At 60.8% G+C, this 56,395-nt stretch carries 51 protein-coding genes and 1 tRNA gene; 28 read left to right on the forward strand and 24 right to left on the reverse strand.

The genetic code is table 11. The annotated features are described in order from the left end of the window. The 7 genes from Q8O69_RS11755 to Q8O69_RS11785 form a co-directional block, all read left to right on the forward strand. Positions 1–508, forward strand: a 508-nt coding sequence (locus Q8O69_RS11755) for a DegT/DnrJ/EryC1/StrS family aminotransferase (RefSeq protein ID WP_305592317.1), incomplete at its 5' end; no start/stop codon positions are given. A 113-nt stretch (positions 509–621) separates the two neighbouring features. Beyond that, complete coding sequence (locus Q8O69_RS11760; RefSeq protein ID WP_371136121.1) at positions 622–2,550, forward strand: polysaccharide biosynthesis protein; 1,929 nt, start codon at positions 622–624, stop codon at positions 2,548–2,550. 161 nt (positions 2,551–2,711) lie between these two features. After that, positions 2,712–3,035: a helix-hairpin-helix domain-containing protein gene (locus tag Q8O69_RS11765; RefSeq protein WP_305592321.1), complete on the forward strand. Its 324-nt coding sequence runs from the start codon at positions 2,712–2,714 to the stop codon at positions 3,033–3,035. Between the two features lie 125 nt (positions 3,036–3,160). Beyond that, entirely contained in the window at positions 3,161–3,532 is a 372-nt protein-coding gene (locus Q8O69_RS11770; RefSeq protein WP_305592323.1) for a DUF2784 domain-containing protein, read from the forward strand. Between the two features lie 105 nt (positions 3,533–3,637). Next, positions 3,638–4,444: an SDR family oxidoreductase gene (locus tag Q8O69_RS11775; protein WP_275961367.1), complete on the forward strand. Its 807-nt coding sequence runs from the start codon at positions 3,638–3,640 to the stop codon at positions 4,442–4,444. A 128-nt stretch (positions 4,445–4,572) separates the two neighbouring features. Further along, entirely contained in the window at positions 4,573–5,739 is a 1,167-nt protein-coding gene (locus Q8O69_RS11780) for a CynX/NimT family MFS transporter (protein WP_305592325.1), read from the forward strand. Between the two features lie 110 nt (positions 5,740–5,849). Continuing rightward, on the forward strand, positions 5,850–6,278 hold the full coding sequence (locus tag Q8O69_RS11785) for a hypothetical protein (RefSeq protein WP_305592327.1): 429 nt from the start codon (positions 5,850–5,852) through the stop codon (positions 6,276–6,278). Between the two features lie 103 nt (positions 6,279–6,381). Here the strand turns inward: Q8O69_RS11785 and Q8O69_RS11790 are convergent, their stop codons facing one another. From Q8O69_RS11790 to Q8O69_RS11810, 5 genes are all read right to left on the reverse strand, one after another. Continuing rightward, positions 6,382–6,621, reverse strand: a complete 240-nt coding sequence (locus tag Q8O69_RS11790; RefSeq protein ID WP_305592329.1) for a YheU family protein — start codon at positions 6,619–6,621, stop codon at positions 6,382–6,384. Between the two features lie 69 nt (positions 6,622–6,690). Continuing rightward, positions 6,691–9,444 carry a hybrid sensor histidine kinase/response regulator gene (locus Q8O69_RS11795; protein WP_305592331.1) on the reverse strand — a complete coding sequence of 918 codons (2,754 nt, stop codon included), beginning with the start codon at positions 9,442–9,444 and terminating at the stop codon, positions 6,691–6,693. 80 nt (positions 9,445–9,524) lie between these two features. After that, complete coding sequence (locus Q8O69_RS11800; protein WP_305592333.1) at positions 9,525–10,715, reverse strand: osmoprotectant NAGGN system M42 family peptidase; 1,191 nt, start codon at positions 10,713–10,715, stop codon at positions 9,525–9,527. 196 nt (positions 10,716–10,911) lie between these two features. Further along, on the reverse strand, positions 10,912–12,648 hold the full coding sequence (ngg, locus tag Q8O69_RS11805; protein WP_305592334.1) for an N-acetylglutaminylglutamine synthetase: 1,737 nt from the start codon (positions 12,646–12,648) through the stop codon (positions 10,912–10,914). A 104-nt stretch (positions 12,649–12,752) separates the two neighbouring features. Further along, entirely contained in the window at positions 12,753–14,522 is a 1,770-nt protein-coding gene (locus Q8O69_RS11810; protein WP_305592336.1) for an N-acetylglutaminylglutamine amidotransferase, read from the reverse strand. A gap of 111 nt (positions 14,523–14,633) precedes the next feature. Here Q8O69_RS11810 and Q8O69_RS11815 point away from each other — a divergent pair, with 111 nt between their 5' ends. After that, complete coding sequence (locus Q8O69_RS11815) at positions 14,634–15,107, forward strand: MarR family winged helix-turn-helix transcriptional regulator (protein WP_305592338.1); 474 nt, start codon at positions 14,634–14,636, stop codon at positions 15,105–15,107. A 39-nt stretch (positions 15,108–15,146) separates the two neighbouring features. Here Q8O69_RS11815 and dacB read toward each other — a convergent pair whose 3' ends face one another. After that, entirely contained in the window at positions 15,147–16,595 is a 1,449-nt protein-coding gene (gene dacB, locus Q8O69_RS11820) for a D-alanyl-D-alanine carboxypeptidase/D-alanyl-D-alanine-endopeptidase (protein ID WP_305592340.1), read from the reverse strand. Positions 16,596–16,829: 234 nt separating this feature from the next. Between dacB and Q8O69_RS11825 the strand changes: the two genes are divergently transcribed. Further along, entirely contained in the window at positions 16,830–17,171 is a 342-nt protein-coding gene (locus Q8O69_RS11825) for a YggL family protein (protein WP_305592342.1), read from the forward strand. Positions 17,172–17,231: 60 nt separating this feature from the next. Here the strand turns inward: Q8O69_RS11825 and Q8O69_RS11830 are convergent, their stop codons facing one another. The 8 genes from Q8O69_RS11830 to Q8O69_RS11865 form a co-directional block, all read right to left on the reverse strand. Further along, on the reverse strand, positions 17,232–20,201 hold the full coding sequence (locus Q8O69_RS11830) for an HD domain-containing phosphohydrolase (protein WP_305592344.1): 2,970 nt from the start codon (positions 20,199–20,201) through the stop codon (positions 17,232–17,234). A gap of 99 nt (positions 20,202–20,300) precedes the next feature. After that, on the reverse strand, positions 20,301–21,371 hold the full coding sequence (locus tag Q8O69_RS11835) for an FUSC family protein (protein WP_305592346.1): 1,071 nt from the start codon (positions 21,369–21,371) through the stop codon (positions 20,301–20,303). A 3-nt stretch (positions 21,372–21,374) separates the two neighbouring features. Continuing rightward, complete coding sequence (locus Q8O69_RS11840) at positions 21,375–22,706, reverse strand: deoxyguanosinetriphosphate triphosphohydrolase (RefSeq protein WP_275961379.1); 1,332 nt, start codon at positions 22,704–22,706, stop codon at positions 21,375–21,377. Positions 22,707–22,833: 127 nt separating this feature from the next. Continuing rightward, complete coding sequence (locus Q8O69_RS11845) at positions 22,834–23,628, reverse strand: ABC transporter substrate-binding protein (protein WP_305592348.1); 795 nt, start codon at positions 23,626–23,628, stop codon at positions 22,834–22,836. Between the two features lie 127 nt (positions 23,629–23,755). Beyond that, entirely contained in the window at positions 23,756–24,919 is a 1,164-nt protein-coding gene (locus tag Q8O69_RS11850) for an EAL domain-containing protein (protein WP_305592350.1), read from the reverse strand. Between the two features lie 74 nt (positions 24,920–24,993). Then, positions 24,994–25,350 (reverse strand): hypothetical protein, encoded by a 357-nt coding sequence (locus tag Q8O69_RS11855; protein ID WP_305592352.1) that lies wholly within the window; start codon positions 25,348–25,350, stop codon positions 24,994–24,996. Further along, the gene (locus tag Q8O69_RS11860; RefSeq protein ID WP_305592354.1) at positions 25,347–25,730 is read right to left on the reverse strand and encodes a phage holin family protein; all 384 of its coding nucleotides are present in this window, start codon (positions 25,728–25,730) and stop codon (positions 25,347–25,349) included. The genes Q8O69_RS11855 and Q8O69_RS11860 overlap by 4 nt, the downstream gene beginning before the upstream one ends. A gap of 12 nt (positions 25,731–25,742) precedes the next feature. Continuing rightward, the gene (locus tag Q8O69_RS11865; RefSeq protein ID WP_305592355.1) at positions 25,743–26,060 is read right to left on the reverse strand and encodes a YqjD family protein; all 318 of its coding nucleotides are present in this window, start codon (positions 26,058–26,060) and stop codon (positions 25,743–25,745) included. Positions 26,061–26,437: 377 nt separating this feature from the next. Here Q8O69_RS11865 and Q8O69_RS11870 point away from each other — a divergent pair, with 377 nt between their 5' ends. Further along, entirely contained in the window at positions 26,438–27,646 is a 1,209-nt protein-coding gene (locus Q8O69_RS11870; protein ID WP_305592357.1) for an ammonium transporter, read from the forward strand. Between the two features lie 71 nt (positions 27,647–27,717). Here Q8O69_RS11870 and Q8O69_RS11875 read toward each other — a convergent pair whose 3' ends face one another. After that, positions 27,718–28,986: an OprD family porin gene (locus tag Q8O69_RS11875; RefSeq protein WP_305592359.1), complete on the reverse strand. Its 1,269-nt coding sequence runs from the start codon at positions 28,984–28,986 to the stop codon at positions 27,718–27,720. Positions 28,987–29,245: 259 nt separating this feature from the next. On the opposite strand from Q8O69_RS11875, the gene Q8O69_RS11880 reads away from it, so the two are divergent. The 3 genes from Q8O69_RS11880 to Q8O69_RS11890 are packed head-to-tail and all read left to right on the forward strand — an operon-like array spanning position 29,246 to position 31,627. Beyond that, positions 29,246–30,400 carry a DUF5610 domain-containing protein gene (locus tag Q8O69_RS11880; RefSeq protein WP_305592361.1) on the forward strand — a complete coding sequence of 385 codons (1,155 nt, stop codon included), beginning with the start codon at positions 29,246–29,248 and terminating at the stop codon, positions 30,398–30,400. 50 nt (positions 30,401–30,450) lie between these two features. Next, entirely contained in the window at positions 30,451–30,693 is a 243-nt protein-coding gene (locus Q8O69_RS11885; RefSeq protein ID WP_305592363.1) for a glutaredoxin family protein, read from the forward strand. Between the two features lie 49 nt (positions 30,694–30,742). Beyond that, positions 30,743–31,627: a chemotaxis protein CheV gene (locus tag Q8O69_RS11890; protein ID WP_305592365.1), complete on the forward strand. Its 885-nt coding sequence runs from the start codon at positions 30,743–30,745 to the stop codon at positions 31,625–31,627. A gap of 54 nt (positions 31,628–31,681) precedes the next feature. Here the strand turns inward: Q8O69_RS11890 and Q8O69_RS11895 are convergent. The 3 genes from Q8O69_RS11895 to mobA form a co-directional block, all read right to left on the reverse strand. Further along, positions 31,682–31,758 (reverse strand) — tRNA-Pro (locus Q8O69_RS11895). Between the two features lie 141 nt (positions 31,759–31,899). Then, positions 31,900–32,121 carry a YgdI/YgdR family lipoprotein gene (locus Q8O69_RS11900; protein WP_160015517.1) on the reverse strand — a complete coding sequence of 74 codons (222 nt, stop codon included), beginning with the start codon at positions 32,119–32,121 and terminating at the stop codon, positions 31,900–31,902. A 77-nt stretch (positions 32,122–32,198) separates the two neighbouring features. Continuing rightward, the gene (gene mobA, locus Q8O69_RS11905) at positions 32,199–32,780 is read right to left on the reverse strand and encodes a molybdenum cofactor guanylyltransferase MobA (protein WP_305592367.1); all 582 of its coding nucleotides are present in this window, start codon (positions 32,778–32,780) and stop codon (positions 32,199–32,201) included. A gap of 67 nt (positions 32,781–32,847) precedes the next feature. Between mobA and moaB the strand changes: the two genes are divergently transcribed. Then, positions 32,848–33,387 carry a molybdenum cofactor biosynthesis protein B gene (gene moaB, locus Q8O69_RS11910; protein ID WP_305592368.1) on the forward strand — a complete coding sequence of 180 codons (540 nt, stop codon included), beginning with the start codon at positions 32,848–32,850 and terminating at the stop codon, positions 33,385–33,387. Continuing rightward, complete coding sequence (gene glp, locus Q8O69_RS11915; protein ID WP_305592369.1) at positions 33,384–34,598, forward strand: gephyrin-like molybdotransferase Glp; 1,215 nt, start codon at positions 33,384–33,386, stop codon at positions 34,596–34,598. The genes moaB and glp overlap by 4 nt, the downstream gene beginning before the upstream one ends. Positions 34,599–34,693: 95 nt before the next feature. Here the strand turns inward: glp and Q8O69_RS11920 are convergent, their stop codons facing one another. Continuing rightward, complete coding sequence (locus tag Q8O69_RS11920; protein ID WP_305592371.1) at positions 34,694–35,719, reverse strand: AraC family transcriptional regulator; 1,026 nt, start codon at positions 35,717–35,719, stop codon at positions 34,694–34,696. A gap of 120 nt (positions 35,720–35,839) precedes the next feature. Here Q8O69_RS11920 and Q8O69_RS11925 point away from each other — a divergent pair, with 120 nt between their 5' ends. The 3 genes from Q8O69_RS11925 (at position 35,840) to Q8O69_RS11935 (ending at position 40,662) form a co-directional block, all read left to right on the forward strand. Then, the gene (locus tag Q8O69_RS11925; RefSeq protein WP_305592373.1) at positions 35,840–37,435 is read left to right on the forward strand and encodes an FAD-binding oxidoreductase; all 1,596 of its coding nucleotides are present in this window, start codon (positions 35,840–35,842) and stop codon (positions 37,433–37,435) included. 2 nt (positions 37,436–37,437) lie between these two features. Then, positions 37,438–39,021 (forward strand): glycerol-3-phosphate dehydrogenase/oxidase, encoded by a 1,584-nt coding sequence (locus tag Q8O69_RS11930; RefSeq protein ID WP_305592375.1) that lies wholly within the window; start codon positions 37,438–37,440, stop codon positions 39,019–39,021. A gap of 81 nt (positions 39,022–39,102) precedes the next feature. After that, entirely contained in the window at positions 39,103–40,662 is a 1,560-nt protein-coding gene (locus Q8O69_RS11935; RefSeq protein ID WP_305592377.1) for an FGGY-family carbohydrate kinase, read from the forward strand. A 151-nt stretch (positions 40,663–40,813) separates the two neighbouring features. On the opposite strand, the gene Q8O69_RS11940 is transcribed toward Q8O69_RS11935, so the two are convergent. After that, positions 40,814–41,512 carry a pirin family protein gene (locus Q8O69_RS11940; protein WP_305592379.1) on the reverse strand — a complete coding sequence of 233 codons (699 nt, stop codon included), beginning with the start codon at positions 41,510–41,512 and terminating at the stop codon, positions 40,814–40,816. 209 nt (positions 41,513–41,721) lie between these two features. Here Q8O69_RS11940 and yegS point away from each other — a divergent pair, with 209 nt between their 5' ends. Continuing rightward, the gene (yegS, locus tag Q8O69_RS11945; protein ID WP_305592381.1) at positions 41,722–42,618 is read left to right on the forward strand and encodes a lipid kinase YegS; all 897 of its coding nucleotides are present in this window, start codon (positions 41,722–41,724) and stop codon (positions 42,616–42,618) included. Between the two features lie 153 nt (positions 42,619–42,771). Next, on the forward strand, positions 42,772–43,707 hold the full coding sequence (locus Q8O69_RS11950) for a chemotaxis protein (protein ID WP_305592383.1): 936 nt from the start codon (positions 42,772–42,774) through the stop codon (positions 43,705–43,707). A 17-nt stretch (positions 43,708–43,724) separates the two neighbouring features. Here the strand turns inward: Q8O69_RS11950 and Q8O69_RS11955 are convergent, their stop codons facing one another. After that, positions 43,725–44,204: a DUF1499 domain-containing protein gene (locus Q8O69_RS11955; RefSeq protein WP_305592385.1), complete on the reverse strand. Its 480-nt coding sequence runs from the start codon at positions 44,202–44,204 to the stop codon at positions 43,725–43,727. Here Q8O69_RS11955 and Q8O69_RS11960 point away from each other — a divergent pair. Continuing rightward, positions 44,203–45,009, forward strand: coding sequence for an MOSC domain-containing protein (locus Q8O69_RS11960; RefSeq protein ID WP_305592387.1), 807 nt, complete (start codon positions 44,203–44,205; stop codon positions 45,007–45,009). The two genes, Q8O69_RS11955 and Q8O69_RS11960, sit on opposite strands and share 2 nt — an antisense overlap. A gap of 48 nt (positions 45,010–45,057) precedes the next feature. Here Q8O69_RS11960 and Q8O69_RS11965 read toward each other — a convergent pair whose 3' ends face one another. Continuing rightward, positions 45,058–46,983 (reverse strand): transglycosylase SLT domain-containing protein, encoded by a 1,926-nt coding sequence (locus Q8O69_RS11965; protein ID WP_305592389.1) that lies wholly within the window; start codon positions 46,981–46,983, stop codon positions 45,058–45,060. 369 nt (positions 46,984–47,352) lie between these two features. Between Q8O69_RS11965 and Q8O69_RS11970 the strand changes: the two genes are divergently transcribed. Both Q8O69_RS11970 and Q8O69_RS11975 read left to right on the forward strand, forming a co-directional pair. Next, complete coding sequence (locus Q8O69_RS11970) at positions 47,353–49,275, forward strand: ATP-binding cassette domain-containing protein (RefSeq protein ID WP_305592390.1); 1,923 nt, start codon at positions 47,353–47,355, stop codon at positions 49,273–49,275. Positions 49,276–49,338: 63 nt separating this feature from the next. Further along, positions 49,339–50,025 (forward strand): hypothetical protein, encoded by a 687-nt coding sequence (locus Q8O69_RS11975; protein WP_305592392.1) that lies wholly within the window; start codon positions 49,339–49,341, stop codon positions 50,023–50,025. Between the two features lie 30 nt (positions 50,026–50,055). Here the strand turns inward: Q8O69_RS11975 and Q8O69_RS11980 are convergent, their stop codons facing one another. After that, on the reverse strand, positions 50,056–50,496 hold the full coding sequence (locus tag Q8O69_RS11980; RefSeq protein ID WP_275961405.1) for a universal stress protein: 441 nt from the start codon (positions 50,494–50,496) through the stop codon (positions 50,056–50,058). Positions 50,497–50,582: 86 nt separating this feature from the next. On the opposite strand from Q8O69_RS11980, the gene Q8O69_RS11985 reads away from it, so the two are divergent. Continuing rightward, positions 50,583–51,020, forward strand: a complete 438-nt coding sequence (locus tag Q8O69_RS11985; RefSeq protein ID WP_305592394.1) for a hypothetical protein — start codon at positions 50,583–50,585, stop codon at positions 51,018–51,020. A 158-nt stretch (positions 51,021–51,178) separates the two neighbouring features. Here the strand turns inward: Q8O69_RS11985 and Q8O69_RS11990 are convergent, their stop codons facing one another. After that, the gene (locus Q8O69_RS11990; RefSeq protein ID WP_305592396.1) at positions 51,179–51,997 is read right to left on the reverse strand and encodes a hypothetical protein; all 819 of its coding nucleotides are present in this window, start codon (positions 51,995–51,997) and stop codon (positions 51,179–51,181) included. Between the two features lie 482 nt (positions 51,998–52,479). Here Q8O69_RS11990 and fadB point away from each other — a divergent pair, with 482 nt between their 5' ends. The 4 genes from fadB to Q8O69_RS22200 all read left to right on the forward strand — a co-directional run. After that, positions 52,480–54,627, forward strand: a complete 2,148-nt coding sequence (gene fadB, locus Q8O69_RS11995; RefSeq protein WP_305592398.1) for a fatty acid oxidation complex subunit alpha FadB — start codon at positions 52,480–52,482, stop codon at positions 54,625–54,627. A gap of 30 nt (positions 54,628–54,657) precedes the next feature. Further along, positions 54,658–55,833 carry an acetyl-CoA C-acyltransferase FadA gene (gene fadA / locus Q8O69_RS12000; protein WP_090248066.1) on the forward strand — a complete coding sequence of 392 codons (1,176 nt, stop codon included), beginning with the start codon at positions 54,658–54,660 and terminating at the stop codon, positions 55,831–55,833. Positions 55,834–55,919: 86 nt separating this feature from the next. Next, positions 55,920–56,156 carry a DUF1653 domain-containing protein gene (locus Q8O69_RS12005; RefSeq protein WP_090387350.1) on the forward strand — a complete coding sequence of 79 codons (237 nt, stop codon included), beginning with the start codon at positions 55,920–55,922 and terminating at the stop codon, positions 56,154–56,156. Between the two features lie 125 nt (positions 56,157–56,281). Next, on the forward strand, positions 56,282–56,395 hold a 114-nt coding region (locus Q8O69_RS22200), incomplete at its 3' end, for a toprim domain-containing protein (protein ID WP_371136123.1).

Consider the following 56,395-nt stretch of genomic DNA (forward strand, 5'->3'; position numbering starts at 1 on the left):
GCGCCAACATGCGCCGGGCTTTCGTTGGTTGCATGAGAGTTTTGGCACCAATTGGCGAATGTTGGAAGCTCAAGCAGTTATTGGCCGTATCCAGTTGCAGCGCATGCAGGATTGGCACTCCAAGCGGTTAGCCAATGCCCAGCGTATCTGGTCGTCTGCACAAGCGTTTGCGGGGTTGCGTGTACCGGCCGTGCCGGCTGAAGTCAAACATGCTGCTTACAAGTGTTATGTGTTTGTTGAGCCGGCTGCTTTGAAAACGGGTTGGGATCGTGACCGTATTCTCAATGAAATCACTGCTAGAGGTGTGCCTTGTTTTTCGGGCTCTTGCTCAGAGGTGTATTTGGAGAAAGCGTTCGATCATACAGGCTGGCGTCCGGTAGATCGCTTGCCCGTTGCAAAGGAGCTGGGGGAAACCAGTTTGATGTTCCTGGTTCATCCGACGCTTACAAACGCAGAAATTAATGAGACCTGTGATGTTCTGGCTCAGGTGGTGAGTGAGGCTTGTTAGTTCCGGCTGTCTTTTTAAAGGGTTGAGGAGTCAATGTGTTAAGACTTGCCGAAAAGTTGCGCACTCGTCTGGTTAGTTTGCCAAGACGTCAGAAGCGACTGATTCAGGTTGCCATGGACGTGGTGCTTGTCTGGAGTGCGTTGTGGTTGGCGTTTGTTGTGCGCTTGGGCGAAAGCAAGTCTATTGAGCCCCTTGGCGGGCATGCCTGGTTGTTCGTGCTGGCACCGGTTATCGCCATTCCGCTGTTTATTCGCTTTGGCATGTACCGTGCGGTCATGCGCTATTTCGGCAACGATGCGCTGTTGGCTATCGGCAAGGCCGTTACGCTGTCGGCGCTATTGCTGGCGCTAGCTGTTTATTGGCATCAGGGCGCGCCCATGCTTATTCCGCGCTCTATGGTGTTCAACTACTGGTGGCTGAGCCTGGTATTGCTTGGTGGGCTGCGCTTGATGATGCGCCAGTATTTTATGGGTGACTGGTTCTCTGCCGATAAACCCACCAGCCTGCAAGGTCGTGAAAGTGGTTTGCCGAAAGTGGCCATTTATGGTGCCGGCGCAGCGGGTAATCAGTTGGTTGCGGCGCTCAGGCTGGGCCGTGCTATGCGCCCGGTTGCCTTTATTGATGATGATTCAGGTATCACCAATCGCACCATTGCTGGGCTGCGGGTGTACACCTCCAAGCATATCCAACAAATGATCGATGAAACCGGCGCCGATGAAATTCTCTTGGCGATGCCTTCTGCTTCGCGGGGGAGGCGGCGGCAAATTCTTGAGGATTTGGAAAAATTCCCGCTGCATGTACGCAGTATCCCTGGCTTTATGGATCTGGCTAGTGGTCGGGTTAAAGTCGAGGATGTTCAGGAGGTGGATATAGCCGACTTGTTAGGGCGTGATTCCGTTCCGCCGCAGCAGGTGCTATTTGAGCGCTGTATCCGTAATCAGGTGGTGATGGTAACCGGCTCTGGTGGCTCGATTGGTGCGGAATTATGCCGGCAAATTCTGCTCAATCAGCCTGCAACGCTGTTGTTGTTCGAACACAGTGAGTTCAATCTTTATAGCATTCACAGCGAGCTTGAGGCGCGTATCACGCGTGAGTCGCTGCCGTTGCGTCTGGTACCTATCCTTGGCTCAATCCGTAATCCCGATAGGTTGTTGGATGTGATGCAGGCTTGGAAAGTGGATACGGTCTATCACGCTGCAGCCTATAAGCATGTACCGATGGTGGAGCACAATATTGCCGAAGGAGTGCTGAATAACCTGGTGGGCACGCTGAATACTGCGCAAGCGGCGATCAGGGCTGGCGTGAGTAATTTTGTGCTGATCTCCACCGACAAGGCAGTACGTCCGACCAATGTCATGGGTAGTACCAAGCGTTTGGCCGAGATGGTGCTCCAGGCTCTTAGTCGCGAGTCGGCGCCAGTCTTGTTTGAGGATGATAAGGCGCTGCGTCAGTTGAACAAGACACGATTTACCATGGTGCGCTTTGGCAATGTACTGGGCTCTTCCGGCTCCGTCATACCGCTGTTCCATGAACAGATTCGCAAAGGCGGCCCGGTTACGGTCACTCATCCGAATATCACTCGTTACTTTATGACCATCCCGGAGGCGGCGCAGTTGGTGATCCAGGCTGGAGCCATGGGCAAGGGCGGGGATGTGTTTGTGCTGGATATGGGTGAACCGGTCAAAATTGCCGAGCTGGCGGAAAAAATGATTCATCTCAGTGGCCTGAGCGTACGCTCTGCCAAGAACCCTCACGGTGATATCGCTATTGAATTTACCGGTCTGCGTCCTGGCGAGAAACTCTACGAGGAACTGTTGATCGGCGATAACGTCAGCCCTACGGAGCATCCGATGATCATGCGCGCCAATGAGGAGCACCTGCCATGGGAGCAGTTCAAGGTGCGCTTGAACGAGTTGCTGGCTGCTGTTGAACGTGATGACTATGACCGCGTGCGCCAGTTGTTGCGTGAAACGGTCAGTGGTTACAAACCTGAAGGCGAGATTGTTGACTGGATACACGTGAAGCGTCGGCTGGAACCGTAGGGTTGTGCCGTAAGGCCTGGTTGAGCAGGGTACGGCTGCAGGTTTTGCTGATCGGCATCAGTGATGCACAGAGTTATTTGACAAGTGCATGGCAGCAGCTAGTTTTCAAAGCGTGGAGAGGAAATCCCACGTCGATGAAAACTAACGAAAGGATGCACTACATGCTAAAAGCCAAACTGTCTTCTCTGCTGTTCGCTGTTCTTGCTTCCATGTCCTTGGCGGTTTCTGCCGCTGAAACGCAGACCCAGCCAGCTCCTGCTGTTAAAACAGCTGAAGTGGCTCAAGTCGGTAAGGTCAATCTCAATACGGCTGATGCTGCCACTCTGCAACGTGAGTTGTTGGGGATTGGTGAGGTCAAGGCGCAGGCAATTGTTGCTTATCGTGATGAGCACGGCGACTTTGCTTCGGTGGATGAGTTGCTGGAGGTCAAGGGTATTGGCGAGGCAACGCTGGAGAAGAATCGCGACAAGTTGAGTATTAACTGACGCGTTCAGTTGTTTTAATTAAGGCCGGTTATTAACCGGCCTTTTTGCATTCTGGCGATCATGTTTTGAATACTGTGCGTGTTATGCGCTTGTAATAAGGTCAGGGATTAACAACGAGGCAATTTATGTTTTGGTTGGCTGTTGCGGCAGATGGAGTGGTAGTTGTGCATCTGCTGTTTATTCTATTTGCGGTGTTGGGTGGGTTGCTGGTGTGGCATTGGCGCGGGTTGGTTTGGTTGCATGTGCCGGCGGCCTTGTGGGGTGTGTTGGTGGAGTTGATGCATTGGCCTTGTCCGCTGACGCCACTGGAGCGCAGCCTGCGTCTGGCTGCAGGGCAGGCGGGGTATAGCGGTGGTTTTGTTGAGCACTATTTGCTGCCGATCATCTACCCGGCTGGGTTGACGCCGCAGATTCAGATTGGCTTGGGGCTGTTCGTCCTGCTGCTCAATACGCTGATATATGGTGGATTGCTCTGGCAGCGCTGGCGGCGGCCGTGAGTTGAGCTTAGGCCGCCTTATTCAGAAGGATGATGGTGTGCAGGCAAGATAATTTCCCCGGCTACACTGGCCCCATCAATCACCGCATTACAAGGCAGCTTTCCTATGCAAAATCGCATGATGATCACCGGCGCGGGTTCGGGTTTGGGGCGTGAGATTGCCCTGCGTTGGGCGCGTGAGGGCTGGCAGTTGGCGCTGTCGGATGTCAACGAGCCGGGCTTGGTGGAAACCCTGCAGATGGTTCGTGAGGCGGGTGGCGATGGTTTCACCCAACGCTGCGACGTGCGTGATTACAGTCAGCTGACCGCGTTTGCCCAGGCCTGTGAGGAGAAGCTCGGCGGTATCGATGTGATCGTCAATAACGCTGGCGTTGCCTCCGGCGGTTTCTTCAGCGAGTTGTCGCTGGAGGATTGGGACTGGCAGATCGCGATCAACCTGATGGGCGTGGTCAAGGGCTGCAAGGCCTTCCTGCCGCTGCTGGAAAAGAGCAAAGGCAAGATCGTCAATATCGCCTCCATGGCGGCTTTGATGCAGGGCCCGGCGATGAGCAACTACAACGTGGCCAAGGCCGGTGTTGTGGCGTTGTCGGAAAGCCTGTTGATCGAGTTGAAGCTGCATGAAGTCAGCGTGCATGTGGTGTGCCCATCGTTCTTCCAGACCAACCTGCTGGACTCATTCCGCGGCCCGACGCCGGCGATGAAGGCGCAGGTTGGTAAGCTGCTGGAAAGCTCGCCGATCAGTGCGGCGGATATTGCCGATTACATCTACCAGGAAATCGGCAAAGGCGAATTTATGATTCTGCCCCACGAGCAGGGCCGTATGGCCTGGGCGTTGAAGCAGAAGAACCCGCAATTGCTGTACAACGAAATGACCAGCATGGCCGACAAGATGCGTGCGCCGCGCGCCAAGTGACAGGCCGTGGTGACGTGAGTTAGTTGATTTAAAGGTCAACTTAATCGCCGTTCGGGGTTGTCTGCGATGAGCTTGCGTTCTAAGGTTTGCGGTCATGTCGGCATGGCCGCGAAACTGATGGATTTACTGTGAAACCTTTCCCGCGGGCCATGCTGTTGCTGGCCCTGATCCTGGCCGCAATCAACTTGCGGCCCGGTATCACCTCCCTGGCACCGCTGATCGAGCGGATTGCCGAAGAACTGGCCTTGAGCCGCAGCCTGATCAGCCTCACTACTGCATTGCCCGTGTTGTGCATGGGTTTGTTGGCACCTTTTGCGCCGCGTTTGGCCGTGCGTCTTGGTCTCGAGCGCACCATCGCCCTGTGCATGGCGGTGATCGCAGTGGCGTTGCTGCTGCGTGCGGTGGGGCATGCCAGTGTGATTCTGATTGGCAGTGCGGTGCTGCTGGGCGCGGCCATCGCGGTTGCCGGGCCGTTGCTGTCGGGCTTTATCAAACGGCACTTTGCCGGGCGTATGGGCAGCGTGGTGGGCTGGTATTCGCTGAGTATGGCGGTTGGTGGCGCCGGTGGTGCGGTGCTCACCATCCCGGCGACGCAGTGGCTGGGTAATGACTGGACCTACGGTCTGGCCATCTGGGCACTGCCGGCTGTAGTCGGGCTAGTGCTTTGGCTGTGCCTGCCGAACCGGGTCGAAAGCGAGAGCGAGGAGGGCGGCATGGGGCTGCCCTGGCGGCAGCCGCGTGCATGGTTGATCAGCGCATTTTTTGCCATTCAGGCCGGTTTGTTTTATGCCCTCGCCACCTGGGCTGTAGCGCGTTATCACGAAGCGGGCCTGAGCCTGATGCACAGCAACAGCCTGTTCAGTGTGTCGATGCTGATGGGCCTGCCCAGCGCATTTTTGCTGCCCTGGTTGGCGCAGCGTTTCAAGAATCGCTACCTGCTGCTGGTGGGCTGCGGGCTGTTGTCGTCGATCAGCCTGGCGATGATCACCTTCCAGCCTTCCGTGCTACCCGAGTTGTGGGCGGTGACCATCGGCTTTGGCCTGGGCGGCTCCTTTGCCTTGTCGTTGGTGCTGCCGTTGTACGAGGCGGGCTCGCCCCTGGCAGTCAGCCGCTGGACGGCGATGATGCTGTGCATGGGTTACAGCATTGCCTGTCTGACGCCGGTATTGACCGGTCTGGCGCGCGATCTTGCGGGTAACTACCAGTTGCCGTTTATGGTGCTCACCGGGCTTGCGGTGCTGATGACGCTGCTGGCCTGGATGATGCGCCGCGGCCCGAAGCGCGCCCATAACTGACGCCGGTCAGGCGTCGTTGCGGCGCTGTGCTGACGCTTATTTGGCAGCAGTTCCTTCCTTGGCCTGGGCGGCTGTGATAGAAGGCAGCCTTGATTTGCTGGAGTGCCTGCGTGGAGTCCGAATCCATCGTTTATGGTTGCATCCGTGACTGGCCGTCGGACAGTCCGGCGGAAAGCCGTCTGCGTCGTGAAATCAACCGGCAGGTGCTCGATGAGCTACCGGCAGGCGATGCCTGGAGTTTTCTTGGGCGGGAGATGTTTGCCTGTTGCGAGCAGCCGGGTGACGGCCTGTACCAGACCCAGGTGATCCACTTCGGCGCCAGCTACCGCACGGTGGAGTATGAGTGGAGCCTGTGGATCAAGCAGTTCGAGGCGCTGCTCAAGCGTTTGTATTGGGCCAGCGCGGTTGTGCATCTGGAAACTGAGCTGAACGGCACGCACACCTTTCGTTGGGAGTCGGATGGCGGCTTTCACAGTCCGCAGGAAGGTGAGTTGCGCGTGCGTTGCGCCTGGGAGCGCGAGGGCGGCCTGCGCGGGTAGGTTGGGTTGAGGCGCGCAGCGACGAAGCCCAACGAACATGTCGCCTTGTTGGGCCTCGCTGCGCTCAGCACCAACCTACGAGGATGAGGTTACTCTGCGGCGTTTATTCCTCAAGCGCATCCAACCACTCTTTCGGCACATCGCGTTTCAGTGCCAGCTGGCATTGCTGGCTCTCCGCATCAAACACAATCACCGCCTGGCCTTTGCTCAGCGCGTGGCGTACCCGTTCGATACGCGTATCCAGCGGGGTTTCATCGCCATTGTCGGTGCCGTCGCGGGTGACGAAGTCTTCGATCAGACGGGTCAGGGTGTCAGCTTCGAGCAGGTGATAAGGAATCAGCACGGTAGGGCCTCCAGAGCGCAGCGCGGATGCTAACGCGCGCAGCCTTGGCTGGCCATGTTTGCTGCGCCGTTACTGCGCGGGCGGTTCTGTCGGTTGCAGGTAGATTTCCAGGGTGCTGTACAGCTTGGCGCTGTCCAGCGGTTTGCCGAGGAAGTCATTCATTCCAGACTCGACCCCGTGCTGGCGGTGCTCATCGAGAATATGCGCGGTCAGGGCAATGATCGGCACGGCCGGCAGGTTGTGTTGACGTTCCAGGCGGCGGATCTGTCGGGTGGCTTCGAAGCCGTCCATCTCCGGCATTTCGCAGTCCATCAGGATCAGTTGCGTGGCGCTCGGGTCGCGCTGGTATTCATTGAGGGCGGCCAGGCCGTTAGTCACCAGGCGTACGTTGTAGCCGCGCTTTTTCAGAAAGCCCTGCACCACCAGCTGATTCACCGGGTTGTCTTCGGCCACCAGGATGCACGGCGTGCTGCCGGTGTCGTGGTAGGTTTTTGGCAGCGGTTTGATTTCCGCCGCTCGCGGTTCTTCGTAGAGCTCCAGCAGCGCACTGCGCAGGGCATTGATTGCCAGCGGTTGCGGCAGGCCGAGCAGGCGTAGGCCGGCGGAGCTGGGCAGTTGCTGGCATTGCTCCGGCGCGCAAAGCAGCAGCACGCGTTGCCCAGGCTGCAGCAGCGGACGCAGCGAGTCCAGCCAGTGCTGGATGCTGCCCGGCCACGGCGCCATCAGTACCAGCAGCGGCGGGGCGGCGAAATCCTCCAGGTAGCCGAGCAGGGTTTCCGGGTTCTGGCAGCGTTCGGTGCGCATGCCCCAGCGCCCGAGCAGGCGGCTCAAAGCATCCAGGCCGAGGCCATCGAGGGAGGTAAGCAGCGCGGTGCGGCCCTTGAGCAGTTCGTGCAGCGGGTCGACGGGCAGAGCATCATCCCCTTGTGGAATATCAAAGGCGAAGCGTGTGCCTTGACCCGGAGTGCTCTGCACTTCGATGCGCCCGCCCATCATCTCCACCAGCTCTTTGCTGATCGCCAGGCCCAGACCGCTGCCGCCGTAACGACGGGTGGTGCTGGAGTCGCCCTGAGCGAAGGATTCGAACAGCTGAGTCAGGCCTTTGTCACTGATGCCGATACCGCTGTCGCTGATGGCGAACACCAAATGCGGTTTGCCCTGGGAATCATTGCGCCGGCAGACGTTTAGCGCCACGTGGCCTTCGGCAGTGAATTTCAGGGCATTGCTGAGCAGGTTCATCAGCACCTGCTTAAGCCGCGTCGGGTCGCCCTGGGCGCGCCGTGGTACGCCACTTTCCAGGCTGACGTAGAGGCGCAGGCGCTTGTCCAGGGCTTGTCCGGTGAACAGGCTGAGGGTGTCGGAAATCAACTCTTCCAGATCGAACTCGATATGTTCCAGGCTGAGCTTGCCGGATTCGATGCGTGCGTAATCGAGGATGTCGTTGATCACCGCCATCAGCGAACTGCCGGAGCTGGAAATGGTGTCGACGTAGAAGCGCTGGCTGCGATCCAGCGGGGTTTCCTTGAGCAGCTGCAGCATGCCCAGCACGCCGTTGAGTGGGGTGCGGATTTCGTGGCTCATCTTGGCCAGGAAGCGGCTCTTGGCCTGATTTTCGATTTCTGCCTGTTCGGCGGCGCGGCGCGACTGGAAGCCTTCTTCCTTGAGCAGGTTGATGCGGTCGGCCAGTCCAATGGACAGGGTGATCAGTTCGATGGTCACGCCGATCTTCACCACCGTGGCGCCGAACACGCCCAGCACTTCCAGGCCCAACGAGCCGGTGGTGGCCTGGATAAAGGCGAACAGCAGAATGGCCCAGGCCAGGGTGTAATAGGAGCCGTAACGTACGCCGCGCCGCCACACGTAGAGGCCGGTGAGGAGCAGGATCAGTGAAACCAGCGAGACGGTGACGCTGGCCAGAATATTCCAGGCAGCGAAGCCGATCAGCGGCACCGACAGCAGGCAGCCGGCACAGGCCAGCATCAATAGGCGCAGGCCGGTGTCCAGGCGGGGGAAGTACTGCGGCGCATGCAGGAAGTGGCGGCTGAACTGGATGGCCGTTAGGCAGTGCAGGTACATCAGGATGTAGATGCTCACTGACTGGAACGCCACATGCTCGGGCAGCAGCTTGAACAGCATGCCATCGAAGCAGGCGGCCAGCAGACCGACGTTGAGGTTGTAGGCCAGGTACCAGAGGTAGGCAGATTCGCGCAGCGAGATAAACAGGAACAGGTTGTAGCAGAACATCGCAAACAGCACGCCGTAGAACGCGCCGTTGAAGCCCATAAGGTTTTCCTGGGCGGCGGCACTGGCCTGGTAGGTGCTGAAGAACAGCGGCATAAAGATTGTGCTAGTGGTCTCGACCCGCACCAGCAGGGTGCTTTCGCCGGGTGTCAGTTCAAGCGGAAACCAGAAGTTGCGCACCTGCACCGGGCGCTGGGAGAAGGCATAGCGGTCGCCGCTTTCCTGCATCTGCCACTGGCCATCGGCGCCGGCCAGAAACACCTGCAGGTGGTCGAGCAGCGGATAGTTGACTTCCAGATAGCCGGCCAGATTCTGCGCCAGGCTGTTGTTCAGGCGTACCTTGAACCACCAGACCGAATCATTCTTGCCGAGGTTGGCGTGCTCGCCCTTCACTGGGGTAAAGCGCTCATCGCTCAGGGCGCCGACCTGCTCAATGCTCAGCTCACCCTGCGGGTCTTCCAGGTAGGCCATGGACGGGCCGAGTGACAGGCGCAGGTCGGCGTTGTCCAGCGTTGCAGGCTGCAGCGCCCACGCCGATCCGCACAGCCAGAACAGCACCACCGCCAGCCATATCCGAGGCATTCACCGACCTCAATATTATTATTTGAGGCCTGATCCGGCCCCGCGTCATGCCGTCACTTTGCCCGGATGCGCGCAGCCCTTCAAGCGTCCTGATCGCGGGGGCGTAACAGGCTGTCGACAGTGGGCACACGGGTATCACTTTCCATCTGCGCATCGTGTTCCAGTTGATGGCTGAAGCGCTCTAGCGAGCCCTGCGCCGGCTGGGCGTCACTGGCAAATACCGGTGGGCTGAGCAGGTAGGCGGCGAGCAGGCGGCTAAGTGCTTTGAGGCTGTCGATATGCGTGCGTTCATAGCCGTGGGTGGCGTCGCAACCGAAGGCCAGCAGGGCGGTGCGGATGTCGTGGCCGGCGGTGACTGCCGACTGTGCATCGCTGTGGTAGTAGCGAAACAGATCGCGGCGTACCGGGATTTCATGTTCGCTGGCCAGGCGCAGCAGTTGGCGCGACAGGTGATAGTCGTAAGGCCCGCCGGAATCCTGCATGGCCACGCTGACGGTGTGTTCGCTGGACTGCTGGCCCGGCGCAACCGGGGCGATATCGATGCCGACAAACTCGCTGACATCCCAGGGCAGGGCGGCGGCCGCGCCCGAGCCGACTTCCTCGGTGATGGTAAACAGCGGGTGGCAGTCTATTTCCGGTTCCAGGCCGCTTTCCTGGATGGCCTTGAGGGCGGTGAGCAGGGCGGCGACGCCGGCCTTGTCATCCAGGTGGCGGGCGCTGATATGGCCGCTCTCGGTAAACTCTGGCAGCGGATCGAAGGCGACGAAGTCACCCACCGAGATGCCCAGCGACTCGCAGTCGGCGCGGGTGCTGCAGTATGCGTCCAGGCGCAGTTCGACGTGGTCCCAACTGATCGGCAACTGGTCCACGGCGGTATTGAAGGCGTGCCCCGAGGCCATCAGCGGCAGCACGCTGCCACGAATTACGCCCTGGTCGGTAAACACGCTGACGCGGCTACCTTCGGCGAAACGGCTCGACCAGCAGCCGACAGCGGCCAGGCCCAGGCGACCGTTATCCTGCAGTTCGCGGACAATCGCGCCAATGGTGTCCAGGTGCGCTGAAACCGCGCGGTCCGGGCTGCTCTGTTTGCCTTTGAGGGTGCCGCGAATGGTGCCGCGCCGGGTCATCTCGAAGGGGATGCCGATCTCCTCCAGGCGTTCGGCGACGTAACGCACGATGGTGTCGGTAAAACCGGTGGGGCTGGGAATGGCGAGCATTTCCAGCAGCACTTTTTGCAGATAGACGAGGTCGGGTTCGGGGAGTGATTGCATATACGTTCTCCTTGCGAAAATTGTCTGGGCGGCCTGCGATCTCGTAGGGTGGATGACGCTTTATCCATCCACCAAATCGCCATGGTGGATGAGAAAGGCGTCATCCACCCTACGCAGTGCTGGCCCTCATAAGCCTTGCTGCAACCGGGCTGGTAGTGACCCGGATTGCGCCGCATATCGCGGTTCTGATGATGTTTCAATCCACCTGGCTAAGCGGAAACAGCAGGTCGATAAAGCGCTCGGCGGTGGGTTGCGGCTGGTGGTTGGCCAGGCCAGCGCGTTCGTTGGCCTCGATAAACACGTAGTCGGGTTGATCGGCCGCAGGCACCAGCAGGTCAAGGCCGACCACCGGGATATCCAGGGCACGGGCGGCTTTGACTGCGGCATCGGCCAGCACCGGGTGGAGGATCTCGGTGACATCTTCCAGGCTGCCGCCGGTGTGCAGGTTGGCGGTTTTGCGCACGGCCAGGCGCTGGCCGGCGGGTAGCACGCTGTCGTAGTCGACCCCTGCGGCATGCAGGGTGCGCAGGGTTTCGGCGTCCTTGGGGATGCGGCTTTCGCCTTCGGTGGCGGCCTGCCGGCGGCGGCTCTGTGCATCGATCAGCTCGCCAATGCTGTGCTGACCATCGCCGATCACTTCGGCTGGGCGGCGAATGGCGGCGGCGACCACGGCAAAGCCGATCACCAGAATTCGCAGGTCGCAGCCTGGATGGAAACTTTCCAGCAGCACGCGGCTGTCGAAGCTGCTGGCGCGCTCGATGGCGTCCTGCACATCCAGCGGCGTGCGCAGGTCCACCGCTACGCCCTGGCCCTGTTCGCCATCCACCGGCTTGACCACCAGGCTGCCGTGCTCGGCGAGAAACGCGGCGTTTTCTTCGGCACTGCCGGCCAGGCGCTGTGCAGGCAGGTGCAAGCCGGCGCGGGCCAGGGCGCGATGGGTCAGGCGCTTGTCCTGGCACAGGGTCATGCTCACCGCGCTGGTCAGGTCGCTCAGTGATTCCCGGCAGCGGATGCGCCGGCCGCCGTGGCTCAAGGTAAATAGCCCGGCGTCGGCATCGTCGACCTGCACTTCGATGCCGCGTCGCAGCGCTTCATCGACGATGATCCGCGCATAAGGGTTCATCGGTGTGTGTGGGCCGGGGCCGAGGAACAGTGCTTCGTTGATGCCGTTTTTGCGCTTGATGCTAAAGGTCTGCAGCTCGCGAAAGCCCAGTTTGGCGTACAGCCCCTTGGCCTGCTGGTTGTCGTGCAGCACGGACAGATCGAGGTAACTCAGGCCGCGACTCATAAAGTGTTCGATCAGGTGGCGCACCAGCACCTCGCCGACACCGGGTCGGCTGCAGCGTGGGTCGACCGCCAGGCACCACAGGCTGCTGCCGTGCTCCGGGTCCTGGCAGGCCTTGTGGTGATTGAGGCCCATGACGCTGCCGATCACCGCGCCGCTGTCTTCATCCTCGGCCAGCCAATACACCGGGCCGCCAAGGTGGCGCGGAGTGAGTTTGCCCGTATCGATCGGTAGCATGCCGCGCAGTTGATACAGCTCGTTGATCGACTGCCAGTTCTCGGCATTCTGCGCGCGGCGTACGCGGTAACCGCGAAAGCCCCGGCGTGCCGGGCGGTAGTCGGTAAACCACAGGCGCATGGTGTCGGATGGGTCGAGAAACAGCTGCTGCGGCGCCTGCGCGAGCACCTGGTGCGGCGCGGCGACATACAGGGCGATATCGCGCTCGCCAGGCTGTTCGGTCAGCAGGTCGCTGGCCAGGGCGGCAGCATCCGGGTAGGTGTGACCGAGCAGCAGGCGGCCCCAGCCGCAGTGCACGGCGTGCGGCTCGCTGCGCGGGGCGTTGTGGTCCTCGGCCAGGCGCGCCTGCAGGCGCTCGTAGGAGGGCGCTTGGCCGCGCAGCAGGCGTTGATTAAAGGCAGTGGCACGCATTGGGGAGTCCTTTGCTCATTCGCTTGGCCTGGGCTGAGCCAGGTTGTGGGTTTGAGCCGCAACACCCCCGGATTGCATCCGGGCTACGGCGGTGTTGCCGAGGTCTACAGGCCGTGTTCGTTCAACCAGAGATTCAGCGCGGCCAACTGCCACAGCTTGGAGCCGCGCAAAGGCGTCAGTTGGCCGTGCGGGTCACTCAGCAAACGATCCAGCATGGCCGGGTTGAACAGGCCACGATCCTGGCTGGGGTCGAGCAGCAGGTCGCGCACCCAGCCCAGGGTTGCGCCTTGCAGATGCTTGAGGCCGGGCACCGGGAAGTACCCCTTGGGCCGGTCGATCACTGCGCTGGGGATCACCTGGCGCGCGGCTTCCTTGAGCACATGCTTGCCGCCATCGGGCAGCTTGAATCGCCCTGGAATGCGCGCTGAAAGCTCGGCCAGGCGGTAGTCGAGGAACGGCGTGCGCGCCTCCAGGCCCCAGGCCATGGTCATGTTGTCGACCCGTTTGACCGGGTCATCGACCAGCATCACCGTGCTGTCCAAGCGCAGTGCCTTGTCTACCGCGGCCACGGCGCCGGGCTGGGCGAAATGCTCACGGACGAAGTCGCCGGCCATGTCGCCGGTCAACCACTCAGGCTGCACGCAGGCGGCGTATTCGTCGTAGTCGCGGTCGAAGAACGCCGCGCGGTAAGCACCGAAGGCATCTTCGGCGGCGTCCACCTGCGGGTACCAGTGGTAGCCGGCGAACAGTTCATCGGCGCCCTGGCCGCTCTGCACCACCTTGCAGTGCTTGGCCACCTCGCGTGACAGCAGGTAGAAAGCGATGCAGTCGTGGCTGACCATCGGCTCGCTCATGGCGCGAAAGGCCGCGGGCAGCTGTTCGAGAATCTCGTGCTCACCGATGCGCAGCTGATGGTGGCGGGTGGCGAAGTGCTCGGCGATCAGGTCGGAATACTGGAACTCGTCGCCGCGCTCGCCGCCAGCATCCTGAAAGCCGATAGAGAAGGTCGACAGGTTTTCCACCCCGGCTTCACGCAGCAGGCCGACCAGCATGCTCGAGTCGACGCCGCCGGAAAGCAGCACACCGACGTCCACTGCGGCGCGCTGGCGGATCGCTACCGCCTGGCGCATGCCGTCGAGCACGCGCTCTTGCCATTCTTCCAGGCCGAAGGCGATTTCATCGCGCTGCGGGCCGAATGTCAGGTTCCACCAGGTCTGCTGCTCACAGTTGCCCTGGGCGTCGATGCGCATCCAACTGGCAGGCGGCAGTTTCTCTACCCCGGCCAGCAGGGTGCGCGGCGCGGGTACCACGGCGTGGAAGTTCAGGTAGTGGTTGAGGGCGACGGGGTCGAGGGTCTTGCCGATATCACCGCCGGCCAGCAGTGCCGGCAGGCTGGAAGCAAAGCGCAGGCGTTCGCTCGTGCGTGACAAGTACAGCGGCTTGACCCCGAGGCGGTCACGGGCGATGAACAGCTGCTGGCTGTCACGCTCCCAGATGGCAAAAGCGAACATGCCATTGAGCTTGGGCAGCAGGTCGGTGCCCCAGGCGTGATAGCCCTTGAGCAGCACTTCGCTGTCGCCACCGGAGAAGAAGCGATAGCCGAGGGCTTTCAGCTCTTCGCGCAGTTCCGGGTAGTTGTAGATGGCGCCGTTAAACACCATCGTCAGGCCCAGCTCGCTGTCGACCATCGGCTGGCCGGACGCTTCGGCCAGGTCCATGATTTTCAGGCGGCGATGGCCGAGGGCTAACGGACCCTGGCTGAAGAGGCCGTGGGCATCGGGGCCACGAGCGGCCATGTGGCGGGTGATTCGCTCGACTGCAGCCAGGTCGGCCGGTCGTTGATCAAAACGTAATTCTCCAGCGATTGCGCACATAATTCCTTACCGGTATTGCCGTTGGGGAGTGGTTCGGGGCAGCCGAACCTTTTACACCAAAACAAAATAATGATTTCATGTCAAAGTTTTATATCGAATTAAAAGGCATATATGGCTTATAAAAAGGTTTCTGTTGAAATAGATTTGTCATCTGTTGCAGCCTTCGAGCTGCCGCTGTTTCAGGCCTTGCGGCGGTTGCAGCAGGCCGGTGAAGTGCATGCCAAACGCCTCGGCCGCTTTGGTGGGCTGACGCCGATGCAGTTGCTGATTCTGCAGGTGTTGGCGGGGGAGAAGCGCCTGACGGCCAGTGACCTGAGTGGGCGGGTGAGCCTGACGGCGGCCACCTTGTCGGGGATGCTTGATCGGCTGGAGGAGCGCGGCCTGCTGCAACGTCAGCGCGACGATCAGGACCGGCGCCGTCAGTGGCTGCTTCTCAGCGAGCAGGGCCGCACGCTGCTGCAACAGGCGCCGAGCCTGCTGCCGCCGGAGTTTGTCGCGCGCTTTGCCGGTTTGCAGGAGTGGGAGCGTCACAGCCTGACCGCCGCGTTGTTACGCGCGGCGCAGCTGTGTGGGGAGATGGAGTAAAGCCGCCGCGCCCGGGAAGGCGCGGGGTTGAGCGAGGGCTTAGCGCTGGGCGCTGAGCTTGGGCTGCTTGTACAGATCGATCAGCACTTGATCGAGAATCGACGAGGCGCCCCACGGGCGTGGGTCGTTGAGGATGGCCACCACGGCCCAGCTATTGCCGTTGCTGTCGCGGCTGAAACCGGCGATGGCGCGCACATTGTTCAGCGTGCCGGTCTTGATCCGCGCCTCGCCCACCAGCGGGGTGCGGTGCAGACGTTTGCGCATGGTGCCGTCCATCGCCACCAGCGGCAGCGAGGCCATAAATTCGGCGGCGTAGGGGCTCTTCCAAGCGGCCTGCAATAGGGTGGCCATTTCCCGCGCGCTGACCCGCTCGGCGCGTGACAAACCGGAGCCGTTTTCCATCACCAGGTGCGGTGCAGTAATGCCTTTGCGCGCCAGCCAGCTGCGAATCACCCGTTGTGCGGCCTTGCTGTCGTCTTGGTCGGCGGAGTTGCGAAACTGTGCGCCGAGGCTCAAGAACAGCTGCCGGGCCATGGTGTTGTTACTGTACTTGTTGATGTCGCGGATGATCTCGGTCAGGTCCGGCGAGTAGGCGCGGGCCAGCAGGCGGGCTTTCTCTGGCACCGGGGCGAGGCGGTCCTTGCCCATGATGCTGCCGCCCAGTTCCTGCCAGATGGCGCGGATGGCGCCGGCGGCGTAACTCGGGTGGTCGAGCAGCGACAGGTAGGTCTGCGAGCTGCAGCCCTCGGCCAGTTGGCCGCTGACAATCACCGTGGTGCCGTCGAACTCGGTCACCGGGTTGTAGCGCACATCCGGCCAGCCTGGGCATTTGGCTGCAGGCAGGGCTTTGACGCGGTTGTCGATACGGATATTGGCAATCGGCGGCTCGGCGGCGATATACACCTTGCCGCCCTCGGTGCGGGCGATAAAACGCAGCGCCTTGAGGTTGACCAGCAGCGAGTCAGGGGCCACCAGGAACGGCTTGTTGGCGTCGCCACCGTCGTCATTGAAGCTCGGTAGCTGGGGCTGCACGAAGTGGCTGCGGTCGAGCACCAAATCGCCCGTCACCTGCAGCACGCCGTTGGCGCGCAGGTCGCGCATCATCAGCCAGAGCTTTTCCATGTTCAGCTTGGGGTCGCCGCCGCCCTTGAGGTAGAGGTTGCCGTTGAGCACGCCGTTTTTCAGTTGGCCGTCGGTAAAGAATTCGGTTTTCCACTGGTGGGTCGGGCCGAGCAGCTCAAGCGCTGCATAGGTGGTGACCAGCTTCATGGTGGAGGCTGGATTTACGGAAATATCGGCATTGAAGAAATTGCTGTTGCCAGGGCCGTTGAGCGGCACGGTGGCCACGGACAGCGACTGGCTGCTGATCTTGTTGGCTTTCAGCGATTGCTCAACCTTGTTGGAAATACCGCTCGTGGCGGCTGCCAGCGGCAGGCAAACAGGCAGCAGCAGGCCGGCGATGGCAAATTGGCGTAGGGTTTTGATCATGGGCGGCTACCCTCCAGCTGAGGGACAAAGGTGACGCGAGGCATGTAAAGAGGTTCCGTCGCGGGTTGGGATAATGTTGGCAATTATGCCCCAATACGGGGCCTGCTGAGTGGCAGTAAATGCCATCGGCCGGGCTTTTCTGTGGGCTATCGGCCGACCTGTCGTCTTCCAAGCGGGCGCGCAGGCCGCGAAACTGCTAGAGTGCCGCGCGTTATCACTTTTGAGGATTGTTCCATGGCTACTAACCGTTCCCGCCGTCTGCGCAAAAAACTCTGCGTGGATGAATTCCAGGAGCTGGGTTTTGAGCTGAACCTGAACTTCAAGCAAGATCTGGCTGATGAGGCCATCGACAGCTTTCTTGAGCAGTTCCTGCGTGACGCCATGACCGCTAACGGCCTGGGCTATGTCGGCGGCGATGACTTCGGTCTGGTATGCCTGTCCAAGCGTGGCTCGGTCAACGAAGAGCAGCGCGCTGCCGTTGAAGCCTGGCTGAAAGGCCGTGACGAGCTGGTGGATTTCACCGCTAGCCCGCTGATCGACGTCTGGTACCCAGACAACTCGATCAATCAGGCCTGATGCTTCAAGCGGGGCATGCATCGCGCATGTCCCGCTGTTGTTCCCTCCGCAATTACTCCTCTAGCCGCTCAGGCCAGCCTTGGCCAGCAGCGCATCGTTATCGACCTGATCAATCTGCTCACGACGTAGAAAGCGTTCGGCGTAGCTGAGGTAGATCTTTTCCCGCACAAATAGCCCGAACAACTCGGGGTCGATGTGCGCGCCTTTGCACATGCCGGCCATGATGTTGAGTGATTCGGACAGCAGCTTGCCCTTTTTGTAGGGGCGATCCACCGCGGTCAGTGCTTCGAAGATATCGGCAATCGCCATCATCCGTGCCGGCAGGCTCATGTCCTCGCGTTTCAGGCGTTTCGGGTAGCCGGTGCCGTCCATCTTTTCATGGTGGCCGCCGGCAATCTCGGCGACGTTGGCCAGGTGCGGTGGGAAGGGAAGGTGGTTGAGCATGCGGATGGTCTGCACCATATGACCATTGATGATAAAGCGCTCTTCGTTGGTCAGGGTGCCGCGACCGATGCCAAGGTTATAGACCTCGCCACGGTTGTGTTTGTAATGCGGCACTTCCAGCTTGAAGCCCCAGGGGTTGTCCTCGGCGATCAGCTCGCTTTCGGGGCGCTCGATCAGGTGTTCGGCTTTGTCGCTGAGCAGTGTTTCCTGCACCGGCAACGGCTGCGCTGGGGTGCGCGACTGGCGCAGGTTCTCTTCCCAGGACACCCCTAGGCGATCATCCAATGTCCGCGTCCAGGTGCGCGCGGCGATGCTGCGCAGGCGCTGCAGGTCAGCTTCGGCCATCGCTTCGCCGCCCAGGTTGCAGCGGGCGATAAAGGCGAATTCATCATCCAGGGTGGCGAGCAATTCATCGCGCACCTGAGCCAGGCTGGCCGCTTCGCCGCCTTGGCTGAGGTGTTCCCAGTAACTGATCCAGGCATCGCGCTTTAGCACCTCAAAGCGCATGCGCACTTCATGGATGCGGTCGCAGATGGTTTCCAGCTTGGTGGCCTTGTCCACCACGTACTCAGGCACGGTGACCTTGCCGCAGTCATGCAGCCAGGCGGCGATATGCAGGGCTTCCCATTCTTCGTCAGTGGGTTGGTAGTCGCTGAACGCGGCGTCCTCGCTGGCGGCAGCGGCGCGGGCGAGCATCAGGGTGATTTCCGGCACGCGCTGGCAGTGGCCACCGGTATAGGGGCTTTTGGCATCGATGGCGCCAGCGATCAGCTGGATAAAGGCGTCGAGCAGTTTCTTCTGTTGATCGAGCAGGCGCTGGCTCTCGATGCACAGCGCCGCCACGCCGGAAACCGCCTCGACATAGGCGATGCGCTCGGGGCGTAGCATGGCCAGGTCGGCTTCATCTCCGGTGTCGCGGTGCAACAGCAGCAGCACGCCCAACGTCTGGCCCTGGCGGTTATGCAAGCCGGTGCAGACCAGGTGCGCACGCGGGCTGTCGAGGGTGTGCAGCAGGCTTTGGAAGCCCTGGGCATGCTCGAAACCGAGTGCCACGGTGACGCTGGGGCCGCCGGTTGCCGTCTGCGCGAGCCAGCTGGGCAGGGCCGGATCGTTTGGGTCGAAGCTCGGGATACGGTGTTCTTCCAGGTTGTGCTGCTGCTCGTCGATAAACAGACCGTGCGGCTCCAGGCGACCGCTGCTGCTGTCGCGCAGATAGAGCAGGCCGCCGCTGGCTTCGCTGAGGTCGACGGTTTCGCGTAGCACCCGGCGCAGCAGGGCATCGAAGCGGGTTTCCGCAGAGAGTGTGGCGGCAATATCGAGGAAGCTGGAGATGGTCTCCTTCATCCGGGCCATCGAAACCGCGAGCTGATCGACCTCCTTGACGAAGGAGCGACCGCTGGCCGGGTAGTCGAAGTTGAAGCTGCGGATGGCTTCGGCTTCACCCACCAGCAGGCGCAGCGGTTTGACCAGAATATTGGAGAGCAACCAGCCAATCGGGATGCACAGCAGCAGGATGCCCAGGGTCAATATCGCGCCTTGCCAGCGGATACGGTAAGCATCGGCCAGCAGCTCACTTTCCGGGGCCAGTAAAGCCAGGCGCAGCCCCTGCGGGCCGCCTTCACTGAACTGGCTGTAGGAGATTTGCCAGCGTTGTTTGTTCAACCGCACGGCACCCTGACGATCCTCATTCAGGCCGAGGCTGAGAAAATCGGCGAGCACCGGGCTGAGATCCTTGACCTGTGCCAGTTGCAGCTTTTCCCCGGGGATTACCAGGCGTGTGCTGTCCGGGTAGGCGACTGCGCTGCCATCGGGGCTGTACAGCACCACTTCGGTGGAGGGTGTCAGGCGGTGTTCGGCCAGGGTAGCGGACAGATCGTCGAGGGTCAGGTCAGCGCCCACCACCGTGGTTTCGCTGCTCTTGCGGGCAATGGTGGTGCCGATTTCCTGGGTGGAGAAGAAGGCATAGGGCGCGGTGGTGAAGTGTTCCTGGCTTTGCAGTGCGCTGTTGTACCAGGGGCGGCTGCGCGGGTCGTAGGTTTCCTTGAGGTTCTGCCGGCGACTGATCGGCTGCAGCTGCGCATCGAAGAACAGGTATTCGGAATCCAGGCGTTGTTCGCTGATGCGGTCGATGCTCCACACCTGATATTCGGCACTTTCGGGGGCAAAGAAAATCTGCCGCAGTTTCTCGCTGCGCAGCGGCCGCACCATAAAGAAACTGCCATCGCCATAGCCGACATAAATTGACGCCAGCTTGGGGTTGTCGCGCAGCGCCTGGCTGAAAATCGGCAGCATGATCATCCGTTCATGGCGGTCACGGCCGTTGATCTGCTCGTTACGCGCGAGCAGGTTGATCATGTAGCGAATCGGTTGGTAGGTATTGCGCAGATCCGCCTGGACTTCCTTGCGCATCTGGCTGAACAGCTGGTCGCTGCTGCTGAGGATGATGTTGCTGGTTTGCTGGTAGTTGAAATACCCCAGCACCACCCCTGAGCCCAGCAGCAGCAGGGTGAACAGCACGCTGATATGGATATGCAGCGGAAAACGTCGTTCCTTAGACCTTGCTTGGGACTTTACTGTCTGCTGCATCCGCGCATGCCCTTGTATGCCTTGGCTAAGCGCCAAGCATAGTGGAGCCTTTCGCGTTTTGCCGTTGCGCGGCTGCAGGTTTTTTACGCTGCAACAGCTCTAGAGTGGGCCTGTGCTGTGCTTGATTTTTTGCAGATTGTTTCGATGTTCCAGCCAGCGTTCCAGGCCATACACCAGCAGCGCGACCAGCAAGGCCAGGGCTACACCAATCAGGCTGTTGAACAGACGCACCTGCGGCAGTTGCCAGTCATGCGCCAGGCTTTCGGCCAGCAACACGAAACACACCGTGGTCTGCAGCACAAACAGGCCGTAATGGTTGGCTTGCAGGGCACGACTAAGGGCGATCAGCGGTAGCAATATGGCGACCATCAGCGCCGGATTCTGCATGCTATGGCCGAGCAGAATCAGCAACCCGGCGGCGCCCAGGCTGGCGACGATTGATTGCACGGCACGCACCAGGCTGCCCTGGAAATCCAGCTGCAAGGTGGTGACCACGGTCAGCGTCAGCCAGTAGCCGCGGTGCAGCTCGGCCAGGTTGACGATCAAGCCGGAGAGGGCGAACGCCAGGGTGCAGCCCAGCGCATGCAGGCGCCACTTCTGTTGTGGCAGGCGTTTGGCGTGACGTTTCAGTACCTTGAAAATGCTAATAAAGCGCGGCATGTACGGCCACATGCGCAGGCCATGCATGCCGCGCAGGCCGAAGGCCAGCAGCATCACCCAAAGCCCGCCGAGGATAAACAGCATGGCGATGGCATAGGGATTGTTCAGCGAGCCCAGGCCTTGCTGGCCTTGGCCCAGGCACAGGCAGATGGCCAAACCGATGCCCAGCTTGCCGGCTTCGCTGCCGAAGCGTTGCAACCAGGCGAGCAGAAAGCCAAACAGGGCGAAGACCAACAAACTGGCATAAGGATGACTGGCCGACCAGAAGCCCAACCCGGCGCTGCAGGCGCCCAGGCCGCAGAGCATCAACATACGCAGCATGCCCAGACGGTGCAGCGGGTTGGCCTGGGCCGCCTGGAATGCACCGGCCGAGGCCCAGAGAAACCCCGGGTGAGCGCTGAACAGCCCGAGCAGCAGCGGCAGCGCGCAGCCGAAGCCGGCAACCATCGCCGGGCCCCAGGCGGGCGGGCCGGCATGCCAGCTGAAGGTTTGTCGCAGTAGGCTATTCATGGCTTATACCGGGCTTGAACGGCCCGTCATCTCGCGGGCCATTTCAGTAGCGTAGCTGTCAGTCATGCCGGCGATAAAATCGATCATGCGCAGGAATGAGCGGTACAGCGGCCAGTTGGGGTCGGGTGCGTTATTGCCGAGCAGGTCGAGGATGCGCCGGTTCTTGAACGACGGTGTGCGTCCGCCATGCTGTTCCAGCGCCGCGCCGCAGAAGGCGTTGAGCAGAATTTCCAGGGTGGTGTAGGCGCCGATCTCATGCAGCGTCTTGCGCTTGTCCTGGAAAATCTTCTGCCGGGCCATGTCCTTGGCGCTCTGCACACAACGCTTGGCGGTGCCGTGCATATGCTCGACCAGATCGCCCTGCAAGGTGCCGGCAAGCAAGGCGTCCTGCTGCTCGACAAAGGCCTCGGCGGCGGCATTGGTCAGGTGTTCGATGGCTTTACCGCGCAGGATCGCCAGCTTGCGCCGCCGGGAGTCGTCCGGGCCGAGCTGACGGTAGGTTTCCGGCAGGTCATCGCCGACCAGGTCGAGCAACAACGCCTCGACTTCGCTGTAATCGAGCAGCTCCATTTCCAGGCCGTCTTCCAGGTCGATCAGGCCGTAGCAGATGTCATCGGCCGCCTCCATCAGATAGACCAGCGGATGACGCGCCCAGCGCTGTTCTTCCAGTTGCGGCAGGCCGAGTTTGCTGGCGATCTGCTCAAGCAGCGGCAGTTCACTCTGGTAGCAGCCGAACTTGTGCTTCTTGTAGCCCAGGGCCTCAGCATGGCGCGCGGTCCAGGGGTACTTGAGGTAGGTGCCGAGGGTCGCGTAAGTCAGCCGGGTGCCGCCATCAAACTGGTGGTATTCCAGCTGGGTGAGTACGCGAAAGCCCTGGGCATTGCCCTCGAAACTGAGAAAGTCGCCACGCTCGGCCGCGCTCATCGAGTCCAGCCAGCCGCGCCCGGCGGCCTGCTGGAACCAGTGGCGGATGGCGTCTTCACCGGAATGGCCAAAGGGTGGGTTGCCGATGTCGTGGGCCAGGCAAGCGGACTGCACCACCATGCCCAGATCACTTGGCTCGCACCAGGCGGGCAGGGCATCGCGGATCATCTCGCCGACGCGCATACCCAGGGAACGGCCGACGCAGCTGACTTCCAGCGAGTGGGTCAGGCGCGTGTGGATATGGTCGTTGCTCGACACGGGGTGCACCTGGGTCTTGCGGCCCAGGCGGCGGAACGCGCCGGAGAAGATGATGCGGTCGTGGTCTTTATGAAACGGGGTACGGCCCAGTTCGGCGACGCTGTGCGTCGGCTTGCCGAGTCGTTCACGGTTGAGCAGGGTTTGCCAATCCAAGGTAGATCCTCGCCGTTACCTGGCTTTTGCCAGCTAGCTTCGGGGTTCTAAGCCGCTGATGCAAGGCGTGCGGCAGGCAGTTGAGCGATTTATACCCTGATCACGGCCGCTCTTTTGCTGTTGTTACCTAAGGCATATAACGCTGGCGCAATTCGGCTTCACGCGCTTCGCGTTGTTGGCCAAGGGCCTGCCAGAAGCGCACGGCTAGCTGCGGGTGGTGTTGGTAGAACGTGTGCGACAGGGGCAGGTGCCAGTCCGCTTGCAACAAGGGCTGCGGCAGCAACTGCAACTGTTCCTGCAGGTGTAGCTGGGCAATCAGCGCCAGACCGATATTGCGTTCGATTACAAAGCCATCCAGGCGGCCGCTGGCTACCAGTTGCAGGGCTTTTTCGGGTTGCAGTGAAACGCTGGCCAGGGCGCCTAGTTCGGCGAGGCGCTGGTGGGTGAGATAACCCAGGGGCGAGCTCAGACCGTACTTGAGGTTGGCGAAACGCTGGCCATCCCAGCTCAGGCGGGTGTCGCGGCGAGTGGCAATCGGGTAGTCGACCTGCCAGAGCCGATACTGCCGCTGTACTGGCTGGCCAGCTTGCGGATCGCGGCCGGGGAACTGGCCCCAGGTGTCGCGTTCTGCCTGCCAGATGGTCGGGAAGATGCCATCCACGTCACCCTTCTGCAGGGCTAGGATGCAGCGTTTCCAGGGTTGGCGTTGCCAGTCGATGGTCAGCCCGGCCTGGGTCGCGGCAGCCTGGATAAGTTCCAGCAGAATACCGGGGCCAGGCGCTTGTGCGTTGTTCGCGGGGAGGGTGAACGGCGGGTGATCCTGCAGCTGGTAGCACAGGCGCAAAACGGATGGCCCCTCGGCCTTGAGCGTCTGGGGCAGCAGTATGAGTACAAGCAGTAAGCTGGAGATGGCCGCTTGCATGATGCTGTGTCGCCGTGGGCGGTGGAACACCCGGCAGCCTCAATGGGCTGCACTCTGCGTTGCATGTCCTTCCTTGATTGTGGCCACGCCAGGGCATTCGTCAATGCCCTGAGATACCCGCGCCAGCCTAGAAACCAGCAGCGTCGATATCGATCAGCAGCAGCCGTTTGCCGTTGTCGATAAATTGCCCGGCGGTCAGGCAGTACTGGTTGGTGGTGGCGTCGCGGTAGGTGCTGGAGAGAATCAGCCGGCGTTCTTCCCAGCCTTCGGCCAGCAGCTGATAGAAGTACGGCCGCCAGGACCAGTTATGCCCGACGTAACGCGCATCGCTGTGCCAGCTATGCTCGCGCCACTCCAGGTTGGCGGTCAGCTGGGTGCCGTGGCGGTCGCATTGGTAGATGCGCAGCAGCCAGGGGTAGGCGTGCGGTTGTGGCAAATGATCGGCTTGCGCGCCGCCTTCGCTCCAGGCCTTGAAGCTGTTCATCAGTTCGCCGAGCTGTTGGCGCAGGGTCATCAGTCGTGCGCGCTCGGCGAGTTTTTGCTGCACGTAGTGGTCGCGTAACTGGGCGAAGCGTTTGACGAAGGCGCTGCTGCTGAAGAAGGTTTCTTCGGGTTTGGCAAACAGGTAGCCCTGCACATAGCGCGCGCCGCACTCCAGGGCAAAATCCAGTTCGGCCTCGGTTTCCACACCTTCGGCAATGATCCAGCAGCCGGTCTTTTCCGCCATCTGTGCCAGGGCCTTGACGATCTCACTGCTCGGGCCGCCACGGGCGGCCTGCTGAAACAGGCGCATGTCGAGCTTGAGGATGTCCGGCTGCAGGGCCAGCACGCGGTCGAGCTGCGAGTAGCCTGCACCGAAGTCGTCGATGGCAATGCGTGCACCGGCTTCGCGATAGCGCTCCACCACGCCCGGCAGGCGCGCGCTGGCGCCGCCCAGTTCGGTGATTTCAAAGACGATGCGCGCTGGGTCGATGCCGCTGCGTTGCAGCTGTTTGAGGCTGGGCAAGGCTTGCTCGGGGCGCAGCCGGCTGATCCAGCGTGGCGAGATATTCAGGCTGAGGAACCAGTCCTGCGGGGCTTCATGAAAGCGCGTCAGGGCTTGTTCGCGCACCTCGCGGTCAAGGCGGCGCAGAGCGGTCGGCGGGGTTTTCGGGTCACTGAACAGCGGGCCTGCCGAGTGCAGTCGACCATCGGCGCTGCGCAGGCGCGCCAATGCCTCGACACCGGCAATACGTCCGGTGGCGGTATCGATAAAAGGTTGGAAAACAGCAAGCGGTTGACCGTTGAACACTGCGCAGTTCCTTAGCCAGGCAAGACGCCCCGGTGGGCGGCGTAGCCAGGTGACTAAGCAAGATCGTGGCCAGCTTAATCCCCTGCGCGGGTATCTTTAGTCGTGTCGGCAAATGGCTCCGGGCGTCGCGGCGGGTTGCGCCGCAGCAGCGGGAAGGCGATCAGCGCGATGCGCAGCCAGCGTCGCCACTGGCCACGGCGGATGCCTATGGTGGCCAACAGCAGTGCGCCGCCGGCGACCCAAAGTGGTGCGTTGCTATTGCCCAATTCCTCACGCCAGTGGTTGCGCCAGTATTGCGCTTGCCGCAGTGGCTGCAGCATGACCAGGGTTTCGTGGCGCAGTTCCTGACGGTGCATTTCCAGACGCATGCGCAGCAAGGTTTTGCGCAGTTCGCGGCGCGAGGCCTTGGCGGTTAGCTCGGGCATATTCATGGCAGCAGTTGCTCACGGTCGCGGGCCAGTTCTTCAAGGCTGGCGCTGAAAGGCGCAGGGGCATTACGTACACGCTGCAACAGCGTGATCAGGGCGCCCAGCAGGGCCAATGCATAGAAGGCGCACAGGGCGCTGATAACCAGCAGGCGGTGTGTCTCCCAGAAGGCAATCAGCAGCGCGGCGGACAACCCGATAACCAGCAGCAGGCCGAACAGCAGGCTCAGGCTGGTGAGTACCAATAGGCCGAGGGTATGGCTTTGCTGTTCTTTGAGCTCTTCGCCAAACAGCGCGATATGGCCCTGCAATAACCCCAGCAAGGCGCTGGCAAATCGCCGTGGCGAACTGCCGCGACTTGGCGGGGTGGGCGGTGTTGCATCCATTAAGGTTTCTCTTTAGCGCCGGGTAATCAGCATGCCCAGCAGCAGGCCAATGGCGGCTGCAATGCCGAGGGTTTGCCACGGGTGAGTCTGCACATAGCCTTCGGTGGCCTCAATAGCCGCCTTGCCGCGTGCATGCAGGGCGTCTTCGGCGTTGTGCAGGGTGCTGCGCGCGCGGCCCAGGCTGCTGCGAATCTGCTCGCGCAGCTCCTCGGCTTGCTCGCCGGCGAGGCTGGCGGAGTGCTGCAACAAGCTTTCGGTGTCGCGTACCAGCGCCTGGAATTCGTCGAGTAACTGATCCGAGCTGGACGATACGGGGGGCTTACGAGCCATGGTGTCTCTCCTTGTGACGGGGCAGTGTAGGGGGTTCGAGTCCCCTGCGGGGCAGTGGTTCCTTTTTTCTTTGGCGCGCGGCGGATGCTGCCGGCTGATCGGCTGGTACAGCGCTTGCATTGCGCTGGTGCGCGCTCTTGCCAATACGCTCCTTTATGGGGCTGCAAGGGTTCTGGCCAGGACGCCGTGGTGCATCAATAACTTATTAATAACTATGGAATAAGTACTTCGATGCAAGGTTTGCTCAGCACCGGCTTGGTGCTGCACAGGCTCTGCTTCGGCAAGGTGGTTCGTGATAAATGCTGCCATATGGTGCGTATTTATTGGTTTGTGATCCTCTTTGGTGCTTTTTCCCCGCGACGGAGTTTTCTTCGCAGATGGAAAACATCAACAGTGCTGTGGAAACCCTGATTCACGGCTCCAATACCCTGTTTATCCTGCTCGGCGCCGTGATGGTGCTGGCCATGCACGCCGGCTTTGCCTTTCTTGAAGTGGGCACGGTGCGGCAGAAGAATCAGGTCAACGCCTTGTCGAAGATCATCTCCGACTTTGCCGTATCGGCCCTGGCCTATTTCTTTGTCGGCTACTGGATCGCTTATGGCGTGACCTTCCTTGAGCCAGCCAGTGTGCTGACTGAAGGTAACGGCTATGCGCTGGTGAAGTTCTTCTTCTTGCTGACCTTTGCCGCGGCCATCCCGGCGATCATTTCCGGTGGCATCGCCGAGCGCGCCAAGTTCGGCCCGCAGCTGTGTGCCACGGTGCTGATCGTGGCCTTTATCTACCCCTTCTTCGAGGGGATGATCTGGAACGGTAACTACGGCGTGCAGGCCTGGCTGGAAGCGCAGTTTGGCGCAGCCTTCCACGACTTCGCCGGCTCGGTGGTGGTGCACGCGATGGGCGGCTGGCTGGCCTTTGGCGCGGTGATCCTGCTGGGGCGTCGTGACGGGCGTTACCGCGATGGCCGCCTGGTGGCCTTTGCCCCGTCGAATATTCCCTTCCTGGCGCTGGGTTCGTGGATTCTGATCATCGGCTGGTTCGGCTTTAACGTGATGAGCGCACAAACCCTGGGCAGCGTCAGCGGCCTGGTGGCGGTTAACACTCTGATGGCGATGGTCGGCGGCACAGTGGCGGCCTTGCTTGTTGGCCGCAATGACCCAGGCTTCCTGCACAACGGCCCGCTGGCTGGCCTGGTGGCGGTGTGTGCCGGTTCCGACCTGATGCATCCGGTCGGTGCGCTGGTCACTGGTGCGATTGCCGGTGCGCTGTTTGTTTGGGCATTTACCGCAACCCAGGTGAAATGGAAGATCGACGACGTGCTCGGCGTTTGGCCGCTGCACGGTCTGTGCGGCGTGTGGGGCGGGATTGCCTGCGGCATCTTCGGCCAAGAGGCGCTGGGCGGTCTGGGCGGCGTTAGCCTGGCCAGCCAGTTTGTCGGCACTGCGCTGGGCGTGGTGGTGGCCTTGCTTGGTGGTGTGCTGGTGTACGGTGTGCTGAAAGCTACCGTGGGTATCCGCCTGAGCCAGGAGGAGGAGTACTACGGTGCCGACCTCTCGGTACACAAGATTGGCGCCGTCAGCCAGGATTGATGGCTACGTGCTAATGCAAAAGGCCCGGACAGTGTCCGGGCCTTTTTATTGCAGCCGCTTAAGTGTGAGGCTTAGAACAGCGGCAAGGTGTAGCTGACAATCAGGCGGTTCTCGTCGAGGTCGCCGCCGGTTGCTGCGGCGTTGCTGCGCACCATCGCATTCCGCCAGCGGAATGCCAGGTTCTTGAAGGTGCCTTCCTGAATGGTGTAGCTGACATCGAAGTCGCGTTCCCATTCCTTGCCATCACGGCCACCAGCGCCATCGAAGCCATCGCCGGTGACGTAACGTACAAAGGCATTCAGGCCGGGTACGCCGTAGGTGGCGAAGTTGATGTCATAGCGTGCCTGCCAGGATTTCTCGTCTGCACGAGTGAAATCAAGGATTTGCAGGTAGTTGGCAATTGCAGGATCGCTCTCCGCTATGAACGGGAAGGGGTTGTCGCCGCTACTGTTCTGATAGCCCAGGCGAAAGGTATGGGCACCAATGCCGGCGGAAAGCATCAATGAGGTGAGATTATTATCAATCTTGCCTGCCAAGTTGCGACCGTTCTCCGATGAGTCGAAGTAAGCTAGGTTCGCGCCCAGTTTCCAGTCACCGATGGGTTGAATGTGGATCAGGTTGTACATCTTTTGATCGTAAACATCCTGCAGCTCGCCATACCACAGGCCAGCGGTGGTGTTACCAGCATTGAATTGGTAGGTGCCGCCGCCGAAGTTATAACGGTCGCTTGCACGTGGTGCGGCAGCAGATGTGTAGTTGCTGGCTCGGATATCAGCGCGATCAGTGGAGTCTCGCTCGTTCACCTGGCGTAACTGACCTGCATTGAGGGTCAGCCCGGCTAACTCCTGGGATGTGATAGTGCCCCCTTCGAATACCTGAGGTAGCAGGCGCGAATCACCGGAGGAAATGATTGGCAGCTTAGGCATCACCCCGCCCACCTTGAGCACTGTGTTGGAAAGTTTGGCTTTCACCGCTGCAGTGGCTTCGCTATAACTCCCCGGACCTTCATTGCCAAAGGTGCTGGGTAGCAGTGCTGTCCCCGCGCGGTCGTCGTCAGAACTGAGTTTCAAACCTAGCCCGGCGTAAGCATCCAGACCGAAACCCACGGTGCCTTCGGTAAAGCCCGACTCGGCTTTTAGGATAAAGCCTTGGGCCCATTCTTCGCGTTTGGATTGCTGCGCTGCGGTGCTGTTACGCAGGTCGCGGTTCATATAGAAATTGCGTAGCTCAAGGGTGGCTTTGCTGTCCTTGATAAACTCTGCCTGGGCCAGCGATGGCAGGGTGAGGCAGGTGCCCAGTGTGGCGAGTGCCACAGCGCGGGCGAGGGGAGATTGAGTCATTATTGTTAGCTCCTCGTGTGTGCGGGTCGGCTTGTGGCCGATCTGTTACAGCGAGGCGCAATAAAGCATGGGGGCTTATGCTTGGCTTTTAGACTTTGGTCTGCTCGGGCAAGGTCTGTGCCGGCTCGGCGTGCAGCGGTTGCTGCCGCAATCGCTCTAGCATGCATCGCGCACCGTTGATCGGGTTATCCCGAATCAGGCTAAAGTTTCATCCCACACGGCCGCCAACCAGTCAGATACACCGCCTAGGTACTTTGCCATGAACCCCCTGGCCTCAAATTTATCCTCCGCTTCACGTCCAACTTCCGTTACCGCTCAGCCGGTTGTACGCAATGCTGCTGATGCGCAGGCGACGCTGGCCAACCGCCTGGCTGAACGCCTTGGGCTGGAGCCGGGTGCGTTGGCTGGTAAGGCCAATGACTACACCCCGGAGAAAGTTGCCGGGCGCATCCTCAGCTTTATCGAGCAGCGCCTGCAAAGCGAGCAAGCCGCCGGTGCCGATACCGGCAAGCTGCAAAAACTTCTCGACCAGGCCCGCAGCGGCGTGGAAAAGGGCTTTGCCGAAGCGCGTAAGATTCTCGATGGTATGGGCGTTTTGCAAGGCAAGGTGGCGAGCGATATCGACGACACCTACCAGAAGATTCAGGACGGTTTCAGCGACCTGAACAAGCGCTTTAATCCTGACGCGGCGCTGGTTGAGGGCTCGACCAAGATCGCTGCCTACAGCGAACGCTTTGCCGCCAAAGCCGAAACCTTTGAAATGGAAGTGACCACCCGTGATGGTGATCGCTTGCGTATTTCCATTGCCCAGGCTTCGGCCAACTGGTCGCAGAGCGGCGTTGTCGCCAGCAGCAACGGCAATGGCAGCTCGGTGGTTGCCAGTAGTCAGTCCGGCAGTTTGCAGATTGGCGCCTGGCAGGTCAGCGTCGAAGGCGAGCTGGATGATAAAGAGCGCGCCGCACTGGAAAAACTCTTCGGTCAGGTGCAGGAACTGTCCAACAAGTTCTATGCCGGCGATCTATCCGGCGCCTTCGACCGGGCTATGGCGTTGGAAATGGATGGCGAGCAGTTGGCGTCGATGTCTCTGCGCCTCACTCAAACCACCGTGCGCCAGGCAACCGATGCCTACAGCGCCGTGGCGCAAGATGGCGGTCAGGCTGCCAGCGCGGTCAACAGCTCGTTGATCGACTACGCCCAGGGCCTGCTCGAAGCACTGCGCAGCGCCAATCAGGTGGTTGAAGAAGGCACAGGCAAAACCAGCCTGCTGGATCTGCTCAAAGGCGGCTTCTCGCTGGATGAGCGTTTTGACAGCGGTCGCCTGGACAAGGCCGAGCAGCTCAACAGCCGCTTGCTCGATGGCCTGCAGAACCTGCTCAACCCCGCTCTAGACAGCAGCAAGTCCACGGACGCCTGAGCCCGGGGCAGTGCTAAACTGCACCTCCAGTAGTCAGTGGAGGTGCGCAGATGCTCCCGGAATGTCAATTATTCGGTACGCTCGGCTGCCACCTATGCGAGGTGGCCGAAGCGTTGCTGATGCCTTTTGTCGAGCACGGCCTGCTGGTCGAACTGGTCGATATTGCCGAGCATGAACACTGGGTCGAGGACTATGGTCTGCGCATTCCGGTGCTGCGCCGCAGCGATACCGGAGCCGAGTTGAACTGGCCATTCGAAGCCGAACAGATTGTCGAATTTCTGCGTAGCGCCTGATGCTCGATGGGCGCGCGGCGGTCAATGATTTAGTGAAGGAAGAAGATCAATGAGCATGGTGCTTGGAGACGCCTTGTCGCTGCTGCTGTTTCGTTTGCACAGCGGTCGCTTGTTGGGGATCAACCTGCTCAAGGTTCAGGAAATCATTCCCTGCCCGGCGCTGACCAAACTACCCAGTCGCCATCCCCATGTGCGTGGCGTCGCCACTCTGCGCGGTTCGGCGCTGACGGTGATCGACCTGGCCAAGGCCATCGGCGAGCAGGGCGTGCCTGGCAACAACGACGGCTGCCTGATCGTCACCGAACTCAGCCGCTCGCGCCAAGGCCTGCATGTACAAAGCGTGGAGCGCATCGTGCAGTGCTACACCCGTGATGTCCGTCCGCCACCGGCAGGTTCCGGCAGCAAAGCCTTTATCACCGGAGTGACACAGATCGACGGCAAGATCGTGCAGATTCTCGATATCGAAAAAGTCTTGCACGAACTCGCGCCGATGATTGTCGAGGTGCTGGATGAGCAGCTACTCTCAGAGCGCGAGCGCGCGCTGCTCAGGGGCCGTCGCGTGCTGGTGGTGGATGATTCCCACGTCGCGTTGCACCAGACCATGATTACCTTGCGCAAGCTGGAGTTGGATTGTCAGATGGTACGCAGCGCCGCCGACGCGCTTGAATTGCTGCAGAAGCAATTTGATGCCGGCGAGCCCATCGAAGTGCTGGTGTCGGATATCGAAATGCCGGAAATGGACGGCTACGACCTGGTTCGCACGCTGCGCAAGAAGCCGGATATCGGGCAGATCTACGTGCTGCTGCACACCTCGCTCGACAGCACCATGAACACCGAAAAAGCCAAGGCAGTGGGTGCCAATGATGTGCTGACCAAGTTCTCCACCATAGACCTGAGCAAGGCCTTGGTGCACGCATTCGAAAGCTTGCAATAGCCTTTCTCACAGCCATAAAAAAGCCCGCAATTAAGCGGGCTTTTTTATGTGATCTGGTCGGAGAGACAGGATTCGAACCTGCGACCTTCTCGTCCCGAACGAGACGCGCTACCAAGCTGCGCTACACTCCGAATGGGTCAAGATTTTACTGAGAAAGTATTGCCGCACAAGGGTTTAGCTTTTAATTTTTTCTATTAGCCAAGCGCTTTGAATGTATCGCTCAGAGCCCAGGCGCCAGGCAAAAAAGTACCTGGCACGCCTGGGTCACTTTCTTACAGCTCTTTGACGGTACGCACTTGATCCTTGTTGACCTTGGCGCGTTTTCCATCGAGTTGTTCGAACTCGTAGAAGCCCGAATCCTCGTCAAAATTCGGCTCGTCGATAGTCTGAATTTCGCGGCCATCATTGAGGGTGATTACCGTTGGCGACGCGCAACCAGTCAGCGCGACCAGGCCTAAAGTAAGCAGCAATGCTGGAATAATCCGCTGAGACATGGGTTTCTCCTTGATTGGATAGAGGTTTTTACCCTGCTTGTGACGAAACTTTGCCGGTCAAGTTCCCTTGCCGGTGTTTATCCGCGTGTCGTCAGCAAGTCGGGCGTGTTGAAGTTGGCCAGGCGAGGGTCACCGAGTGTGCACTCCACTGTCAATGGATTAAGGCTGCGCAACCAGCGTTGCGGGCTGCGTTCGCCGGCTTGCCAGGCCTGCTCCAGGTCAGCATGCAGTGCACGGGGAATAACGCTGAACAGCGGTTCGAGAAACTCGCCCTGACGCACCACGACTGCGCGCTCACCGGCCAGGTTCAGTAGCGCCTCCAGCAGTGGTCTGTCGAGTTGCGGGGCATCACATGGCAGGATTAATACACTCGCCTGGCGTGCGGCGCGCAGGCCGGCGCGAATGCCCGCCAGCGGGCCTTGGAAGTCCGCCTCGTCATCACTTACCAAGCGATCTGCGAAGGGCGCATAGCGCTCGGCGTTGCGGTTGCAGGAGATAAGCAGGTCGTCGGTTAGCGGTCGCGCCAGCTCGTGCAGCCAGGCAATCAGCGGGCGGCCTTGCCAGTCGAGAAGACCCTTGTCAGCGCCGCCCATACGCTGCCCACGGCCGCCAGCAAGCAGCAAAACAGAACAGCGGGGCAGGGTGGTGGGAGCGGGCATGCGCAGTCTCCGAAAGCGGGCCTGTGATATAACGGCGGGCATTATCGCCCATAACTGGAAGCCTGCCATGAACCACAAGGCCGAGGCACATTTCGTGCCCTTGAATATCGCGGTGTTGACCGTCAGCGACACTCGCAGCCTGGAAACCGATACCTCCGGTCAGCTGTTTGTCGACCGCCTGCAGGCCGCCGGTCACCAGCTTGCCGCCCGGGTTTTGCTCAAGGACGATCTGTACAAAATTCGCGCCCAGGTCGCCACCTGGATTGCCGAGGATCAGGTGCAGGTGGTGCTGATTACCGGTGGTACCGGCTTCACCGGCCGCGATAGCACACCGGAAGCGGTGAGCTGTCTGCTGGATAAACAGGTGGACGGTTTCGGTGAGCTGTTCCGGCAGATTTCCGTGCCGGATATCGGTACCTCGACCATTCAATCCCGCGCCCTGGCAGGGTTCTCCAATGGCACCCTGGTGTGCTGCCTGCCGGGTTCGACCAATGCCTGCCGCACCGCCTGGGATGGCATCCTCGGCGAGCAGTTGGATAACCGTCATCGCCCGTGCAATTTCGTTCCGCATCTGAAATCGGTGGCTGCCTGCGAGAGCCGTGGATGAGCTGCTGTGACAAGCCGGGATTGATGCCCGTTGAGGCGGCGCTGGCGCGCTTGCTGGCGCAGGCCGAGGCCAGTGCGATTGTTGAATGCGAGCGGGTCAAGCTGAGCGACGCCGCTGGCCGGGTATTGGCTGAGCCGTTGCTTGCCGAGCTTGATCTGCCGCCTTGGGACAACAGCGCCATGGATGGCTACGCCTTGCGCTTGGCCGATTGGAATGGCGAGCCTCTGGTTGTCAGCCAACGTATCCAGGCCGGCAGCGCGCCTGCGCCTTTGCAGGCAGGCACCTGCGCGCGGATCTTTACCGGCGCGCCTCTGCCAGCCGGCGCCGATACCGTGGAAATGCAGGAAAACGCCGTGCTCGGCGAGGATGGCCGCGTTGGCTTTAGCGAGCCGCTGAAGCTTGGGCAGAACGTGCGCGCCCAGGGCCAGGAAACCCGTATTGGCGATAGCGTTCTACCCGCCGGCACGCGTCTAGGCCCGATTGAACTGGGCCTGGCGGCGTCCCTGGGTTGCGCCGAATTGACGGTGCGTCGTCGGCCGCGCGTGGCCGTTTTATCGACTGGTGATGAGTTGGTCGAGCCGGGCCAACCGCTGGGCCCTGGGCAGATCTACAACAGCAACCGCCGTTTACTGATCGCCTGGCTGCAGCGTCTGGGCTGTGAGGTAGTGGACGGCGGCATTCTGCTCGATGACCTGGAACTGACCCGCGCGGCGCTGGGCGCATTGAGCGACGTCGATCTTATCCTCTCCACTGGCGGGGTGTCGGTGGGCGAGGCGGACTTCCTGGGTATGGCCCTGCGCGAAGAGGGCGAGCTGGCGCTGTGGAAGTTGGCGATCAAGCCGGGAAAACCGCTGACCTGCGGGCAGTTCCGTGGCGTACCAGTAATCGGCCTGCCGGGCAATCCGGCCTCGACCCTGGTGACCTTTGGCCTGCTGGCCCGGCCTTATCTGTTGCGCCGTCTAGGTGTGCAGCGGGTTGAGCCGTTGGGCTTTCCGATGCCGGCGGGCTTCACCTGGAGCAAGCCGGGCAATCGCCGTGAATACCTGCGCGCGCGTATCGAAAATGGTCAGGTGGTGCCTTACCCGAACCAGAGTTCCGGTGTGCTGCGCAGCGCCGCCTGGGCCGAGGGTTTTGCTGAAGTCTTGGAAAACACCACGCTGGCCGAAGGCGATAGCCTGAGGTTTATTCCGCTTAGCGAGATTCTTGGGTAGGACCTGGCTGGCTTTATGGTGGATGAAAACAGCGTCATCCACCCTACGTTTGGAGTGAGTAGGGTGGATGGCGCTTCACCCATCCACCAAGGGGGTCAGCTATTGCGCCGGCTTTCGCGAAATTCCCCAGGCGTCTGTCCGGTCCAGCTCTTGAAACTGCGGTGGAACGAGCGCGATTCGGTAAAACCCAGGTAGCTGGCGATGTCCTGAATCGCCAGGTCGCTGCGCAGCAGGTAGTGCTCGGCCAGCTCCTGGCGCAGTTCATCGAGAATCTGTTGGTAGCTGGTGCCTGCCAGTTGCAGATGACGCTGCAGGGTGCGCACCGTCATATTGAATTTCTCCGCCACCCGCTCCTTGCGCGGCAAACCATCCTTGAGCAGCAGGCGCAGGGCGTTCTTCACCCGTTGCGGCAGCGGCTCGTTGTCGTCCAGCCCGGCCATCAGGGTCAGGGCGTGTTCTTCTAGGGTGCGCAGCAGGTTGGCGTCGGCCTGGCGCAGCGACACGGCGAGGTACTCCAGCGGCACGATCAGCGCATTGCAGCTCTGTTCGAAGCGGATCGGGCAGCCGAAGATGGCTTCATATTCGCCAAGATCGACGCCCTCAGGTAGGGCATGCTCGAACCACACCTCCCGCGGCGAGCTGTCCGAATCGGAGATCCAGCGTGCATACAGCAGCCAGGAGGCCAGCACGTTTTCCACCATATGCCGGCGGATCGGTTCGGCCTGATGGCGACAGGTCCAGATCAAGCGAACGTGGTCGCTGCCCGCTTCGACCCGGCTGACGCCCATATCGCCCACCAGTTTTTCGTAAGGCACGATGCGGCTCATGGCCTCACCGAGTGTCGCGCAGTTCATGGTGATATAGCCCAGCACGCTCCACGAGCCGGGCTGTACAAAGCGCGCGCAGTGCAGGCCGAACAGCGGGTCATTGGACACACGTAGCAGGTGCGCAAGTAGGCGCTCATGGGTTTCGCTGGGGATGCGCTTGCTGTTGTCGGCCAGGTCCTCGGCCTTGATGCCGGCCGCCGTCAGCGCCTGATCGATATCCAGACCCAGCTGCTCGGCATGGCGCAGGTATTTGAGCAGGGAGGGGACTGAGGTGTAGCCGAGGTTGTCGGTCATCTTCTTATTCTGAATGTCTTGATTGGCGATAGCGCCTGGCCCGATTCGACAGTGACGCTCCTGGGCGGCCAGCTAGTATAGGCAGCCATCGAGGGTGACTGAAATATCCGGGAGACACAGATGCGACGTTGGAATGGCTGGGGTGATGAAGCAACAGTGGTGGAACTGCCGGCCCATGGCGAGGCTTTTCTCGCCGAACTGGTCGGCCCTGGCCAGTTGCTTGCCGATGCCAGCCTGGAGCAGGTGCTGGCCCAGGTGCCGGCTTCGCGTCTGCAGGCTCATCCGCTGATCTGCCTAAATGCCGAGGACCGCGTGCGCCATGCCCGTGGCCAGAGCCTGCCGGATTGGCTGGCGATGCGTTCTGGCGATTTTGGCGTGTTTCCCGATGGTGTGGCTTATCCGGAGAGCGCCGCGCAGATCCGCGAGTTGCTGGCCTGGGCCAGCCAGCAAGATCTGATCGTGATCCCCTATGGCGGCGGCACCTCGGTGGCCGGGCATATCAACCCGCAAGCCGGCAACAAACCGGTGCTGACCCTGTCGCTTGAGCGTATGGGCAAGCTGATCGAGATCGATCACGACAGCCTGATCGCCACCTTCGGCCCCGGCGCCAACGGTCCGCAGGTGGAAAGCCAGTTGCGCGCGCAGGGCTACACCCTCGGCCATTTCCCTCAGTCCTGGGAGCTGTCGACTCTCGGCGGCTGGGTCGCCAGCCGCTCCAGTGGCCAGCAGTCGCTGCGTTACGGGCGCATTGAGCAGCTGTTTGCTGGCGGCAAGGTCGAGACCTTTGCCGGCACCCTGGACATTCCGACTTTCCCGGCCTCTGCTGCCGGTCCCGATCTGCGTGAAATTCTGATGGGTTCGGAAGGACGCTTCGGCATCATTTCCGAGGTCAAGGTGCGTATCACCCGCCTGGCCGAGCAGGAGCATTTCTATGCGGTGTTCCTGCCCAGCTGGCAGCAGGCGCTGAGCGCCATTCGCAGCCTGGCCCAGGCGCGGGTGCCGCTGTCGATGCTGCGTCTGTCCAACGCCATCGAAAGCAAAACCCAGCTGGCCCTGGCCGGCCATCCGCAGCAGATCGCCTGGCTGGAGAAGTACCTGGCCCTGCGCGGCGCCCGTGAGGGTAAGTGCATGCTGACCTTCGGCGTCACCGGCAGCCGCACGCAGAATGCCGCGTCGCTAAAGCAGGCGAAGAAGCTGCTGAAGAGCTTTGACGGCGTATTTACCGGCACCCTGCTGGGTAAGAAGTGGGCGGAGAACCGCTTCCGTTTCCCTTATCTGCGCCACGGATTGTGGGCCGCCGGTTATGCGGTGGACACCCTGGAAACCGCCACCGACTGGAGCAACGTCGACAGCTTGCTGAACAAGGTCGAAACCAGCCTGCGCAACGGCCTGAGCGAGGAGGGCGAGCAGGTGCATGTGTTTACCCACCTGTCCCACGTCTACAACGAAGGCTCAAGCATCTACACCACCTATGTGTTCCGCCCTGGCAATAGCTACGCCGAGGCCATGGCGCGCTGGCAGAAGCTCAAGCACGCCGCCAGCCTGACCATCGCCGAGAACCGCGGCACCATCAGCCATCAGCACGGAGTGGGCCGCGATCACGCGCCTTACCTGCCGGTGGAGAAGGGCGAGCTGGGCATGGCCACGCTTAAGGCGTTGGCCGGGCATTTCGACCCTGAGCAGCGCCTGGCCCCTGGCGTGCTGATTCAGGATTGATGATGAACAACTGGAACGCCGCCTGGCGCGAGCAGGCCTTGCCCGAGCTGGCCGCGCGCGACTGGGATTTGATCGTGGTCGGCGGCGGTATCAGCGGTGCCGGGATTCTGCGTGAAGCAGCGCGGCGTGGCTGGAAATGCCTGCTGCTGGAGCAGCGCGACTTCGCCTGGGGTACTTCCAGCCGCTCCTCGAAGATGGTGCATGGCGGGCTGCGTTATATCGCCAAGGGCCAGTTTGCTCTGACCCGGGATTCGGTACGCGAGCGCCAGCGCTTGCTGCAGGAAGCGCCGGGGCTGGTCGACCCCTTGAGTTTTCTTATGGCGCATTACCAGGGTGGCTTTCCCGGCCCGCGAGTTTTCGGTGGGCTGCTGGCGGTGTATGACGCCTTGGCCGGCAAGCGCAACCATCTGTACTACCCCTTGCAGCAGCTGCGCTACCTGGCTCCGGGCCTGAAGGAAGATGGCCTGCTCGGTGGCACACGGTTTTTCGATGCGGTGACCGACGATGCGCGGCTGGTGCAGCGCGTACTGGGCGAGGCCCGTGCCGAAGGCGGCGAAGCGCTGAATGGCATACGTGTAGTCGAGTTGCTGCGCGAGGATGGGCGGGTCACCGGCCTGCTTGCCGAAGATGTTGAAAGCGGCCTGCAGTATCGCTTCAAGACTCGCGCCGTGGCCCAGGCCACCGGTGCCTGGGCTGATCAGTTGCGCCGGAAAACCGGTCTGGAGCATATCCGCCCGCTGCGTGGCAGCCACCTGTTGCTGTCAGCCTGGCGTTTGCCGGTGGCCCATGCGTTCAGCTTTATGCACGTGGCGGACAAGCGTCCGGTGTTTGTCTTCCCCTGGGAAGGCGCGACGGTAATCGGCACCACCGATCTGGATCACCCGGCGCCATTGGCTGAGGAAGCGCGAATCAGCCCAGATGAAGTGGAGTATCTGCTGGCCGCCTGCACTCAGCAGTTTCCTGCGGCGCAGATCAAGGCGGCGGATGTGCTGTCGACCTGGGCCGGGGTGCGCCCGGTGGTTACGGATGGCAGTGAAGGGCGCAAACCTTCGGATGAGAAACGCGAGCATGCACTCTGGATTGAGCCCGGCTGCGTGACCTTGGCCGGCGGCAAACTCACCACCTTCCGCCTGCTGGCGCTGGAGGTGTTGCAGGCCTGTGCGCCGATGGTCGGGCGTACTGTGGATGATCAGGGCGCGGCGACCTTTGCTCCCGTACCCACTCAGCCCATGCCGCTCTTGAGTCCGGCCCAGCAGAAGCGCCTGATTGGCCGTTATGGCCGGGCGCTGCCGCAGCTGCTGGCGCTGCTTGAGGAATTGGGTGTCGAGCAGGTAGCGGGCACGGACACCCTGTGGGCCGAACTGGCCTGGGCGGCCGAGCAGGAGCTGGTGCTGCACCTGGATGATCTGCTGCTGCGCCGCACCCGTTTGGGTCTATTGCTGGCCCATGGCGCTGCTGCCGAGCTGCCGAATGTGCGTGCGCTGTGTCAGACCCGCCTGGGTTGGAGTGATGCGCGCTGGCAGCAGGAACAAACGGATTATTTGGCGTTGTGGCAGCGCTGCTACAGCCTGCCAAAAAATGCCTGATGGGTAGCCCGGATGCAATCCGGGTGCGGCCTCCCGGATTACATCCGGGCTACGTTGTGTATTTACAGAAAGGGTTGTGCCTTGAGCGATAAAAACTACCTGCTGGCCATCGACAACGGCACCCAGAGTATCCGGGCGCTGCTGTTTGATCTTCAGGGCAACCTGCTCGGCAAGGGCAAGGTGGAGCTTGAGGCCTACTACTCCAGGCAGCCCGGCTGGGCTGAGCAGGACCCCGAGTATTACTGGGCGAGCCTCGGTGAGGCCTGTGCGCAGCTGTGGCAGCAGGTGGATATCGACCGCAGCAAAATCCGTGGCGTGTCACTGACTACCCAGCGCGGCACCCTGATCAATGTGGATCAGCAGGGCCAACCGCTGCGCCCGGCCATGCTCTGGCTCGATCAGCGCCAGGCCAAGGTCGAAGGGCGGATAACCGGGCCCTGGGGCTGGCTGTTCAAACTCGCGGGCTTGCAGGCCACGGTGGATTACTTTCGCGCTCAGGCCGAGGTCAATTGGATCGCCCAGAACCAGCCGGAAATCTGGGCCAATACGCACAAGGTGCTGCTGCTCTCGGGTTTTCTTACTCACCGGCTGTGCGGAAAGTTTGTCGATTCGCTGACCAGCTGTGTGGCCTACCTGCCGTTCGACTACAAGCGCCTGCAGTGGGCCAAACCTGGCGACTGGAAGTGGCAGGCCATGCCGGTGCGTCGCGAGCAGTTACCGGAGTTGTGCAAACCGGGTGAGCTGCTCGGCCATATCAGCGCGGCGGCCAGCCGCCATACCGGGATTCCCGAAGGCCTGCCGCTGATTGCCGCTGGTGCCGACAAGGCCTGTGAGGTACTTGGTGCCGGCGGTGTCGAGGCGAGCACGGCCTGTCTGTCCTATGGCACTACGGCGACCATCAACACCACGCGCAGCACGTACCTGGAAACCATTCCGCTGATTCCGCCATACCCGTCGGCGATTCCCGATCACTTCAACACCGAGGTGATGATCTATCGCGGCTTCTGGATGGTCAGCTGGTTCAAGCAGGAGTTCGGCCTGCGTGAGATGCAGCGGGCCAAGGAGCTGGGCGTCGAGCCCGAGGCGCTGTTCGATGAGCTGGTCAACAGTGTGCCGGCCGGTTCCATGGGCCTGATGCTGCAACCCTACTGGTCGCCGGGCATTCGTGAGCCGGGGCTGGAGGCCAAGGGTTCGATCATCGGGTTTGGCGACGTGCACACCCGTGCGCACATCTACCGGGCGATTCTTGAAGGCTTGGCTTATGCCCTGCGCCAGGGCAAGGAGAAGATCGAGAAGCGTTCGGGCACGAAAATTACCCGCCTGCGCGTTTCCGGTGGCGGTTCGCAGAGCGATGCGGCGATGCAGCTGACGGCTGATATCTTCGGTCTGCCTGCCGAGCGTCCGCACCTGTATGAAACCAGTGGCCTGGGCGCGGCGATCAACTGCGCCGTGGGCTTGGGGTTGCATGCGGATTACCCGACAGCGATCAAAGCCATGACCCGGGTCGGTGACGTGTTCACGCCCAATCCTGAGGCGCAGCGCACCTATCAGCAGTTGTACACGCAGGTTTATCAGCGCATGTACAAACAACTCAAGCCGCTGTATCAGACCATTCGTAAAATCACCGGCTACCCGGCTTGAAAGGCTGATCAAGAGCCGGTTAGCGATCTCGCGAGCTAGAGCCCTGCAAGGCAAAAACAGGCGAGGAAGCGGAGTGTACTGTTGTACATGAGCATTCCAAGCCTGTTTTTAACGCAGCAGGGCCGACGCGCAGCAGATCGCAGGCAGGCGCTTAGGCCACATCCACCAGGATGATTTCGCTATCTTCGATAGCCGTCACCCGGATTACCTCGACATCGCTAACCGCGACACCATCGCGGGCTTGGGCGTTGACGCCGTTGACCTCAATGCTGCCGCTGGCGGCCACCAGATAAGCCTTGCGCGCAGCACCAATCGGATACTCGGTGCTCTGCCCGGCTTGCAGGGTGGCGGCGGCCATCCGTGCATTGGTGCGGATCGACAGGGCGTCCTGGTCTTCGGCAAAGCCGCTGGCCAGGGTGACGAAGGTGCCGGCGCGCTCACCTTTAGGGAACGGCTTGGCGCCCCAGGACGGCGGCAGGCCCGACTGGTTGGGCTGAATCCAGATCTGGAAAATCTTGGTGGTGGTGTCTTCCAGGTTGTATTCGCTGTGGGCAATCCCGGTTCCGGCGCTCATTACCTGCACATCACCGGCTTCGGTACGACCGTGGTTACCCAGGTTGTCCTTGTGGGTGATGGCCCCTTGGCGTACATAGGTGATGATTTCCATATCGCGGTGCGGGTGGGTTGGAAAGCCCGTGTGCGGCGCGATCTCATCATCGTTCCAGACCCGCAGCGGGCCCCAGCTCATGCGCGCCGGGTCATAGTACTCAGCAAAGGAAAAGTGATGACGGGCATTCAGCCAGCCATGATGGGCACCGCCGAGCTCGGCGAAGGGGCGTACTTCGATCATCTGCGTATCCTCATTGAGGAACACCGGCTTTCAGCAGCGGTGTTCAGTGGCGATGAACAGATGATCCAATAAATCAATGCGATTAAAAATGCGTAAATATTGAGCCTAATAATCTACTTATTTGATGTTTATATGCGCGTCTTATAGACGAGCGCAACCTCAAGCCGTGTCGCTGAGTCTTTACCTAGAGCGTGAAAAGGATGCCGGGAATGCAAGAACGTAGAGCGCTGCTGATTCTGCATGGCAAGCAAGCCCTCAATGCCGAGGTGCGTGCTGCCGTGCAGGCGCGCCGTGAAGAGGGCTGGCAACTGGATGTGCGGGTTACCTGGGAAGGCGGCGATGCGCAGCGTCTGGTCAATGAAGCGCTGCTGGCCGGTTACCCGACCCTGATTGCCGGCGGTGGCGATGGCACCCTGCGCGAAGTGGCCGAAGCCATGGCGCTGGCCAAAACCCAGGCCAGCCTGGCGCTGTTGCCACTGGGTACGGCCAATGATTTTGCCCGTGCCGCTGGCGTGCCGCTTGAGCCTTTGGCTGCGTTGGCCTTGTTGGATATGCCGGCGCAGCCAATTGATCTGGGCGAAGTCGACGGTCAAGTGTTTCTCAATATGGCCACTGGCGGTTTTGGTTCCAACGTCACCGCCAACACGCCGGAAGACCTCAAGCGCGTGCTCGGCGGCGCGGCTTACTTTCTGACCGGGCTGAGCCGTTTTGCCGAAGTGCAGTCGTCGTTCGGCCGCTTTACCGGGCCGGATTTTCAATGGGAAGGCGAGTTTCTTGCCCTCGGCATCGGCAATGGTCGTCAGGCCGGCGGCGGGCATGTGCTGTGCCCGCAGGCGCGGGTCAACGATGGTTTGCTGGATATCTGCATCGTGCCGGCGGCGGCCGATGTGGTCGGCACCCTGGGTACGTTGCTGTCTGGTGGTATCAACGGTTTGCAGAGCGTGGCCCTGAGCGCGCGGCTGCCTTGGCTGGAGGTCGAGGCACCGCAAGGCCTGGATCTCAATCTGGATGGTGAGCCGATGGAAAGTCGCAAACTGCGTTTTGCGGCAATGCCGAACGCGCTGCGCGTGCATTTGCCGGAAAATTCGCCGTTGCTGGTGGAGTAAGCCAAACGGTTCCTGCTGCCTGGCTGGTCTAGCCGCTGCGCTTGTCGCATGATGGCGCTGCGCCATCTGCCTTCAGATGCGCGGCAGATGGCCGATACACCAGGGCATGGCTATTTGAGCTAGGCTAGATCGATAAGTGAACAGGAGCGCATGATGGCCGGCATTCTCGACTCAGTGAACCAACGCACCCAACTGGTGGGTGAGAACCGCCTGGAAATTCTCATGTTCCGCCTGACGGGGCGGCAGCTGTTTGCGATCAACGTATTCAAGGTGCAGGAAGTCCTGCAGATGCCCAAGCTGACCCTGATGCCGCAGCGGCACCGGTTTGTCTGTGGCGTGGTCAATCTGCGCGGGCAAACGCTGCCGGTGATCGACCTGTCCCAGGCCATCGGCATGCGCCCCATCGTGCCGGATGAGCGCAGCACCATCATCGTCACCGAGTACAACCGTTCGGTGCAGGCCTTTCTGGTCGGTGGGGTCGAGCGCATCCTCAACCTCAACTGGGAGTCCATCCTGCCGCCGCCCGGTGGCGCCGGACGCCAGCATTACCTGACCGCCATCACCAAGGTTGAAGACCAGATCGTCGAAGTCATCGACGTGGAAAAGGTGTTGGCGGAAATCAGCCCGATGAGCACCAAAGTCTCCCCGGAAAAGCTCGCCGATCCGCTGTTGGAATACGCCAAGGGCCGCGAAGTGCTGCTGGTGGACGATTCCAACGTGGCCATGAGTCAGCTCAAGGGCACCATGGCGCAACTGGATATTCGTTGCCACGCCGCCAGTGATGGCCTGCGCGCGCTGAACCTGCTGAAAAGCTGGGCCGACGCCGGGGTTGATGTGCACGAGAAACTGCTGATGGTGATCACCGATGCGGAAATGCCGGAGATGTACGGCTACCGCCTGACCACCGAAATCCGCAACGACTCACGCCTCAAGGACTTGTATGTGGTGCTGCACACCTCGCTGTCCGGCAGCTTCAACGAAGCCATGGTGAAGAAGGTCGGTTGCGACAACTTCCTCTCCAAGTTCCAGCCGGACAAACTGGTGGATGTGGTGCACGAGCGCTTGGCGCTGATCCACCCGCAGGAGTAGCGCTGGTCAGGGCTGCGCTACTCGCCAAGGCGCTGGCGCAGCCGCTCGATGCGTTCGCGGTTGACGTCAAAATCCGCATAGCCCAGGCGCGACGCCGAGCGCACATCTACTCCGGCCGCGCCGATCATAAATTCCACATCATCGACAAAGCGCATCAGCTTGCTGTTGAATTCTGCGCGCAAATACCCCGGCGCTTCCTCCACCAGTGTCACGCGCGGTTCTTCACCGAGTAGCGCCTTGAGGCGTGCTTGGGTTTCTTCAGCAGAGCCTTTCAGCGGCAGAGGTTTAATGGCGTGTCGCTCATCGCTGGCCTGGCTATTCACGCAGTTGGGTGAATCCGGGCAGGCGCTCAGTTGGCCGTTATGGATGCCCAGATTATCCGGCGCGGTGCCGCTGCAGGCGCTTAGTAGCAACAGCAGCGGCAGGGCCAAGGTGGGCTTGTAGGTACGGCGGGTTGCTCGTATAAGTGCGTTTTGCCAAACGGAAGCTGGGCTCATGTTGCATCTCTCCGGGTTGTACCGTTATCCACTGAAGTCGGCGGCAGGCGAGGCCTTGCGTGAAACGGCGCTGGACGCCTTGGGCGTGCAGGGTGATCGTCGCTGGATGGTAGTCGATGCTGAAAGCGGGCGCTTCCTAACGCAACGCTTGCTGGCGCAGATGACTCAGCTGCAGGCGCGCTGGTTGGGCAGCACGCACCTGCAGCTGAGTGCACCGGGCATGGCTGATTTGCAGGTGGCGGTGCCGGATGAGCAGGCGCCGCTGCGTGGCGTGACGATCTGGCGCGACAGCTTGCAGGTGCCAGATGCTGGCGATGTGGCTGCGCAATGGTTGAGCCAGTTTCTCGGTCGTGCCTGCCGCCTGGTGCAGGTGCCAGAGCCGCGTGCGCGGCAGGTCGATACGGCCTATGCCGAGGCGGGCGACAAGGTGGCGTTTGCCGATGGCTTCCCTTTGCTGCTGATTGGCCAGGCCTCGCTGGATGACCTGTCGGCGCGGGTCGGCCGGCCGCTGCCGATGCTGCGTTTCCGCCCGAACCTGGTGGTTAGTGGCAGCGAGGCGTATGCCGAAGACAGCTGGAAGCGTATTCGTATCGGTGAGCTGGAGTTTCGTGTGGTCAAGGGTTGCTCGCGCTGCATCATGACCACCCTCGACCCGCAAACAGGCGAGCGCAGCGCCGATCGCGAGCCGCTGACCACCCTGAAAACCTACCGTGAGCGTGAAGGCGAGGTGTATTTCGGGCAGAACCTAATCGCCTGTGGCGAAGGGCAATTGCGTCTGGAAATGCCTGTGCAGGTGTTGGAGTAAGCGGCGCTGCACGCTCAACCGTTGCAGTTGAGCGTGCCTATTTAGCCGTTACTGGTCGAAGTAACGCTCGTGCCAGGCCACCAGTGGCTGCGGCGCGTTGAGCTTCTCGCCGTAGATCACCGAGTAGGACAGCACGTTCTGCACGTACTGGCGGGTTTCATCAAACGGGATGTTCTCGATCCACACGTCATACGACAGATGATCCGCGCCGCGTAGCCACTGCCGCACCCGGCCTGGGCCGGCGTTGTAGGCGGCGGAGGCAAGCACGCGGTTACCGTTGAACTGGCCGTAGATCTGGCTCAGGTAGGCCGCGCCCAGCTGGATATTGATTTCCGGGCGATACGCCAGCTGCGGTGATGACAGCGGAATGCCAAAGCGCTTGGCGGTTTCCTTGGCGGTGGCCGGCATCAGCTGCATCAGGCCCATGGCGCCGACGTGGGATTTGGCGTCGGCCATAAAGGCGCTTTCCTGGCGGGTGACGGCAAATACCCAGCTGGAGTGGATGTCGCGGTTCTTCGCTTCGCGCACCAGGTGCTCACGGTGGGCCATCGGGAAGCGCACATCCAGATCGTCCCAATACTGCGCCTGACTGATGGTGCGGATGGCTGGGAAGTACCAGCCCATCTCATAGGCCAGGCGCGCCTGGGCAACCATTTCATCACGGCTGAACAGGCGGCTGACGTTGTACCACTCGCGCCGGCCATCGGCGACCTGGCCGCGGGCGTGGAATTCCAGGGCGCGGCGAATCGCTGCCGAGTTACGCACTTTCTGGATGGTCTGCGGGCTGAGGGCCAGTGGCTTGTTATTCAGCTGATAGGGCGCCTGCACCTGGTCGGCGGCCATAAAGCCGTAGAAGTCACGCTCTTTGGCCAGCGCCTGGTACAGCGCTTTCGGTTCCTGGCTGTTGGGCTGCGCCAGTTGCAGGCTGCGCGCCTGCCAGTAACGCCAGCGGTTGGTGTTGCCCAGTTCCGCGGGCATCCGGCGTGTCAGCTGGTTGGCTTCATCCCAACGGCCCAGGCGCAGCAGCAGGCGGGCGCGCCATTCGCTGACGGTGTTGTCACGCAGCTCAGGGTCGTACTTGGCCATGACCTGCAGGGCGCGGGAATCGAAGCGCTTGGCCAGGGTCAGGCCGATTTCCCGGGCGATGGCGACTTGTTCCTCGCTGGAGAATTTCATCCGTTGGGCGTAGCCATCGAGCAGCTTCAGCGCGCTTTCCGGGTCCTGGCGGGCCAGACGGCGCAGGCCGAGGCCAACTACATCGGCCATGGCCGGGTCGGTCTGGGTAAAGCGTGAGGTCTGTTTCAGCAGCTCAGGCTTCTGCGCAACCTGCAGCAGGGTTTTGCCATGGTTGCCGAGGGTCGGCATGGTCTTGATCAAGTGAGTGACCAGGCCATAGTTGCGCGATTCGGCCGCCAGCTTGGCGCGCTGCCAGCGTCTTTGCTCAGTGAGTTGGCCTTCGGCGGACCACATTGCGAACAGCGGGTCACAAGCGTTGGGCTGGGATTTTCCCACTAGCCAGAGTTTTTCTGCCGTGGCGTTGCCTTCGGCGCGCATGCCGTGGCTCAACTGGTATTGGCCATATAGGCAGTCGAGCTCGGTGAAGTTCAGCGCCGGGTCGTAGTAGTTGATAAAGGTCTGCCATTCGCCGCGCTCGGCCAGCCAGCGGAGCCAGCGCAGTTTCATCCAGCTGATCTGCGGCAGGTCGCCATGTTCGGCGAGGAATTTCTCGATTTCGTCGTTGCTTGCCCACTTCAGCCGGGCGGTCAGCTCGTCATACGCCAGGTAAGGCTCCAGCGGATAGTCACGCAGGGCACTGGCATAGCGCTGGTAAGGGCCTTTGTCGCCCTTGGCCAGCGCGGCTTTGGCTTGATCGTAATATTGACGTTGTTGCGTCAGGGTGGCGGCCTGGGCCGCAGCGACGCTCAGGGAGGAAACCAACAGGCAGGACAGCAGGCTGAACAGGGGACCGCGCATGACACTTCCAGGCAAATAGTGCGTATGGCTCTAGCTTAGTCGTTTGCCTATAGGCGGTGAAGGCTCAATGCGTTTCAACGCGTAATTGTCCGCACTAATCGCCGCTTGAGCCTTGGTGCGCGTGCTAGAGCGCCTGTTGCCTAGGTAGCGGATGGCAAGCGCCGAATTTACCGCATCTGCCGCTGAAATTGCCTGCTTGGTCTGTGCGCTTCTCGGTTAGAATGCGCGCCCTGTTTTGCGGGTGCCTTGGGCAGCTGCAGATGATTTTCTGGGTGTTTCAGGTTGCCGCTGTGCACTGGATGCAACGAAGCCCGTTGCTCGGCCGCGGTTTTACCAGCGTTCACCCGTCGTTTTTTGTTGAGGCGTGCCATGACCCTGCTCAAGTTCACCGATATTTCCCTGGCCTACGGCGCAATGCCGCTATTGGACAAGGTGTCTTGGCAGATCGCCCGTGGCGAGCGGGTGTGCATCATCGGCCGCAATGGCACCGGCAAGTCGAGCATGATGAAACTGGTCAAGGGCGACCAGAAGGCCGATGACGGCGCCGTCTGGCGCGCGCCTGGCCTGAAGATCGGCGAATTGCCGCAGGAATTGCCGCAGGCCGACGATCGCACTGTGTTTGATGTGGTCGCCCAAGGCCTGGACGGTGTGGGTGAACTGCTCGCGCAATACCACCACTTGGCGCAGAACTGTGTCACCGAAGCCGATCTGGACAAGCTGATGCATGTCCAGCAGGACCTCGAGGCCCGTGACGGCTGGCGCTTGCAGCAACTGGTCGACAGCACCCTGAGCCGCCTGCAACTGCCGGCCGACAAAACTCTGGCTGAGCTCTCCGGTGGCTGGCGTCGTCGCGTGCTGCTGGCCCAGGCGCTGGTCTCCGAGCCGGATCTGCTGCTACTCGACGAGCCAACCAACCACCTGGATATCGGCGCGATTGCCTGGCTGGAAGAAGCCTTGACCGATTTCCAGGGGGCGGTGCTGTTTATCACCCACGACCGTTCCTTCCTGCAGAACCTGGCCACGCGCATCCTCGAACTGGACCGTGGCGGCCTGATCGACTGGAACGGCGACTACGCCAGCTTCCTGGTACACAAGGAAGCCACCCTGGCCGCCGAAGAAACCGCCAACGCGCTGTTCGACAAGCGCCTGGCCCAGGAAGAAGTGTGGATTCGCCAGGGCATCAAAGCCCGCCGCACCCGTAACGAAGGCCGTGTACGCGCCCTGAAAGCCCTGCGTGTGGAGCGCAGCGAGCGCCGTGAGCGCACCGGCAAGGCCAATATCATGCTGGAAACGGCAGAGAAGTCCGGCAAGCAGGTGATGGTGCTGGAAAACGTCAGTTTTGCGCATCCAGGTGGGCCGTTCCTGATCAAGGACTTCTCCATGGTGCTGCAGCGCGGCGACCGCATCGGTCTGCTTGGTGCCAACGGCACCGGCAAAACCACTCTGCTCAAGCTGATGCTTGGTGGTTTACAGCCCACCAGCGGTGAAGTGGCCGAAGGCACGCGCATCGATGTGGCTTATTTTGACCAATTGCGTCACCAGCTCGATCTGGAAAAGACCGTCATCGACAACGTCGCCGAAGGCCGCGACTTTATCGAGATCGACGGGCAGAACCGCCATGTGCGGAGCTACCTGGGCGACTTCCTGTTCAGCCCACAGCGTGCGCGTACCCCGGTCAAGGCGCTGTCCGGCGGTGAGCGGGCACGTCTCTTGCTCGCCAAGCTGTTCAGCAAGCCGGCCAACCTGCTGGTACTGGACGAACCGACCAACGACCTCGATGTGGAAACCCTGGAACTGCTTGAAGAAGTGCTGCTGACCTTCCCGGGCACCGTGCTGATGGTCAGCCACGACCGGGCATTCCTCGATAACGTGGTGACCAGCACTCTGGTATTCGAAGGCGAAGGGCGCGTGCGCGAATACGTCGGTGGTTATCAGGATTGGCTGCGTCAGGGCGGTTCGCCGCGCCTGCTCGGGGTTGGCGAAAGCAAAGCCGGCAAGCCTGAACTAGCCTCAGCAGTGGTCCCTACGCCGGTTGCGGCTGAGCCCGTGGCGGCCGTTGCAGCAGTGGCGAGCAAGAAAAAACTCAGTTACAAGCTGCAGCGCGAGCTGGAAGCCATTCCAGGGCAGATCGAGGTGCTGGAGGGGCAGGTTGCCAGCTTGCAGGAGCAGATCGGTTCGGCGAGTTTCTATCAGCAGCCTGCGGAAAAGACCGCTGAGGTGCTGGCGAAACTGCAGGCCGTGCAGCATGAGCTGGAGCAATTGGTCGAGCGTTGGGCCGAGCTGGAAGGCTAAACCCAATGTATTAAGTAGGTAACGCGCTCAAACAGGATTTTGAGACTTCTGGCGGAGACAGACATGGCCATCGAGTACCGCATCACTCTCGACGACAATCATCAGTTCAGTTACAGGATCGAGCTGGACCGGGTGTATGAGGCAGAGGCTGCGCAAAGCGCACCGGCCTGGACGCGTCTTGAATACCAGCAGTGCAGCAATTGCCCGCTGAGCAAGGACAATTTCAGTCATTGCCCGGCGGCTGTCGATCTGCACCGGGTAATCGAGGATTTCCAGGGCCTGCCGGCGTTCAAGAAGGTGGCTGTGTGGGTGCGTACACCTGAGCGGGAATATAACAAGCAGGTGGGCCTGGAGGAGGGCCTGCGTGCGCTGCTCGGGGTGATCATGGCGACCAGTGCCTGCCCAGTGCTGGGTAAGCTCAAGCCCATGGCGCAGCATCATCTGCCGTTCGCCAATAGCCAGGAGTTCATCCTGCGCACGGTGTCGCTATACCTGACGCAGCAGTACTTCAATCTGCGCGAAGGGCGTACTCCTGACTGGGAGCTGAAGGGGCTGGTGCGTATGTTCCAGCAGTTGCAGCTGGTTAATCAGGCGTTCTGGCAGCGGATTCACGCCACCTGTGAGGGTGACTCCAACCTCAAGGCGTTCCTGACCTTCTTCTCCATGGCCTCGAGCATGACCTACTCGCTAGAAACCCAGCTGCAGAAGATTCGCCCACTGGTCATGAGCTCACCTGATAGCGGTGAATAACGCAGCCGCGTTATTCACCCACCGCTCGCTTTACTCGGCTTTTTTCAGGCGTACGGCCAGAACATCGCAGGGTGCGCCGTGCAGTACGTCATTGGCTGTCGAGCCCAGTAGCAACGCCAGACCATGACGGCCGTGGCTGCCGACGACGATCAGGTCGCATTGCTGTTCTTCGGCCAGGCGATGGATCTCCTGGCGCGGCTGGCCGTAAGCCAGGTGGCGATGTTCGGTGCTCAGGTCGGGGTACTTGCCGGAAAATTTGTCCAAACGCTCGCGGGCTTGGTCGAATTGCTGCTGTTGCAGCATCGATAGGTCCATTGGTACATCGCCGCCAAAGGCCATGGCCATAGGTTCGACGATATGCACCACAGACAATTTGGCCCCGCTGCTGGCGGCCAGTTTCTGCGCGCGGTGCATAACCGGGTCGCATTCCTCGGTAAGGTCGACGGCGACCAGAATGTGCTGGTAGGGCATGGGTAACTCTCCTTGCAAGTGGTTCAATGGTTTTAGTATGGCCGTCCTGAGCGCTGATGACAGGCTTTTGCCGGTGAGATAACGATATGAGTCCTTGGTTTCTGCTTTTGCTCCTGGCTTTTTTGCTCAGCCCGCTGGCCTGGCTGGTGCCCTCGCGCCATCAGCGTGGGCAGATGGATGTGCGCCTGCAGGCGCGGCGTCTGGGTGTGGCGATGCAGTTGTCGCGCCAGGAGTGGCCGCATTGGCTGCTGCGTCAGCCGCCGCATTCCTGTCCGCAATACCACCGTGCACGCCGTCGCGGCCAGGTTGATAGCTGGTGCTATTGGCAGATGGAGCCGGGGCAGTGGGTGAATAAATGGCGCGAGCCCTGCGCTGATCAGGCTTTGTTGACGCAACTGCAGGCCCTGCCGGCGGATGCGTTCAAGGTCGAGGCGACCGATCAGATGCTTTCGGTATGCTGGGGTGAGCGGGGCGCTCGCGAAGCGTTGGAGGCAATTGTCGCGTTTCTTCAGGCCAAAGCCTGAACAAAAATTGTCTGGAGCAATTTTAAACGTCGCGTAGCGACGGCCCGAAGGGTGGCCGCCATGGATGGCAGGCCATAAAAAGAAGGCCCAGTGCGAGCACTGGGCCGGAGTACGGCCAGGCAGGCCGGTAAAACGAATGCGGATGGCGGCGGTCGCGATCAGAGGTTGGCGGCTGCGTACTGGCCGGAAATCTGTTCAATGCCCTGGATGATGGTGTTGGAGTACTTGTTGACCAGAAATGGCACGCTGTTCTCGTTGTAGTTGATCAGCGACTTTTCAATATAGCGCCATTTGGTGGCGACCCCTTCCCATGATTGCTTGAGCTGCGGCGTGTTCTTCGGGTCTTTCTCCAGCGCCGCCATCTTGCTGGCGAATTCACTGACCAGCTCTTCAATCGGCCGTGCGTCGCCGCCGCCCATAAAGGTGGCGCCTACCGAGGCGCTGCGCGAGGCGTAATCCACGGCAATGCCTTGCATCAGAATGCTCTGTTCACGGCTGCGCTGGGTCAGGGCAGGCACGCCGTAGCTGCCTTCCTGCTGGATCTTGGTATACAGCTCCTGACTCAGGGTCATCAGCTGCTGGTTGCGGGCAGCCAGGTCGGCTACCGGTTGCAGGTCGGTGTAACCCTGGCTCTTTAACGCGTTGATCAGGTTGTTGAGGTCGATCTCGTAACCCTTCCATTGCTGGTCCAGCTGAGAGCGCAGGGCTTTCGCACCTTCGCCGGGCATATCCGTCAGCGCCGTCAGGTGGTTATTCACCTCGCTCACTGAGTCGTTAATCATCCGCGCATAGCGTTGATCGCCTTCCATGCCGTTGAACATATAGAAGTCGCCCAGGGACTTTTGTGCAGCGAGGCGTAGCTGGTGCAGCTTCAGCAAGCTGGTGGCGGCATCTGCAGCCTGGGTAGCGGCGCTGAATAGGGGGAGGGTGATCGCGAGCAGGGTGCTCAAAACAATGGCAAGCATGCGGCTCGACATGGGGGAAACTCCGTGCGCCCTTGATTGGGCTCTAATTGTTTTTGTTTTGGCTACGGGCGGTCTAAAACGGCCGTATTGAGACGACTGTACCTGCAGCCAAATCATTTTGCTAGGTATGCGCTGGATCACACTTCTGCCTGCAGAGTTGGCGAAGTAACCGTATATCGCTGCGGATCACTGCTTGTTCGCTGCAGAGTCACCGGCGCGCCGGTGTAAGCCTGAACGTAATTTTTTGTACGCCTTTGTAGTCACTACAGGCCAATTGACAAGTAGGGGCTTTTCCTTGAAGGTGTGCACACCCAAATCAAACGGGCGTATGAATTGAGCGTTTGCCTTCAAAGGCACCGCCTTTACAGCCCGATTATCGCGTCGGTGGGTGTGCCAGGCTGATTGGGGCTACTCTGAGACGGCTATGCCGTGGAGTAGCTTGCTGGTTGGCTCCGATGTGTACTGTTCAGCTTCCATACCGTGGAGATCAGTTGATGATTTACGAAGGTAAAGCCATCACGGTTAAGGCTCTTGAGAGTGGCATTGTCGAATTGAAATTCGACCTCAAGGGTGAATCCGTCAACAAATTCAACCGTCTTACCCTCAATGAACTGCGTCAATCCGTTGATGCGATCAAGGCCGATGGTTCGATCAAGGGCGTGATTGTCACCAGTGGCAAAGACGTATTTATCGTCGGCGCCGACATCACCGAGTTCGTCGACAACTTCAAGTTGCCGGACGAAGAACTGGTGGCTGGCAACCTCGAAGCCAACAAGATCTTCAGTGATTTTGAAGACCTCAATGTTCCGACTGTTGTCGCGATCAACGGCATCGCCTTGGGCGGTGGTTTTGAGATGTGCCTGGCCGCGGATTACCGCGTCATGGCCGAAAGCGCCAAAGTTGGCCTGCCGGAAGTCAAACTGGGCATCTACCCAGGCTTCGGCGGCACCGTGCGTCTGCCACGGGTTATCGGTACCGATAACGCCGTTGAGTGGATTGCCGGTGGTAAAGAAAACAAAGCTGCTGACGCCCTGAAAATGGGTGCAGTGGATGCCGTGGTTGCCGCTGACAAGCTGCAAGCCGCTGCCCTGGACCTGATCAAGCGCGCCATCTCCGGCGAGCTGGACTACAAGGCCAAGCGTCAGCCGAAGCTGGAAAAGCTCAAGCTCAACGCTATCGAGCAGATGATGTGCTTTGAAACCGCCAAAGGTTTCGTGGCAGGTCAGGCTGGCCCGAACTATCCGGCGCCGGTTGAAGCGATCAAAACCATTCAGAAAGCCGCCAACTTCGGTCGCGACAAAGCACTGGAAGTGGAAGCTGCTGGCTTCGTCAAACTGGCTAAAACCCCGGTTGCTGCCAGCCTGATCGGCCTGTTCCTGAACGATCAGGACCTGAAGAAGAAAGCCAAGCAGTACGACGAAATCGCCAAAGACGTGAAACTGGCTGCTGTGCTCGGCGCTGGCATCATGGGTGGCGGTATCGCCTACCAGTCCGCTTCCAAGGGCACCCCGATCCTGATGAAGGATATCCGTGAAGAGGGTATCCAGATGGGTCTGGCCGAGGCTTCCAAGCTGCTCGGCGGTCGCGTTGCCAAAGGTCGTATGACTGCGGCGAAGATGGCTGAAGCCCTTACCGCTATTCGCCCGACCATGTCCTACGGCGACTTCGGCGCTGTCGATATCGTTGTCGAAGCCGTGGTCGAGAATCCGAAGGTCAAGCAGATCGTTCTGGCTGAAGTGGAAGGCGTGGTTAAAGAAGACGCAATCCTCGCGTCGAACACTTCGACCATCTCCATCAACTTGCTGGCCAAGGCCCTCAAGCGTCCGGAAAACTTCGTTGGCATGCACTTCTTCAACCCTGTGCACATGATGCCGCTGGTTGAAGTGATTCGTGGCGAGAAATCCAGCGACGTAGCCGTGGCTACCACCGTTGCTTACGCCAAGAAAATGGGCAAGACCCCGGTTGTGGTCAACGACTGCCCAGGCTTTCTGGTTAACCGCGTGCTGTTCCCGTACTTCGGTGGCTTCTCCAAGCTGCTGGCATTCGGTGTGGACTTCGTGCGTATCGACAAAGTCATGGAGAAGTTCGGCTGGCCAATGGGCCCGGCGTACCTGTCCGACGTGGTCGGTATCGACACCGGTCACCACGGCCGTGACGTAATGGCTGAAGGCTTCCCGGATCGCATGGCTGTTGAAGGCCGTACCGCGGTTGACGTGATGTATGAAGCAGATCGCCTGGGCCAGAAGAACGGCAAAGGCTTCTACTCCTACGAAATGGACAAGCGTGGCAAGCCGAAGAAGGTTTCTGATCCGGTTGCCTACGATCTGCTCAAGTCCATCGTGACCGAGCAGCGTGAAGTGACTGATGAAGACATCATCAACTTCATGATGATTCCTCTGTGCATGGAAACCGTGCGTTGTCTGGAAGACGGCATCGTTGATACCGCAGCTGAGGCCGATATGGGCCTGATCTACGGCATCGGCTTCCCGCCGTTCCGCGGTGGTGCGCTGCGTTACATCGATACCGTCGGTGTAGCCGAGTTCGTTGCCCTGGCCGACAAATACGCCGAGCTGGGCGCGCTGTACACCCCGACTGCCAAGCTTCGCGAAATGGCCGCTAACGGCCAGAAGTTTTTCGGTTAATCGCGGACAGACTAGAGCGAGAGTGAATTTATGAGCCTGAATCCTAGAGATGCAGTCATCGTCGACTTCGGTCGTACCCCGATGGGTCGTTCCAAGGGCGGCATGCATCGCAACACCCGTGCCGAGACCATGTCGGCCAACCTGATCAGCGGCGTGCTGGCACGTAACACCAAGCTGGACCCAGCTGAAGTGGAAGACGTGATCTGGGGCTGCGTTAACCAGACCCTGGAGCAGGGCTGGAACATCGCGCGCATGGCGTCGCTGATGACCCAGATCCCGCACACAGCTGCTGGCCAGACTGTAAGCCGCCTGTGCGGTTCGTCCATGAGCGCTCTGCACACTGCTGTGCAGGCGATCCAGACCGGTAACGGTGACGTGTTCGTCATCGGCGGTGTGGAGCACATGGGCCACGTAGGCATGATGCACGGCGTTGATCCAAACCCACACCTGTCGCTGTACGCAGCCAAGGCCTCGGGCATGATGGGTCTGACCGCTGAAATGCTCGGCAAGATGCATGGCATCAGCCGTGAGCAGCAGGACGCATTCGGTGAGCGTTCGCACCGTCTGGCCCACAAAGCTACCGTCGAAGGCAAGTTCAAGGATGAAATCATCCCGATGCAAGGCTACGACGAGAACGGCTTCCTGAAAGTTTTCGACTACGACGAAACCATTCGTCCGGAAACCACTCTGGCAAGCCTGGCTGCACTGAAGCCTGCGTTCAACCCGAAAGGTGGCACCGTGACTGCAGGTACGTCCTCGCAGATCACTGACGGCGCTTCCTGCATGATCGTTATGAGCGCCCAGCGCGCCCAAGACCTCGGCATTCAGCCAATGGCAGTGGTTCGCGCCATGGCCGTGGCTGGTGTTGATCCAGCGATCATGGGTTACGGTCCAGTACCGTCGACTCAGAAAGCCCTCAAGCGTGCTGGCCTGACCATCAATGACATCGACTTCTTCGAGCTCAACGAAGCCTTCGCTGCCCAGGCCCTGCCTGTGCTGAAGGACCTGAAAGTGCTCGATAAGATGGAAGAGAAGGTCAACCTGCATGGCGGCGCGATCGCCCTGGGTCACCCGTTCGGTTGTTCCGGCGCGCGTATCTCCGGTACCCTGCTGAACGTGATGAAGCAGAATGGCGGCACCTTCGGTGTGTCGACCATGTGCGTAGGTCTCGGCCAAGGCATCACCACCGTCTTCGAACGCCTCTAAGCTTCACCGGTGTAAGAGATGGAAAAAACCGGGGCCCAGTGCCCCGGTTTTTGTTTATCAGCAGAAAATCTTCAAGGAATTCACCCATGCAGCTACAGCCCGGCCTCTACCGCCACTACAAAGGCCCTGAATACCGTGTGTTTGGCGTAGCCCAGCATTCCGAAACGGAACAGGCGATGGTGGTCTATCAGGCGCTGTACGGCGAGTTTGGCCTATGGGTGAGGCCGTTGGAGATGTTCTGCGAAAGCGTTGAGGTGGACGGCGAGACGGTTCCACGCTTTGCTTTGATTCAGGCTGAAACCGCACTGTTCACTCGGCCTTGAGCTGACATCGGGCCACTGCTGCGCTTGACCTCGGCCGGACCACCACTATATATAGCGGTGCCGCGCTAGCAGGCAGTACAGCGCCTCCCGCATTTATTTATCGAATTTCAGGAATTTTCCAATCCATGGGCAAATCGCTGGTCATCGTGGAATCCCCGGCCAAGGCCAAGACCATCAACAAGTACTTGGGCAACGAGTACGTGGTGAAGTCGAGCATCGGCCACATCCGTGACCTACCC

It is taken from the genome of Pseudomonas sp., from assembly GCF_030690725.1.
Classification (GTDB): Bacteria; Pseudomonadota; Gammaproteobacteria; order Pseudomonadales; family Pseudomonadaceae; genus Aquipseudomonas.

Bases quoted from the DNA above. Each gene is read 5' to 3' on its own strand.
- Q8O69_RS11990 (WP_305592396.1), bottom strand. From the start codon at position 51,997: ATGTCGAGCCGCATGCTTGCCATTGTTTTGAGCACCCTGCTCGCGATC.
- Q8O69_RS11970 (WP_305592390.1), top strand. From the start codon at position 47,353: ATGACCCTGCTCAAGTTCACCGATATTTCCCTGGCCTACGGCGCAATG.
- Q8O69_RS11950 (WP_305592383.1), top strand. From the start codon at position 42,772: ATGGCCGGCATTCTCGACTCAGTGAACCAACGCACCCAACTGGTGGGT.
- fadB (WP_305592398.1), top strand. From the start codon at position 52,480: ATGATTTACGAAGGTAAAGCCATCACGGTTAAGGCTCTTGAGAGTGGC.
- Q8O69_RS11930 (WP_305592375.1), top strand. From the start codon at position 37,438: ATGAACAACTGGAACGCCGCCTGGCGCGAGCAGGCCTTGCCCGAGCTG.
- Q8O69_RS11965 (WP_305592389.1), bottom strand. From the start codon at position 46,983: ATGCGCGGTCCCCTGTTCAGCCTGCTGTCCTGCCTGTTGGTTTCCTCC.
- Q8O69_RS11880 (WP_305592361.1), top strand. From the start codon at position 29,246: ATGAACCCCCTGGCCTCAAATTTATCCTCCGCTTCACGTCCAACTTCC.
- Q8O69_RS11795 (WP_305592331.1), bottom strand. From the start codon at position 9,444: ATGCCTCGGATATGGCTGGCGGTGGTGCTGTTCTGGCTGTGCGGATCG.
- Q8O69_RS11875 (WP_305592359.1), bottom strand. From the start codon at position 28,986: ATGACTCAATCTCCCCTCGCCCGCGCTGTGGCACTCGCCACACTGGGC.
- Q8O69_RS11870 (WP_305592357.1), top strand. From the start codon at position 26,438: ATGGAAAACATCAACAGTGCTGTGGAAACCCTGATTCACGGCTCCAAT.
- mobA (WP_305592367.1), bottom strand. From the start codon at position 32,780: ATGCCCGCTCCCACCACCCTGCCCCGCTGTTCTGTTTTGCTGCTTGCT.
- Q8O69_RS11885 (WP_305592363.1), top strand. From the start codon at position 30,451: ATGCTCCCGGAATGTCAATTATTCGGTACGCTCGGCTGCCACCTATGC.
- Q8O69_RS11765 (WP_305592321.1), top strand. From the start codon at position 2,712: ATGCTAAAAGCCAAACTGTCTTCTCTGCTGTTCGCTGTTCTTGCTTCC.
- Q8O69_RS11815 (WP_305592338.1), top strand. From the start codon at position 14,634: ATGGCTTATAAAAAGGTTTCTGTTGAAATAGATTTGTCATCTGTTGCA.
- Q8O69_RS11975 (WP_305592392.1), top strand. From the start codon at position 49,339: ATGGCCATCGAGTACCGCATCACTCTCGACGACAATCATCAGTTCAGT.
- Q8O69_RS11830 (WP_305592344.1), bottom strand. From the start codon at position 20,201: ATGCAGCAGACAGTAAAGTCCCAAGCAAGGTCTAAGGAACGACGTTTT.
- Q8O69_RS11980 (WP_275961405.1), bottom strand. From the start codon at position 50,496: ATGCCCTACCAGCACATTCTGGTCGCCGTCGACCTTACCGAGGAATGC.
- Q8O69_RS11860 (WP_305592354.1), bottom strand. From the start codon at position 25,730: ATGGATGCAACACCGCCCACCCCGCCAAGTCGCGGCAGTTCGCCACGG.
- Q8O69_RS11760 (WP_371136121.1), top strand. From the start codon at position 622: ATGGACGTGGTGCTTGTCTGGAGTGCGTTGTGGTTGGCGTTTGTTGTG.
- fadA (WP_090248066.1), top strand. From the start codon at position 54,658: ATGAGCCTGAATCCTAGAGATGCAGTCATCGTCGACTTCGGTCGTACC.
- Q8O69_RS11825 (WP_305592342.1), top strand. From the start codon at position 16,830: ATGGCTACTAACCGTTCCCGCCGTCTGCGCAAAAAACTCTGCGTGGAT.
- Q8O69_RS11960 (WP_305592387.1), top strand. From the start codon at position 44,203: ATGTTGCATCTCTCCGGGTTGTACCGTTATCCACTGAAGTCGGCGGCA.
- Q8O69_RS11865 (WP_305592355.1), bottom strand. From the start codon at position 26,060: ATGGCTCGTAAGCCCCCCGTATCGTCCAGCTCGGATCAGTTACTCGAC.
- Q8O69_RS11890 (WP_305592365.1), top strand. From the start codon at position 30,743: ATGAGCATGGTGCTTGGAGACGCCTTGTCGCTGCTGCTGTTTCGTTTG.
- Q8O69_RS11770 (WP_305592323.1), top strand. From the start codon at position 3,161: ATGTTTTGGTTGGCTGTTGCGGCAGATGGAGTGGTAGTTGTGCATCTG.
- dacB (WP_305592340.1), bottom strand. From the start codon at position 16,595: ATGATCAAAACCCTACGCCAATTTGCCATCGCCGGCCTGCTGCTGCCT.
- ngg (WP_305592334.1), bottom strand. From the start codon at position 12,648: ATGCGTGCCACTGCCTTTAATCAACGCCTGCTGCGCGGCCAAGCGCCC.
- yegS (WP_305592381.1), top strand. From the start codon at position 41,722: ATGCAAGAACGTAGAGCGCTGCTGATTCTGCATGGCAAGCAAGCCCTC.
- Q8O69_RS11835 (WP_305592346.1), bottom strand. From the start codon at position 21,371: ATGAATAGCCTACTGCGACAAACCTTCAGCTGGCATGCCGGCCCGCCC.
- Q8O69_RS11800 (WP_305592333.1), bottom strand. From the start codon at position 10,715: ATGCAATCACTCCCCGAACCCGACCTCGTCTATCTGCAAAAAGTGCTG.
- moaB (WP_305592368.1), top strand. From the start codon at position 32,848: ATGAACCACAAGGCCGAGGCACATTTCGTGCCCTTGAATATCGCGGTG.
- Q8O69_RS11925 (WP_305592373.1), top strand. From the start codon at position 35,840: ATGCGACGTTGGAATGGCTGGGGTGATGAAGCAACAGTGGTGGAACTG.
- Q8O69_RS11810 (WP_305592336.1), bottom strand. From the start codon at position 14,522: ATGTGCGCAATCGCTGGAGAATTACGTTTTGATCAACGACCGGCCGAC.
- Q8O69_RS11855 (WP_305592352.1), bottom strand. From the start codon at position 25,350: ATGAATATGCCCGAGCTAACCGCCAAGGCCTCGCGCCGCGAACTGCGC.
- Q8O69_RS11985 (WP_305592394.1), top strand. From the start codon at position 50,583: ATGAGTCCTTGGTTTCTGCTTTTGCTCCTGGCTTTTTTGCTCAGCCCG.
- Q8O69_RS12005 (WP_090387350.1), top strand. From the start codon at position 55,920: ATGCAGCTACAGCCCGGCCTCTACCGCCACTACAAAGGCCCTGAATAC.
- Q8O69_RS11955 (WP_305592385.1), bottom strand. From the start codon at position 44,204: ATGAGCCCAGCTTCCGTTTGGCAAAACGCACTTATACGAGCAACCCGC.
- Q8O69_RS11940 (WP_305592379.1), bottom strand. From the start codon at position 41,512: ATGATCGAAGTACGCCCCTTCGCCGAGCTCGGCGGTGCCCATCATGGC.
- Q8O69_RS11845 (WP_305592348.1), bottom strand. From the start codon at position 23,628: ATGCAAGCGGCCATCTCCAGCTTACTGCTTGTACTCATACTGCTGCCC.
- Q8O69_RS11920 (WP_305592371.1), bottom strand. From the start codon at position 35,719: ATGACCGACAACCTCGGCTACACCTCAGTCCCCTCCCTGCTCAAATAC.
- Q8O69_RS11775 (WP_275961367.1), top strand. From the start codon at position 3,638: ATGCAAAATCGCATGATGATCACCGGCGCGGGTTCGGGTTTGGGGCGT.
- Q8O69_RS11900 (WP_160015517.1), bottom strand. From the start codon at position 32,121: ATGTCTCAGCGGATTATTCCAGCATTGCTGCTTACTTTAGGCCTGGTC.
- glp (WP_305592369.1), top strand. From the start codon at position 33,384: ATGAGCTGCTGTGACAAGCCGGGATTGATGCCCGTTGAGGCGGCGCTG.